We start from the raw sequence: 57,671 nt of genomic DNA on the forward strand, positions 1-57,671 counted from the left end.
GTAGGGCAGAATTTTGTGATTTTACGCAGAATTTTGCTAGTAAAAATTTTTGCCCGTCTCCTCTAGGCTAATCGGATACTGCCCGGTACCCAGCGAAACCGATTGGTTTTTTGATTTATTTTGCAGGCGGCGTCCATAAATTTTTATTCCAAAGCTCCGCGCCCGAAATTCCTTTAATTCTAATCCAAGCGATAAGTTCTAAAATTTCAGATAAAAGGATTACCGTAAGTGCGGCATAGCGGGCAGGTGCGCTGCCATACCACGACTGATCGACGTGTAGTATTTTAAAAAGTTTAGGAAGCGCTCCCCAAATTAAAGTTATCACGGCGCAAATATAGAAAATTTTGCTTCCGCTTGCCTTGCCGAGCAAGTATAGTGTGGCGACCCGCTTCCAAAGAACGATGAGTGCCAGCATAATATTTGCGGTGCTCCAAAGAGCTATGATTTGAGATTTTCCGATCTCGAATATATGCTCCAAGCCTGCATAAAGCGCACCCATTACGCAATAAAAGGCTCCTTCGAAGGAGTTGCCGTTTTGCTGCAGAGCGTAATCCCAGATATCAAGACCGATATAATTTAGCGAATAACATAGCATCGCGCCCAGCAAAGCGGCATATATCACGTAGGCAAAAAACATAGCGCGATACGTGTTAAAGACTTTGCTAGCGGAGATATCTGAGATCATTTTGGTCGCGGAGAGCTTAAAGCTCATTGAAGTAAAAATCACGGCGACGATTGCGGTCGCGGCGGCGAAAAATCCTCTCATCGTAATATCATGCAAAAGCTCACAACAAGCCCAAATGATCAGGTAGCAGCAGATCGATAAAACGCTAGAGGTTATGCCGCGAAATTTTATGGCGTTTAAAGTATCGCGCTTCATTTTTTGCCTTTAGATTTTTAAAATTTTATGGCGGATTATACTTGCGGGGTTTGAAATTTAAATAAATTTTAGAAACCCCGCGTTGCCAAATTTTAAAATTTCGCGCCGTAAGATCGCAAAATTCTGTCTCACAAAAGCTCCGTGATAAAAAATTTGCGGCAAATTCTACATCCAAAGCGTTGCGCTATAAAGCCTAAATTTAGGCGGATTGCTCTATAATTCATAATTTCATTTTGCCTTTCCGGTGTATCTTATGCAAAGCAGCCGATTTATAGCTTATCTATCGGCGTTTAGATCGCGGGCGAGTATGCGAATATGAAGTTTATAATGGATTTGGAGAATAGATGCTTTTTAACTCATATGAATTTATATTTGCATTTTTACCAATAACATTTTTTATATATTTTTTCCTAAACAAAAGACGTTTAAGCGAGCTGTCAAAGGGATTTTTAGTCGCTTCATCGCTATTTTTTTACGCTTGGTGGAACATCGCGTATCTGCCTATAATCTTATGTTCGATGATATTTAATTATTGTTTCGGAATGGAGCTAAATAAAAGTGATGCAAAAATTTCAAAAAAGGCGATCTTGATTGTCGCAATAGCTGCAAATTTAGCGCTACTTGGATATTTTAAGTACTCGGACTTTTTGATCGATAATTTAAATTTTGCCTTTAATCTGCACATTCATAGTTTAAATTTACTCCTTCCGCTTGCAATTTCGTTTTTTACGTTTCAGCAGATCGCCTATCTAGTAGATTCATATAACGGGGGGGGCACTAAAGAATATAATTTTTTAAATTATTGCCTCTTTGTTACATTTTTTCCGCAGCTCATAGCGGGTCCAATCGTTCATCACAAGGAGGTTATGCCGCAGTTTGACAATCTTAAAAATAAAGTGCCAAATTATAAAAACATTGCTCTTGGACTTTTTGTATTTTCTTTAGGTCTATTTAAAAAAGTTCTCATCGCCGACACCTTCGCCGTTTGGGCGAGCAACGGCTTTGATAAGGCTGAAATTTTATCGCTAATAGAAGCGTGGGCGACCAGCCTCTCATATACCTTTCAGCTTTATTTCGATTTTAGCGGGTATTGCGATATGGCAATCGGAGCAGCACTTCTTTTTAATATCAAGCTTCCGATAAATTTTAATTCGCCGTATAAGGCTAGCGACATACAAGACTTCTGGCGCAGATGGCATATTACGCTAAGTAGGTTTTTACGCGATTATGTTTATATACCGCTGGGCGGTAACCGCAAGGGTAGGGCGAGGACATATTTAAATTTAATGCTCACCTTTATAATAGGCGGCATTTGGCATGGGGCAGGCTGGACTTTTATATTTTGGGGGTTTTTACACGGATTGGCACTCATGATTCATAGATTTTGGCATAATTTAGGCTTTAGAATGAATAAAGTTCTAGCTTGGTTTATAACCTTTAACTTCGTAAATATTACCTGGGTGTTTTTTAGAGCTAAAGATTGGAGCGATGCGATAAAAGTATTAAAAGGAATGTGCGGGATGAGCGGTGTGGTGTTACCGGATCCGCTCAGACATATTTTTAAATTTTTGCAGCATTTTAACGTAGAATTCGGAGGATACCTGATTCATATCGGAGGCAGACGCGATAGCATAATATGGCTATTAGTGGGATTTATCTTAATTCTATGCTGCAAGAATTCTATGCAGCTGCTCAACTCGCGTAAAGTAGAGAAATTTTATATCGTAGCAGTTGCATTTTTGCTTCTTACGGCTTTATCAAATTTAAACACCGTATCGGAATTTTTATATTTTAATTTTTAGGAGATAGAGTGAGTTACAAAACTAAACTTAAATTTCTATTTTTAATACTCATCTGCTTCATCGCATATCACGCACTAATGTGGTTTTGCATAACAAAAGATATTTTTGATAGAAACGATGGTATGATGATAGGCGATCTCGGCAGGTTGTCGTATAAGATAAGCTCGTATTTTCCTAGAAAAACGGCAGTAACCCTACCTAGAACTCATGATATTTTAGACTCAGATTTTAAAATAAAACAGGTGGATGTAATAACCATAGGCGATAGCTTTTCTAACGGCGGTGGGGGCGGACTAAACCCGTATTATCAGGACTATATCCAAAGCGATAAGAATCTTACGGTTTTAAATATTCCGCTAATCAACGAAAACTATTACAAAACGCTATTTTCGCTCATAAATTCCGATCTATTGGAAAAATTAAAGCCAAAATACATCATACTGGAATCTATCGAAAGACGAGCGGTGGATAGATTTGCCTTTGATTTGGATAAATTTAAAAACGAAAGATCAAATTTAATAGCTCAAAAACGCGCCTCATCATATCTGCAAACCCCAAAGCCATTTTTTATAAACACGCTCAATTACAATAGTATTTTATATCGCATAGCTTACCGATTCAACGATCATGCCTTTTTATCAAAAGTGTATTATCTGAAGCTAGACGGGGATTTCTTTACCTCCAAAGATCAAAGCGGGTTATTGTTTTATTATGAAGATCTATATGGACTAGATAAATCAAATGCCGAAAATATCGCAGCGCTAAATAGAAATTTAAATGAAATACAGAAGCTCTTAGATGAATCAGGCATAAAACTATATTTTATGCCGATGGTGGATAAATACGATCTGTATTACGATCATATTTTGGATAAGAAATATGGGAAGAGCAGCTTTTTTGAGCTGCTTCGTGGTGAGAGCAAGCAATATATATTCATAGATACTAAAGAAATTCTAAGCGAGCTGATAAAAAGCGGCGTAAAGGACGTGTATTTTTCCGACGATACACATATGAGTACTATGGCGCTGAAAGAGATCATAGACAATATGGAATTTTAATTTAATTAATACTGATTTAAATTTCACGGCACCCGGCAGACTGGAGTAGTTATAAGAAAAATAGATTGTTTCTTTGATAAGACGGAATTAACTTGTTTCAGAATTTTCACTGTTTTTATAAGGTCACGCAAGGGCGATTGTTTTTGATCCTAGCCTAAGCGATCAATCCTAAAGCCTCAGTTAAAATAGGCATTAGAATGGCTATATTAAATAAAAATGCAGTATCGTCATTAACCAAACGATAATAGTTTTTTGTCCAAGAATCTGATAAAATCTGAAAATGTGCTATAAAGGTTGAATTCCGAAAGAGGGCAAATAATCAATCTGCGAGTAAACGTAGGGCAATTTGGCTTTTACGCTAGTAAATTATGAAATTTTTTATTTTATCCTGCGCGACGTGTTCTATATCATAAAGTAAATTGACTTTAAATTTAAAAGCTAAATGGAACGATAAGCAAGGCAGAATAAAACCTAATGATAGAAAATTTACATTTAATCTTTGGGTTCTTTAGGAGAGATATACGATAAATAGTATTGAGAAGCGCTACAATCCCTATAGTCTTAGATATCTTATATTGAAAACTATAATTTTCAAACTTTTGGTAATCTCCCGAATCCACAAGCTTGTAAAAGTTATGATATAATTCAGTCTCACAACTGATAAAGAAGTAAAGGCTATCAATGCCCGGTAGCAATGAGTATCCCTTTGCTTCTTTGTCTGAAGCTTCCATTTTATCCCCCTATTCTTGCTTAGCCTTTTGTAATTCTATCTGCTCTCGCTCAAAATCAACGAGTTTCTGAGCCGTAGAAGCCAAAAGCTGATATAAATCATTAAACGTTAGGTTCTCGCCTTTAAAAAGCGTCTTAGCGTCCTCTAAAACGCTCTTAATCATATTCTGAATAAATGCAGATTTAGACATATTGAGATTTTTGCAATACCTATCGAGGTCATCGATAAGTTTTGCGTCCATACGCAGCATTAAATTCCTTTTCGGAGCTCTTTTCATTTCCTTAAATCCTTTCTATGTAAAATTTATAAGGATTTTAGCATAGATAAGCAAATAAGAAACTTAAAAAGATAAGGGGTATTTTTGATAATAGTTTATCAAAACATAGGCGTAAAATCGTGCGAAACTTAAGAGGTGCCGCAAAGTGCCGTGTAATGGTAGTTTGCTAAAGCATAGAACTGCATAATTATACGAGTAGCAGGGGGTGTATTACTAAGGACACCCCTTAAACGAAAAACTTAAATAATTTCGACTGAAATAATCGACCGATAGCTATCAATGACTTAAGATTTATTTAAGCATTAATTATAACCAAAACTTAAATTATTTAAATCATCGATAATATTTACAAAAATTATACAAGTATCGGTAATAGTTACAGAAATTTTAAAATAATTGGGGGTCTGCCTCTGCGCCGCTCGTCCTCTCGCGGCTAATCGGCAGCCCGCCATATTAACAATTTTTTACCTTTTTTCAATCCGCCCAAATTTTAATATTATTTTTGCTAGATCTGTCAAGACCAAGCATAAAACAAAACACTCATAAATTTTAATCAGACAAGCGGTGTATGAGTGTTTTGTTTTATGTCCTGCGGAGTCTTGACAGAACGCAAAAAAATATTATTTGGTGCGTATGTGAAAAAAGGTAAAAACTGCATAATTATGCAAGGAAATCCCCTATATACTTCAAATCCCAACCATTTTCTTTGGCTTTCTGCAAGTATTTTATCATCTGACGCTTATGCCACTTCTCGCAGCCCACTTTAGAGCGCACGACGGTCATACGGTGAGGCAATGGAGCATCATACTCTAAACAACCAGCAACAACGCCAATCTTATCAAAATCACAATAATTCATAATATCAAGCCAAAGAGGATGCTCCTTTAACCTAGACAAATTCCGACTTTCCTTATATTTGCGTATCTTTGCCACATCATCACCATAAAAGCTAAGGTTAGAAAACGTATTGCCAAATAAGCCCCTATAAAACGAAAATAGACTCGTGAGGGTTCTGACTCCACAACTCATTAAATAATCTCTTTTAAGCGTAAATTCTGCGTTCCAAATAGGCTTTTCAAAGTCAAAGCCGTTTTGCAATAAATACTCTTTCTTGACTTGAGACGACAAAGTATCTAAACTCTTTTCAATCTCAAGCTTTTTATTATAAATTTTAAAATACAAAACGCTGTTTCTTGAGCCTAAATACAGAGTTTCAAGACCTAGACGGCTATTAATCTCAAAAATCTCGTGTCCTTTGCAACATTCTTCAGACACGTAAAATCTACCTGAAAAACATTCAGGCTTGCATTTTGAAAAATCATAACCGCCGATAAAACAATTAATATCTACCCTACTTGGATACATCGTCATAAAATTAGCAGTAAGACCAAATGCAGATTTCAGAATATCTAATATCTTACCAATCGTGGACTTTATGCCATAGCTATAAATAGCCTCTCCATAAAGCTGAATATAGACATTATGAATGTGTTTCTGCTGCTCGGGATTTTTAAAAATAGCAGAACAGAGCTTAACGCAATCAGGGCTAGACAACTCGAACTTATGCCCAATAACGCCGTTTTGCTTTGAACTAGTCTTACACACGTAAGATAAACTATAATTTTCAAGTAAAAATCTAATATGAAATTAACGTATAATTATATGAATAATTTCATGTATTTTTGACGCATTTGGTGTTTTTATCAATGGTTTTTATTAGAAGAATTTTTACATAAATCTATATTCAATAATTTATCTGTGACTTCAAATGAAATCAGTAGGACAAATGTGTTTTCTGTAAGAATCAAAATAGATGATATTTGAATTGGGTGGAAATGAAATTCTGCTTATGGCAAGAGCAAGAGTTTAAATTTGAAATATGAGAAGCTATCGCGCCAAGATGAGTGCCCTCTTTTATTCAATAACCAGGCGCATCAGATACATATCTTCGCCGTCGATCACGCTGATTTCGGAGCTTTTGCAGCGCGGGCAAGAAAAGTCGTTCTGCGTCAAATCCCCGCTAAAACCGCAGTTTTTACATTTTACGACGATTTCTTGGGTATGGATGATGAGATCCGCATTTTCGCAGACGGTACCTGCGCGAAAGACTTCGTAGCAGTTTTGCAAATAATGCGCTTCCACGCCGCTTAGCCGCCCTATTTTTACGTGCAGTTCCCTTATCTGCGGACTTTTTGCGATAGGTGTATCACAAAGCGTCTGCGGATTTGCATCCAAATTTTTATAAAAATCACCGTTTTTGCTGTTCGAGTCCGTATCCGCAACGCCCGTATTTTCGGTATTCTCGGTGCCTATGTTGGTATTTGCGAAATCCGTATTTTCATTGGCGGTATTGGCGATGTTACAGCGATTTTTATCGCCTTGCTGCGCCGCGCCTTTTTTCTTTGCTATTTCGGCGTTTAGCGCCTTTTCGCATAGCGCCACAATATCCGCTACGATCGATAGTTCATGCATTTTTACCTCTAAATTTTACGATCTCGCCGTATTTTGTGCGAAATTTTGTTGTAAATTTAAAAACGCGCCCTGAAATTTAGGCTTAAATTTGCACGCAAATTTAACAAATTCTCGGCAGCAACTCGCCCTTTGGAAGTTCCAAAAATCGCTGTGAGCCGTATGCATTTTGCAAAATCACTCGCCCTTTTGCCGCATGCGGAGTTTGAAATTGCTCCGCCCTATTTTCTGACGCCGCGTCCATGTCGCTTACGCCCGTAAATTCGCCCTGCACGCTAAGCTTCGGCGTCAAAGTGCCGCTGAATTCGCCTTTGTCGCGCCCTATTTCGCATACTTCGCCGATGATTGCGGCGTTCGCGTTAAATTCGCGCAGTATCTCAAGCGCCCGATCCGCCTCGGCGTCATCTTCTACGATCGCCACGAAAGTTCCTTCATTTGCGAGCTCGTACGGCTCAAAGCCCAGCAGCTCGCACACGCCAACTACTTCGTCGCTGATTTTGATATCCTCTTCACGCACCAAAAATTCAAGCCCGCTAGAGCTTGCGAATTCGTTCAAAACCGCGCTAAGCCCGCCGCGCGTCGCATCTCGCATCGCTTGGATCTTTACGCCTTGCAAGATCAGCTTTTCTACCGCAGCGCAAAGCGGTTTGCAGTCGCTTCGCAGCTCGCTGCTTAGCGCAATCTCGTCGCGCGCCGCGAGTATCACCGCCCCGTGCCGCCCGATGTCGCCGCTAAGCAGGATTTTTGCGCCCACTTTGATATTTTGCACGCGCGCAGGTCGCAAAACACGGCCGATGCCGCTAGTGTTGATGAAAATTTTATCGCATTTGCCGCGCGGCACGACCTTCGTATCTCCGCAAACGATACGAACGCCGCAGCTTCGCGCGGTGCTCGCCATCGAGTCCAGGATGCGTCGCAGCTCGCTTAAGCTAAGCCCCTCCTCGATGATGAGTGCGCAGCTTAAAAACAGCGGCTTGGCGCCCACCATCGCAAGGTCGTTGACGGTGCCGCAAACGGCGATCTTGCCGATATCGCCGCCATTAAAAAATAGCGGTGTGACGACGAAACTATCGGTGCTGAAAGCTAGCTCGCCGCCGAGATTCGCCGCCGAATTCAAAGCAGAGCTCGGCTCTGCACGATCAAAACTAGCCCCGGCATCTAAATTTAAATTTAGTATCGCGCTGTCGTTGTTCGCGCGTAAAATTTCATTATCAAATGCCGCAAAGATCGTCTCGTTGATGAGCCTATTCATCTCCTCGCCGCCGCCGCCGTGGCTTAAAAGTATAGTTTCGTTCAAATTTTTCCTTTTCACTCGGTTTTAAATTTATAAGCCCGTATTTTTGCAGCCGAACAAGCCGCGCCGCTACGGCGCCGCGTAAAATTTTAAATTAAATTTTAGCCCGATGTTTTCGATTCGGTTAAAATTTTAAAGCATGACTTGTTTTTAAAATTTACGCTCTGCGATACCGCGCGCAAAATTTAGCCCGCGTTTTTGACGTCGCCGTATTTATAGTACGCCGCGCATGCGCCTTCGCTTGAGACCATGCACGATCCTATCGGGTTTTGAGGCGTGCAGTGCTTGCCGAAAACCTTGCAATCATAGGGGCTTTTTTTGCCGCGTAAAATTTCGCCGCAGATACAGGCCTTGCTCTCGGGAGCGCTCTGTACGCTGCAATCAAACTGCACCCTGGCATCCAGCGCCGCGTACTGCGGGCGCAACTTCATGCCGCTTTTTGGAATTTCGCCGAGCCCTCGCCACGGAAAACCGCAAATTTCAAAATATTTATCTATTAAATCTTGTGCTTTTTGGTTGCCACCCTCTTTTACGACGCGCTCGTATTCATTGAAAACCTCGTAGGTGCCGGCGTTTTGCTGCTCGACCAAATTCAGCACGCCCGCCATTATATCAAGCGGCTCAAATCCGCTTACGGCGATCGGTTTTTTGTAATCCCGCGCAATGCTCTCGTAGGCTTTCGCGCCGGTGATTACACTTACGTGGCTAGGCCCCAAAAACGCGTCTATTTGCACGTCTGCGTCGTCTAAGATCGCTCGCACGGGCGCGGGCACCGTTACGTGGTTGATGTGAAAAAAGAGATTTTTTAGCCTCAGGCTTAGCGCCTTATCGATCAGCACGGCGCTCATCGGCGTCGTCGTCTCAAAGCCGATCGCAAAAAATATCACCGTTTTTTGCGGATTTTCCTGCGCGATCTTTATGCAATCAAGCGGGCTATAAAGTGCCCTGATGTCGTGCCCCTCGCCGCGCAGCTTCTGTAAGCTGGTGCGAGAGCCGGGCACGCGAAGCATGTCTGCTAGAGTGCAAAAGATACTCTGCGGCATCGCGGCGAGTTTGATAGCCTCATCGATGCGACTGCGCGGCATCACGCATACCGGACAGCCCGGACCGTGGATAAATTTTATATTTTTGCCGACCAGGCTCGGAAGGCCGAATTTCATGATCGAGTGCGTGTGTCCGCCGCAAATCTCCATAATGTTTAGTGGCTTTTTGCTTTTAGAAATTATCAGCTTGCTAAGCGCTAAAATCAGCTCCTTATCCCTAAAATCCTTGATTAGATCCATTATTTACCTTAAATTTTATGGGTTTGCAAGTCGCTTTAGTTTTCTGCGCCGGTTCGCGGCTCTATGCTTTCATACACGGAGCTCTCTTCCGCCCTCATCTGCTTTGCGATTTGCTCGTAAATTTCGATACTCTCCTTCGCTCGCTGCGTATCGATCTTCTCCATCGCAAAGCCAACGTGGATCAGCACATATTCCCCGACCGCCGCGGGCTCGGGGAGCAGATCCAAGCTCACGCCGCGGCGCACGCCCAGAGTCTCCACGGTCGCGAAATTATTTTCGTCGATTGAGATAATTTTTGAAGGGATTGAAAGACACATTAACGAAATTCCTTCTTGTATTGTAGGAATTTCAGCCATTTCTCCACGCCTTCGCCGCTTTTGCTATCAAGCGCGATGACGTCGGCTTTCGGATTGAGTTTGTGTACCTCGCGCACCACCTCCTCCATATCGAAGTCAAAATGCGGTAGCAGCGCGGTTTTAGTGATTACGACGCAGTCTGCGCGGCGAAATATCACGGGGTATTTTGCGATTTTGTCGCTGCCCTCGGGCACGCTTAGAAGCACTACGTTTAGGTGCGCGCCTACGTCGAATGCTGCAGGACAGACGAGGTTACCGACGTTTTCTATAAAAACCAGATCTAAATTTTTAGTATCGATATGATGAAGCCCCTCGTGAACCATAAAGGCGTCCAGATGGCAGGTCTCGCCGGTGCTGATCTGATGCGCCTGTGCGCCCGCTTTTATGATGCGATCGGCGTCGCGGTTGGTCTCTAAATCGCCCTCGATGACGCCGATTTTAAATTTGCCGCTTTTGATAGTCGCCTCAAGTAGCGTCGTCTTGCCGCTACCTGGGCTACTCATCAAATTTAGACATAAAATTTTATCCTCGTCAAAATGGGCTCTGTTGTGAGCGGCCTCCTCGTCGTTGGCGTTTAAAATTTTACTCATCACCTCAATCGTCTTGGCGTCATTAATAGCGGCATTTGCGTGGATGTGATCGTGCGCGTCGTGCTCGTGATCGACCCCCGCCTCATGCATATGGGCGTGGGAGTGGACGGTGCCGTCCGCGTGGGTGTGGACATGCTCGTGTGTCATATCTGCGTGCGAATGGGCGCCCGCTTCGTGAGTGTGGCCGATGGAACAGCCGCAATCTTTACACATTTTTTCTCCTTGGATAATAAATTTTGCGCGTAAAATACCACGTTTTTGCTTTAAATGGCGTAAATTTTATATCTAGATGCGAAATCTTATGAAATTTAATAGCACTTGAAATTTATGCGCTTCGGTTTTATCTAAATTTCATGCGTTGTTTGCGAAGGCTCGCCGCAAAATTTTAAAGCTCGCGAGTAAAGCGCTGCTTTAAATTTAATCGCCTGTTCACAGATTGCAGAGCCCGCGCTGCAAATTTAGACCTCGCAGCTCGTAACGGCTCAAAATAAACTAAAGATCGCCGTAGACGGGAGCGCGAAATTCAGGGCTTGCGAGCGGATTTTATCCCGGTGCTCTACAATCTCGCGCGTGCTCTCCGGCGTGCCAAACATTAACGAGGCAGTCGTTTCATATCGATTTTACGCTAATTCAGCTTTACAAATACGGCACGAAAGCGGTGCTTTATAAAATTTAGTCGCGAGCTGCTGCGCCGGTTTCGTGCCTGTGTGTAAATTTAAACCCGCAGCAAGAATGCTTTTTGATTAAAATTTATAAAATTTGCGCTTTCGTTTGCCGCGTAAATTTAAACAAATTTTATTTGCACGCCTTGCGCAGCTACCCCACCCGAATTCGCTACTTGACCTCAAAATCGCGCTGCACAACTCGCAAAAAAAGTCGCGCAGCCGCTGCGTTTAAATTTAAAAGCACGTAAAATTTAGCCCGACGCGCTGTTTTCAAAAACGTGCAAAAGCCCTACGCCTCGGTGATGACCGCATTTACGAGCTTGGAAAATTTCACCCCTTTTAGCGCGCCGATTTTGGCGCTGAGCCGCTCGATCTTTGAAATTTTATCCCGCATCGTGATCTCCTCGAAGCAGTGGCGCTCGTCGATGTGGAAGTGGCTGGTGCTGACGATGGTGACGTTTGCGTGGTGCTCGATCTCTACGAGCTGCTCGATCAGATCGCTTTGGTGATGATCGTAAGCGATGCAAAGCACGCCCACGCAGTCGTCCTCGCCATCTCCGTGAAGTACGCCCTCGACCATCTTTTCGCGTATGAGATCGCGGATAAACTCGCTGCGGCTTAGGTATTGCTTGGCGCGCACCATCTCATCGAGATCCTCAAAAAGCTTCGTCGGCAGCGAAATGCTAAATCTTACGGCGCTCTCTTTTTCCTCTTTTTTCATAGCTCCCCTCATTTCGCGTATTTTGAATGTAATTTTACCGAAATTCCGCTCAAATAGTAAGAATTTTGCGCTAATTTGGCTTATTCTTTAAAATTTAAAGCTCCAAAGCATCGTGCGTATTTTGAAATTTTGCTCGCGATTTCGCGTTGTATTTTAGTGCTAGCGCGATGAAATTTACCGGTGCTACGTTATTAAATTCTACCGCGAGCTTGCGTCCATATTTTAAGAATCAGGCGCTAAATAGCGTCTTAGCTTGGGATTTGCGCAGTATCTAGCCACGCTCTGCGATGGAATCTTGCGTCGATCGCCATGGCGGCAAGACGTAAATTTGTTCGCTGATTTTGCGATTTTAGAAAAGCTAGCCTCGGTGGATTTTATCGCCCGTAGCGTTAGAATTTACGCAAAGAGCAGGCAGGGCGCAGAGCCATCAAATTTAGCGGCGAGATGAAACTAATAAATTTTATAAAGAGCGAGCTTAACGGCTATAATTGCGTTTTTTTGTGGACAAGTTTAGCGCGAAATTTCGCTTAAATATGCCGCGAGCTGCCCGTATGCGATGCCGCTGTCGTTGCAAGGAATGGCGCGATTTAGATGAAATTTTATCCCTCGCGCGCGCAGCTTTTCGCACGTAAGATTTAGAAGCGTCGCGTTTTGAAAGACCCCGCCGCTTAGCGCGACCTCGAGCCCGAAGCCCTCCGCAAACTCTGCGATGAAGTTTGCGATGGCGTTTATAAATTTCGTCGCAGCCAAGCGCGGCTCATCGCTCAAAGCCTGCAAAAACGCCTCTTTGTAATCGATAACATAACATTCGCCCTCAAGGCTCGGCGCGCAAGCTTTGTTTTGCGGGATTTGATTCGCATCGGCGACGTTTTTGCTTTCAGAATTTATTAAATTTAGGGCGGGCGCTTGCTTTATAGAATTTGCGGCGACGTTTGTATTCTTTTCACCGCCGCCTACGATGTTTTCAGCCGCTCGCTCAAGCCAGTCTTTGCTTGCCGTATCGCCCTCAAGCTTTTTAAAATCGCCTTGCAACGCGCAGCTATTTTTCATACCGCTATGATTTTGCGCATTTAAACCGCCCTGCCCCGCTTCGCGCTGTGTTTCGTGCCGCAAATCATCGATGCCCCGCTGCTGTGAAGCGCAATACGACGCGTTTTGGGTAAAATTTTCGCCCGCTTTTTTCAGCCTAAATTTATAGCTCTGCTCGCAGCCCTGGATGTATAGATTTTCAAGTCGCATGCCCGCCTCGCCGTCGAAGCTGACGGCTCGTAGATCGCAAATGACCGCTGCAAACGCGTCGAATAGCCGCCCTAGCGAGCTTGAGCGGACGGCACGCGGCGCGATTTTTTCTAAATTTGCCACTTCGCTCACGCTAAATTTTGCCAAAAACTCGCGCGCAGCGCCCTTTGCGTTAAATTTAAACACGAGCGCAAGCGCAAGCTTGTAGATATTTTTTATCGCATTCTCGCCGCCGATAAGCGCGATCTCGTCGAATTTTGCCACGCGATTAAAGCCGAACTCGTTAAAAATCATCACTTCGCCGCCCCAGATCGTGCCGTCCGTACCGTAGCCGGTGCCGTCGAAGCAAAAGCCGAGGTATTTTTTGCCGCTGCTTAGCAGCTCATTTTGCGCCAGATTCGACACCAGATGCGCGAAATGGTGCTGGTAGCGGATCACGGGGTATCCGCGCTGCTCAAAAAATCGCGTGTGCGAAAACTGCGGGTGCAGATCCGCGATGACGGCGTCGAACTTCAGCTCGTAGGCGTGCACGAACATATTCAAAAGCGCGAAAAATCGCTCATTCGTGGCGACGTTTTTAAGATCACCGATGTAGGGCGAGATGAAAATTTGCCCGTCTTTGTAGATCGCAAACTGATTTTTAAGCTCCGCTCCGAGCGCTAGGAAAGTGCCTTTGAGATGGAATTTGCTAGGGAAAATTTTTGGGTTCATTCCGCGAGATGTTCGCAAAAACAACGCACGATCTAAAGCGTCCGCTTCGGCAGAAAGATTTGTGTAGTTCGTTAAATTTGCAGTGCTAGCAGATTTTGCGGCATCTGCGAGATTTGTGGAATTTATAGAATTCGTAGTACTTGCAGAATTCGCTAGACCTGCGCCGTGGGCGGATTTCGTTTCGCAGTTAGAATTTATTTCGGCGGCGGAATTTGCGTCATTTTGATTTTTTTGAGGCGCCGAATTTACGGCGTGGCAGCTAGTTTCTGAGGTGAAATTTGCGGCGTCGTAACTTGTATCCGTATCGGAAGGTCTTTGCGAGTTCTCTAAATTTTGCTCGCCCGCAAAATTTTCCTTAAAATTTTGCGGCGCGATAAGGGTTTGAGAGGTTGCAGAATTAGCCGCAAAATTCTGCGCTAAGATTAAATTTAGCGCGGAATTTTCGGTCTTGGCGCAGGTTGAAAGCGACGCGAAAATTTTGCTCGAATTGCAAGCCGTTTTTGAATCAGGTGCCGAAGTTCGCGCTTCAAACTGCGGTAAAAAGGCTATACTATCGTCGCTGGGCGTTAAAATTTCGCGGTCGTTATCCAGGTAAAACGAGATGACGCCGCCCAGCTTCGCGCGCAACTCCTCGCTGCTAAAAATAATGGGCTCGCCGCTGATATTGGCGCTTGTGGCGACGATCGGGCGATCAAAGTATTCAAAAAGCAGCAGATGCACGCCGGTATTTGCGAGAAAAATGCCGATTTTATTAAGGTTCGGCGCCACGCTTGGAGCGATAAAAATCGCGCCTGCTCTAAAAATCGCCGAAAAGCTTGCGGGCAAACGCACGAAATCGCTGCTGCTATCGGAATGGGCGCCGCACGCGTCCGCCGTGCACGCCTGTGCAGAGCATGAACCTTGCAAATTTATCGTCTGTTGCGGACTCGGCTCGCTCACCGAGCGCTGCAAGTCCACCCCATCCTCAGCATGTCGCAAGCCCTGCATATTCGCCGAATTTTGCGAAATAGACTCGTCCGTCGCAAACCAAGAATCAGACTCATTTGCCACGCATTGCAAAGCCGCCTTATCTGCAGTATTTTGCAAGTCCTGCTCACACGCCCCACGTCGCGAGTTCGTCCTATCCGCGGCATATTGCAAACTCGAAGTATTCGCAGAGTTTCGCGAAACGGGCTCGCTCGCCGCAGGCCGCAAATCAGATATCTTCGTTGAGAGTTGTAAATTTTGCTCGTCCGCATGCCAAGAATCGGGCGATACGTATCGCAGCTCTCTGCCATTTGCCGCAAATTGCGATTTTAGCTCGTTAATCGTAGCTTGCGCCTCGCTTACTGCTTGCGGCGAGTTCAAATTTTTAGCCGCGCACTGCAAATCAGACTCATCGTACGCGCGCTCTAGCTCGTTTACTGCACACTGCGAGTCGTCTGCTGCTAACATATCGCAGGCGAAATTACGGTGCGTCGTTTTGCTAAAAATTTGCGCACTATGTAACCCGTCCTGCTCTGCACAATCTTCAGCGCCTTGCGTGCTAAATTTTTGCTCCACAGAATTTCGTAAATTTCGTAGCTCAGAGCCCTGCCATTGCGCCGATTCTTCTTGCTCACCCGCAAATCTCGGCGATATAGGATTTTTGCCTTGCGCCTTTAAATTTTGCGTGCCGAAATCCGCCGCAAAGCCCGTCAGCGTGCGCCAAACAAACTCACGCTTTTTTAAAATCACGATCGGCTTGACATTGCAATCTATCAGCGCCTCTTCCTCTGCGCTTAAGCTAGCTGCGCGCCATGCCTGCGCTGCGTCGCGACACATGATCGCAAAGGGCTTGCTCGGGCGTTTTTTGAGCATTCGCAGCATGCGTACCGCGCGCTCGTTCGTCGCATCGCAAACGATATGAAAGCCGCCCATCCCTTTGATCGCACCGATCTGTCCACGCCGCAAAAGCTCCGCCGTGCGCGCTATCGCCTCCTCGCCGCTTGATAAAATTTCACCGCCCGTGCCGCATAAAAACAGCTGCGGACCGCAGTGTGGGCAGGAGATCGGCTCGGCGTGATAGCGGCGCGTGAGCGGGTCTGTGTATTCGCCGCGGCAGAACTCGCACATCTCAAACGCCCTCATCGTGGTGTTTGCGCGGTCGTACGGCAACGCGGCGATGATGCTAAGGCGAGGGCCGCAATCCGTGCAGTTGATAAATGGGTAGTGAAAGCGCGGATTTTGGGGGTCGTAAAACTCTTTTTTGCACTGATCGCAGATCGCAAAATCGGGCAAAATCGGGTTAAATTTACGCCCCTCCTTGGATTGCGCGATCTTAAAATCAGTAAAATTCTGCGTAAAATCTTGCGTATTTAGATCGGTGCGGATAATTTTATCGATTCGACAAAGCGGCGGCGCTTCACTGCGAAGGCGCTGCTCGAAAATTTTTAAAATTTCGGCTTCGCGCGGATCTTGCTCGGTACTTTGCGAATCGTGTTTAAAGCTCTGTAAGTCCCGCTTCGCATCTTGCAAGTCGCGCTTAATATTTTGCAAGCCTTGCGACGATTCATTCTGCGACATACCGCGCTGCTGCGACGAATTTTGCACGATAAAATTTTGATCCGACGAAGCGGGCAAGATGGAGCCCTGCTCGTTTAGATCGGTCTTGAATAGGTTTGGTAAAAATTTCTCACTCGCCGCGGCTTGCAAATCTCTCGTCAAATCATGTGGCAAGCTCGTCAAATCAGACACACCAGCTAAACCATTCGCCAAATCGCGCGACAAGCCGGTCAAATCATTTGGCAAGCTCGGCGCGCTCTGCGGCGAAAAGGGGCTCTCGTTTAAATTTGAACTTGCAAAATTTTGTGATGAGTTCGCGGCTTTGTTAGAATCCGCCTCGGTAGAATTTAAAGACCGAGCAGCCGATAACGATACTTTCTGTGCTTGAATTTTGTTAGAATTTGGCTCATCTAAATTTAAAGGGGCGGAATTTTTATCAATCGAGCCTTTTTGCGGCTCGGAAAGGTCTGCGCAAACGATGATTTTAACGCCCTCGCCGTCGTTATAAACCTCGCCTTTCAGCCCCAAATCCACGGCGAGCTTGTAGACGAACGGGCGAAATCCTACCCCCTGAACTGCTCCGAAAACCTCAAATTTAGCCGCTTTCATACACATGCTTTCATAAATTGCGCGACGCCGGAGCTGTTTTGCGAGCAAAATGCGCTCGCGGCGGGCGGACAAAGCGTTCCGGACGCTGCAAAATGTGCTCTAAATTTAATAAAATTCGTTCCTTCACGCTCGCGCCCCTTGCCGCTTTTTTAAAATTTCGCGCGATCTCATCTGCGTTAAATTTAGCCCGTATGGCGCGGCTATCGGCACTGCAATGCCCGCGCAACTTGCTGTTTTGCGGATAAGGTTTTGAAGCTTTGCCGAAAATTCGCATATACACCCGATCTAGCGAGCTTGAAGCGCGAAGCTGTCGCTAAAGCTCGCGTCAAAATTTTTGCAAAGCTTAAGCATTAAATCTGCGAACTTGCGCCCGCTAAACATCGCGCCACCGAAGATCAAAACGTCAAAATCCTCTTTGCGCTCATCCGCCAGATCGCTTAAAAAATAGCCCAAACTATCGAAAAATCCGAACGCAAACAGCTTTTCATTGGCGCCTGCGAGTGCATAGCTCATCGCCGAGCGCAAAATTTTATCCGCTTGCACGCAGCCACGCTCATCAGTGCAAAAATCGAGTCGCACCCCTTTGCCGCCCGCAAAATCCTCCGCAGCCGCTATCAAAAACGCCGCATCGCGCCCCCAGATAAGCTGTGCGGCGACGCTAAAGATGGTGTGAAATCCCGCGTTTGCACTTTTTAAAATTTCATCGATTTTTGCGACGTTTACGCTAAATTTGGCGTTAAAATTTTCAAGCAGCTTCGCGCCCGTTTCGTCCGCGCAAATTTGCGCCTTAAGCTCGTCGAAGCTGCGCGGCAGATCAAATTTAAGCAGAATTTTTTTAGAGCTTTCGCCGTAAATTGCGATCTCGTCGTCCGTGCCCACGCCCAAAAAGCAGCGCAAAACGCGTTTTTTGGAATCATTCAAAACCCCCTTCTCGCGGCACGTAAGCGCAAAAAGAGCGGAGTTTTTGTCGTTTGAGTTTTTCAGATAAGAGCTTGCGGCGTCGCTTAAAAAGTCCTCGTTTTGCACGATCAAAAAGCCGTTTTGCAGCGGCGAGATCTTAAAAATTTTATCTTTTTGCGCCGCATTTTCACATTTTGCGCTTAAAAAATAGATCTCGTCGCTTGCCAAAGCGCGTCCCAGCGCAAACACGAATATGTCGCCCGCAAGCTTTACGTCAAAAAATTTAGGCGCGTCCTCGTGATTTTTTCTAAAGATCGCATTAGTTTTTAGGCTTATGAGCGGCTTTTCGAAGGCTGCGAGCGCAATTTTGCTCTTTTCGTCGCTCGCAAAAATCCCATCCAGCGCGCCCACTCCCGCGGCTATCAAAAAATCGGCGCTAAAATCCACGTCCGCTTTGAGCGTGAAAGTTGCACCGCCGCGCTCGATCTGCACCTGCCTTGCGTGCAGCAAGTTTAGGCGGCAAAGCTCCAGCAAGCGAGCGAAATTTTCCCTGCTTACCGCTTCAAATTTACCGTCATGAAGCACGCTGGCGCCGCTTATTATCCCGAATTCGTTTTGAGATGGCTCGGCGCGAGCGAGGTATTCTTTCATCACTCGCGGAGTGAAGTTATTAAATTTAGCCGCGCTATGGGCATTTGAAATTTCATCCTCTAAAAATTTGCTTAAATCGCCCAAGGAGGCATCTTCAAACGTGCCGTTAAATTTCAGCGCTTTTGCTTCGGCGCCGTCCTCGCCCACCACGCGCACGGAGGATTTTGCCAAAAATATGGAGTTTGGAATCAGAGGCATCGCCTCGTCGCTAAATTTTAAAATTTCATCCTCGCCGCCGCGCACGAAAAGGCTTATTAAGTTCGCCTCTTTTTTCAGGCAAAACTCCAGCGTGCTTTTACGAGCATAAAACAGCAAGAAGTGCGCTATCAGCGCATTTTCATTAAGGTAGTTAAACTCATATGCTACTATCATCTCGCCCCTTTTTTGCAAATCGATCCGCTATATCTTGGGCGCTGAGATCGGCGATTTTTTCATGCGCAAAACCAAGATCCGATAAGTACTTAAGCGCCGTTTTTTCCATGATTTTTGAGGACTCTAAAATCACGGAGCTTAGCTTAAAGCTTGCTTCCTCGATGCGCTGCGGCACGACCGCTAGAATTTTAACGTGAGGCAGATCGCCGCAAAGATCCATCATCTGCAGAGTTTGAAGCATTTCGATCTCGTGCGCCGAGCCGCTCCAGCTGATCTGCTTAGGCATTGCGTCGTAGTCGAAAAAATACACCTCGCCGCTCTTTGCACCCTCCGCGTCTATGCAATCGATCAGCAAAATTTCATCAAATTCCGCCATCGTAGGCATCAAAAAGCTAGCCAGCGTCCCGCCGTCGATAAAGCTGATCTGATCCGCGCTGTTGCTCGGCGCGGCGGAATTTTCGGCAATAAGATTCGCATTAATAGAGCTTTGCGCTGCGGAATTTATTACGAAATTTTGCGAAGTAAAATTTGAAGCGGAATCCTGCTCGGCAGAATTTTCTGAAGTAGAATTTCGGTCTAAATTTACTGTCGTGAAATTTTGCTTAAAGATAAAATTCTCATCCATAGAATTTCGCAAGGAGTCGCGCTCTATGGAATTTTGCGAGGTAGAATTTTGTATCGCAGAGACTTGGGCGGAATTTTGAGTAGAATTCTGCGCCGCGAAATCCTCGCCCGCCTTAGAATTTCGTGCGGCGGCTTTAGGATAAAATTTATAGTTCTGCGCGAGCGCGCGGACGAAGTGCACGCCTATGCCCTCGTCCGCGTAGATGACGTTGCCGATACCCAGTACCAGCACCCTCAAGCGTGCTCTTCCTTTTTAAATTTATAGCCGCTTACGATCGCATCCATCGCGCCGTCCCTGCCCTTGACGGCGTTAAAGACCGCCATATAGACGTGGATCGGCACGAAGATTATGATGATATTCATGCAAAGATGATGTATCATTCGCACTTCGCTTAGACCGCCCATCGCCGCTTCCAGCGGGCGTAAGAGACCGTATAGTGCGCCGCCGAGCCCCTCGTGATAGACGTGCACGTATAATATCATACCCGTTAGGCAGATTACGAACAATACTAGATAAAAGCCCAGATAGGAGATGAACTGTAGCGGGTTATAAACGCCGCGAAGATGCGGGTGCTCGCCCAAAAAGATATAGTATTTGATCTGAGCGATCCAGACGCGCGGGCTAAAAAAATCCTTGATACTCAAAAGCTCTTTTCTGCTCTTTTTATCGAAGAAGAAAAGATAAGTTTTAAAGATCGCCGCGCCGATCATCGCAAAGCCGAAGATCAGATGCACGAATCTAAATTTAGCCTGCATGAAAAGCACCGGCTCGGGACTCACCTCAGGCGCGGTGAAAACAAAGGCGATATAATATCCGGTAATCACCAAAATCGTAATGCAAAGCGCACGCAGCCAGTGCGTGAGCCTAAGACCGATTGAGAACTCGTATTCCGCAAATCTTTTTTTCATGATTTATCCTTTGCTGGGATCTACCCTATAGCAGCCAAGCTCCGCCCCTTTAGCGTCCATTACGTGCACGGCGCAGGCGATACAAGGATCGAATGAATGGATGCGGCGGATGATCTCTAGCGGCTTGGAAAGATCGGCAAGCTTAAGTCCGATCAAGCAGGATTCGTAAGCGCCCATAGCGCCGTCTTTATCCTTCGGAGTGGCGTTCCAAGTAGAAGGTACGACCGCCTGCCAGTTTTTGATGACGCCCTTTTCGATCCTGCACCAGTGGCTAAGTGCGCCGCGCGGCACGTGACCGATATAGCGACCTTTGTACTCTTTGGAATTATCGATTACATATTTTGCGCAGGTCTGCGTATCGCCGCTTTTGATGTTTGCGATCAAATTTTCTAGCGCGATCAGTCCGTTGTCGGCAACGACTTTAGCCTCGATCATACGGCACGCCGTTCGTCCAAGCGTCGAAAATACCGCCTCAAGCGGCAAGCCGGCGTCTTTTAGGAATTGATCCACGACCTTTACTACGCGCTCGTTTTTCTTGGCGTAATTTACTACGATATTTGCAAGAGGTCCTACCTGAAGCGGCTTACCGTCGTATCGCGGAGCCTTAATCCAGGTGTATTTGCCCTGGGTATCGAGCACCTTCGTATGTGCTTCTTTGCCGTGCGCGTCGATGCTCTGTCCGTCCTGAAGGCCCGTATAATTCGGCTCCTGCTCGCCGTCGTAAGGATGAAGCGGCGCATCGTTTTTATACCACGCATGCGTTGCCTCCTCGGTGATCTTGTTCTCATCAAGCTCCAAAACCTTGCTAATATCGCCGTTCATAATCATGCCACTTTGAAATAGCCATTCGTTCTTTGAAAGCTGAAATTCTTGATGAGTCCATAAATTTGCCACGCCGATATCGTTTAGCACGCTAGGCTCGTTGCCGTAAGCTTTGGCGGCCATTACGAGATCAGGATAGTAGGCACGATTTACGAAGTCCGCGACCTCTTTAAATTTAGACATATATTCGCCAAGTCTCGCAGGACTTAGGATATCCATCACGCAGGTGACGCCGCCTACGGTGAGGCTTTGCGGATGAGGCTGCTTCGCACCGAATATCGCCATCATCTGAGCCGCCGTGCGCTGAATGCGCAAACACTCAAGATAGTGCGAAAGAGCGATTAAATTTTGCTCCGGGCTAAGCTTATATGTTGGGTGGCCGAAGTAGGCGTTGGCAAAAGGTCCCAAGGCGCCTTTTTTAACAAAAGCGCCCACGCGATCTTGCACCTCTTTTAGCTTATCGGCACCGCACGCATAAGGGGTATCGCAGTATTTAAACGCCTCTTCGCTTGCTTTTTTAGGATCGGCGCTAAGCGCGCTTACTACATCTACAAAATCAAGTCCATGGAGTTGATAAAAATGCACCGGATGATCGTGCAAAAATAGCGCATTAGCCATCAGCGTGCGCGTTAGCAAGGCATTTAGCGGCGGAGTTATGCCGAGGGCGTTTTCTACCGCGACGATACCCGCTTTGTAGTGCGAGAAGGTGCAGACGCCGCAAATTCTTTGCATAAAAAATCCCGCGTCGCGCGGATCTCTATTTTTTACTATGGTCTCAAGCCCGCGCCATAAAGTGGAGCTACTATAAGCCTCGCGGACGACGTTTTCATCATCCACTACGACCTCTATTCTTAAATGTCCCTCTATTCTGGTTATCGGATCTATTACGATTCTTTGCGACATGATTATTCCCCTTTATCTTTCTTGAATGACGCAATCGCCGCGTGTGCCGCTACCGCAACACCCGTGATCGCTAAAATTCCGACACCTATCTTATCTGCGGTAGCATCAGCGCCGAGCCCGCCGAAAACGCTTTCATAAAGGCGATCTGCCAAAGGCTCCTCAAAAGGCCCCATATGATCCCAGAAATCAGGCTCCGAGCAGCCTATGCAGCCGTGACCCGCCTGTACCGGCCAGCTAGTGTGGGAGTTGAAGCGCTCGCGTGAGCAGTTATTAAATGTATAAGGGCCCTTGCAGCCTACTTTATAAAGGCAATATCCGTCCTTTGCGCCCGCATCGCCGAAGCTTTCTACAAACTCGCCCGCGTCGAAATGTCCGCGGCGCTCGCATAGATCGTGGATGCGCAGCCCGTAAGCCCATTTCGGTCGGTTGTAAACATCAAGGCTTGGAAGCGTGCCAAAAAGGATGAAATTTAGCACGTTACCTACGATATTTTTTTCGTTAGGTGGGCAGCCCGGGATGTTGACGACGGGTTTGCTTATGATTTTGTCCAAACCTACGGCGCCGGTTGGATTTGGAGCTGCGGCTTGGATACCGCCGAAGCTCGAACAGGTGCCGATCGCAAATATCGCCGCAGCGCCCTCGGCAGCGTCTTTGCAGTGCTGAGCTCCGCTCTTGCCCTCGGGACCCACGGTTAGGAAAAATTCATTCTCGCCGCTTGGAATTCCGCCCTCAACCATCAAGATATAGCGCCCCTTATATTTTTCGATAGCGCCTTCTAAATTTTCCTCGGCTTGCCAGCCTGCGGCAGCCATTATCGTCTCGTGGTATTCGAGGCTGATGTAATCGAATATGAGGCTATCGATCGTAGGCGTCTCGGTACGCAGCAAGCTCTCGCTACAGCCTGTGCACTCCGCCATATGAAGCCAGATCACGGGCAGGCGATCTGCAAGCTCCGCAGCTCGCGCCACGCTCGGCGCAAATGCGGCCGGAAGCCCGAGCATCGCGGTCATCGCTCCGCTCCATTTCATAAAATCGCGGCGCGAAAAACCTTTGCTCTTAAGCCTTTCTTGTATGCTCTCATCCGCTTTTATTCGCGGCAAACGCTCAACGGCATCAAGTCTAGCCGAAATTTGAGCCAAATCAACCATATCTTCCTCCTGAATTTTAGGATACTTTTAAATGGCATTTTATCAAAATTTAGAATTTATGCACCTTAAATTTCGTTAGATTTAATTAAAATTTTATATTTATTCATCGTCTAGTAGGTTTTAAATTTAAAAATAAAAGGCGGATTAAAATTTAGCGCGGCGGGCGAAACATTAAATTACGACAGAAAAAGCATTAAATTTTATAAAGTATTGAATAATACGATGGGCGAAGCATTAAATTTTATGAAGCATTAAATTTACAAAGCAATGAAATTTTATCAAGAATTTTATAACGACGAAAAGTATTTTAGGATAAGCAGGCGTAGGTTGGATGATTTTGTGCGATACTAGCAGGCGCGCTGTTTGTGCGCCGCGGCGAAGTATTTTTGTAAAATCATCCGTTAAATTTTAGAAAATTTCCAAAGATCAGCTTACCAGTCTCGTTGCATCTTGGATATTGATGTTTAGTCCAAGCTGCTCGTTGCTTAGCCCAAGAGCAAGACCTACTAGTTGGGATAGGTGGATGATCGGCTTTCTTGCCTTGGAGTTCATCGCTTCTTGGTATCGCTCCTGATAGATATCTAGCTGCATCTGGCATAGCGGACAAGGGGTAACTACGACGTCGGCTCCGTGCTCGGCAGCGTCATTTACGATCTCGCTTGACATTTTAGATACCGATTTTACCGCTGGATAGCTAGCGTGAAAGCCGCAGCAATCAAGGCGTTTTTCAAAAGGCACTATCTGAGCACCAAGTGCGTTAACTACCGCTTCAAAGCTTTTTGGATTGGTTGAGCTTTCTTTTTTAAGCTCGCGCTCCGGTCTTAATGAGTGGCAGCCGTAAAATAGCGCTACTTTTAAATTTGTTAGCGGTCTTACGACTTTAGCTTTTAATGTATCTAAGCTTTGATATAGCACCCAAAGCAAGCTCGTTATCTCGGTACTTCCCTGATACTGCATACCGCCCTCTTTTAAAAAGGTATTGATATAGCTTTTAGCACCCTTATCCAAAGTTAGCTTTGCTTTAGTTAGAGTTAGCATACAGGTGGAGCAGGTAGTTAGCAGAGGCATATTCATACCCTCGGCTAGCGCGATGTTTCTAGCATTGGCTACCAAGCTTGCCATAGGATCTACGCATTGAGCTTGACTAGCCCCACAGCAGCTCCAGCCTTTTATCTCGTGAAGTTTAATACCCAGTACCGGAGCGATCGCTTCAAGTGAAATTTTAGATTCCTTTGCGGCTTGACTTAAAACGCAACCCGGGAAAAATGCAAATTCGTTATTCATCCTCTCCTCCTTATTCTATCTCGCCGCTAGCTTGAGCTTTGCGTGCGGCCTCTATCATCTTAACGAGCTGCGCATGACCCTCGATCTCCTCGCCTCCGAATACGTGCAAAGGATTCATCTTACCCGCAGCCATTAAATTTGCCGCTACGTCCATCTTGCCCATATTTGCAAATACCCCCTCGCTTCTTAGAGCAAGCTTGATCTCGTTTAATCTTCCGCTTCCCTCTACGATGTCTAGCAGGAATGCCTCCGCGTGAGCTGGACCGCTTCCTGCGGTTAAGCCTTTTTTCATCGCTAAGGCGCGAAGTGCGGTGATGTCGCTTTGAGCGCTTATGCCTTTAGGGCAGCGATCGGCGCACTCTTGGCAGTGCACGCATAGCCATAATCCGTTTAGTACCGCAGGCTTTAGATGAGGCATAGCGTCCCTGCTTCTTGAATCAAACGCGGCGCGGTTAGCATGCGTGAAAACAAAGGGTTGCATATAATCGCTCGCGTCAGCTTCTAGCTTATTGCATTCGCTAGCGCAACATCCGCAAAGTATACAATCCCACTGCTTTTTGACGCGCTCCATCTGCTCAGGGCTTTGTTTACAACCTTTTTCGGCGCTAAATTCTTTCTTAGGGGCAATCGTAGGTTTAATCTTTCTTAAATTTTCGATACTAGGCTCCCAGTCCACTACTAGATCCGAGATCACTCGAAAATTATTTAACGCAGAGATCGCAAAGCTATCAGGGTTTTCATACTCCGCAAGCAGAGCCTCCATCTTGGTATCGCAGGCGAGATATGAGTGCCCGTTTACCCTCACGGCACAGGCTCCGCATATCGCCATACGACACGCTGCGGTAAAATTTAAAGTGATATCTAAATTTTGCTTAATAAATTGCAAAACTCCAAGCAGGGTCTTTCCTTTGATCTGCTCCAAACTTAACTCGTAGGCTTGCTTATAATTTTTGCTTCCGTCGAAGCGGTCTATGATAAATTTCATTGAGGTTTCCTTCCGTCAAGAGAGAATTCCGTAACGACGACCTCTTTGTAGCCCAAGCTTAGCTCGCCTGCATCGTTCATCGTCACAATACTGTGCTTTAAGAAATTTTTATCGTCGCGCTTCGGATAATCCTCTCTGGTATGCGCGCCGCGGCTTTCCAGCCTCTTTTGCGCAGCCAAACACGCACAGCGCGCAAGCAGGATTAAATTTCCAAGCTCGACGTAGTCGGTAAATGCGGTATTCATAACCGGATTTGTATCCGCGACGTGCAGCTCGTCGTAGCGCGCTTTAATGCCCTCTAAATTTTGCGAAAGCAGATCGAGCTTCTCGCCGGTTCTAAAGATGCCCATATTGTCCCAAAGCTGCGCGCCTAGCTCTTCGCGCAAATCATACATCTCGTTTGCCTTGCCCGAACCGTTTGCGATCTGCTTAAATTTAGCCTGCCATTTTTGCGCCAGCTCGCTTGCCCTTTTACCGTCACCGAAGCCCTCCTGCTTCGCGGCATAATCCGCTGCGCCTAGTCCTGCGAGCTTGCCCGTTACGACGGCGTCGGTTAAAGAATTTCCGCCTAAACGGTTTGCGCCGTGAATCGAGATACAAGACGCTTCGCCCGCGGTGTAAAGCCCAGAAATTTTAGTGCTCATATCGTCAAATTTTGTGACTTCAATGCCCCCCATCGAGTAGTGAGCGGTAGGACGAATAGGAATCGGCTCCTCGATTAGATCGATACCCTCAAACAAAATGGCGGTGTGTCTGATCTTAGGAAGGGCTTTTAAAATTTTATCTTTTCCGAGATGTCTTACGTCAAGCAGCACGTATGCGCCGAGTCCCTCGCCGTAGCCCCTACCCTCGCGAATCTCGGTTTCGATCGCGCGAGCTACGACGTCGCGGGGCGCAAGCTCCATCTTTTCGTGGTAGTTTTTCATAAAGCGCTCGCCTTTGTTGTTGAGCAGATATCCGCCCTCGCCTCGCGCAGCTTCGGTAATGAGCGCGCCGCCGCTTTTGATGCCTGTAGGATGAAACTGCACCATCTCCGGATCGCTAAATCCAAGACCTGCGCGCAGTGCCGCCGCGATACCGTCGCCGGTAGCTATATAAGGAACCGAGGTGCGGTTGTAAAACATCCTCGTATATCCGCCCGTAGCGATTACCAAGGCTTTGCAAAGCACCGGATAAAAATCGCCGGTTTGGATATTTCGAAGCACGACGCCCTCGCATCTGCCGTCAGGTGCGCTGATCTCAAGCAACTCGTGATCGATTAAAAATTTCACGCCGTTGCTGACCGCATCGTCAAAACAGGCGTGCATCAAGATATGACCCGTCTTATCGGCGGAGTAGTTGCATCGCTTTTTAGACGCGCCGCCCATAAAGCGCTGTGCTACGCCGCCCGGGACGCCGCTTTCTTTGCCATCCACGCCGCCGCTGGCGTTTCTGGAAAACAGCGTGCCGATGTAATCCATCTCGGCAATCGTAGGGCCCGCAAGCTCGCAAAATTTAATCGCGGCGTCCTGATCTACGAGATATGCGCCGCCCTTTACGGTGTCGTAGGCGTGAAGCTTGTATGAATCGCCGTTTGCGAAGCTCGTAACGCCGTTGATACCGCCTTCCGCCATACAGGTCGCGTTGCGCGAAGGCATCATCTTCGTAGCCACGACTACGCTAAGATTTGGATTACTCTTTCTTACCGCTACGGCTGCACGCAAACCCGCGCCTCCCGAGCCGATAACAAGTACGTCCACACTAGGAAGGCCGCCTTCGTTGCCGCCGTCTGCGCTTTTACTTTTATCGGTATCCACGCAGCCGCTAAGGCTAAGCGCGCCGACGCTGATACAGGCCGATTTTAAGAAATCGCGTCTGTTGAAATTTGATTCGCTCATTTTCCTCTCCATTTGAGAAATTCTTAGCTTAAGTTTAAAGTTCTAAACTAAAAGCGTAATTTTAGTTTCATTTTTAACATAAGTCAAATATTATTTAGTGTATCATTTCATAAGAATTAAATTATCAATTGGAGAGGCTAAATGAATTTGCATCGCATGGAGCTAGTATTAAAAGTAGCAGAATTTCGTAGCTTTACTAAGGCTGCCGAGGCACTTAGAATCCCGCAGCCGTCGCTATCACAGAGCATTTTATCACTGGAACGTGAGCTTGGAGCGCAGCTTTTTAACCGCACGAGTAATCCCATTTCGCTTACGCACGCGGGAAAAATTTATGCTAGTAAAGCCAAAGTCATTTTTGATGCCATAAACGACCTAAAAAACGATATCTCTGAAATAAGCGGCGTAAAAAATGATAAAATTCGCATCGGCTTTTCGCAAAATGGCTATAATCTACTGCCGTCGCTGCTACCGATGTTTTGCAAGAAATTTAAGGATTCGGATCTGCAAATTACGCAGTTTTCTTCTGCGCTTAGCATTCGTGAAATGCTACTTCAAGGTGATCTTGATGTCGGTATGCTGATACTGCCCATCGATATGAGTGGGCTTGACGGGGTTAAAATTCTAACGCAAAAAACCTATGTCGCTCTAAGCTCCACCCATCCGCTCTCGCTTGAGTTTAAAAACGAATCTGTTCCCAAAATTGACATTTCGCGCTTAAAAGAGGAAAGATTTATCCTGCCTAATCAAAGCCTAAGAAGCGCCGAGCAGATAGATGCATTTTTTGCTGCTGCGGGATTTGCGCCAAAAGTGCTGTGTCGTACGGAGACCTTTGATATCGCCAATGCTATCGTCGCAAGCGGCGCAGGAGCGTGCTTTAGCATACCGCAGATGATAAAAGAAGATAAGGCAAGTAGGATAAAGCTCTTTGATGTAGGCGCGCGCGAGCTTGATAATACGCTAATAATCGCTTATAAAAAAGGCAAACTTCTAAACCATCTAGCGCAGGCGTTTATCAAAACTGCACGTAAAATTTCTAATGAAATTTAACGCAACGATAAATGATAGATTGAGTTTTTGCAGCACTTTGCCTCTTTGTTAGCTTTTGCACAAAAATTTTTGGAGCGGATTTCGCTCAAGTTTAGGTAAAATTTCAAACTAAGCTTAAATTAGAATTTTGCCAATAGAATTTTTTATTGCTAAAATTTCACTCACAATTTACGACGAAATTTAGCGCAAAATTCTAATTTTTCACTCCGCTTAAAATATCCAAATCCTTGTTATACACTTTAGTATCTACTTCAAAAATTCCAAGCAGCGTGTGAAAAAGATTATCGTGCGAAAAAGCGTCGTCCTTATGCGATTTAAGCGCGCTCAGATCGTATCTTTCGCGCATTTTTCCCTCACCTAGCCAAACGATGGCGCCGATATGCTTTTGCGCCTCGGGAGCAAAAAGATAGGGCATGCCGTGCAGATAAACGCCGCCCTCGCCCAAACTCTCGCCGTGATCGCTCATATAGATCATCGCTGTTTCGTACGTCTTAGAATATGGTTTTAAAAATTCTACAACCTTGCTTAAAAAATAATCCGTGTATAAAATCGCGTTATCGTAGGCATTTGAAATTTCTTGCTGCGAGCAGTTCTCAAGCTCGTTATCGCGGCAAACGGGGCTAAATTTTTCAAATTCTTTCTTATAGCGCTTAAAATACGCAGGCCCGTGATTGCCCATCTGATGCAGCACGATTAATACATCTTTGCCCGCGTTTTCGGCGATAAATTTATCAAGCCCCGCAAGCATCCCCTCGTCCCTGCACTCTACGTCGCAGATCGGATTATTTTGCGGAATTTTAAAATCCTGATATTTCACGCGCAGCGCCACACCTTTGGAATCGGAATTGTTATCGCGCCACAAAATCGCCATGTCATCAGCGCGGTTTAGTATGTCTAATACGTTTTGCTCCTCCATAGCCTTTTCGACGCTAAATTCCTCGCGATTTAGCAGCGAAAACATGCACGGCACGCTTTGCGCCGTCGAAGTGCCACAAGAATGGGTATTGCTTAGGCTTACGACACCCTGCTCTTTGGCTAGTAGCGGATTAGTATCTCGCTCGTAGCCGTTTAGCGAAAATCTATCCGCTCTCGCCGCTTCGCCCACGACTACGACGACGAGCTTTTTTGGACTTGTAGAATTTTTATCGATATGCGCGTCCGTAGCGATTTGCATCAGAGGCTGCAAGCCCTGCTTTTTAGATTTTGCGACAAATTTAACGCCGCTGTAGATCCAATATCCGGGATTTGCGTAGCTGCGTAAAATTTTATGCTCTCTGAAAAACGACGCGTAGTATTTGCTAAATCCAAAAAGCAGCGCCGCGATGATCGCTATGCAAATGCCTGCCGCTTTGAGCTTAGCTAAAATTTCAAATTTAAGCGGACGGTATCTAACGCGCAAGCGAGCGATCAGCACGCAGGGCAAGACGCCCAGCACCAGCACGTAAATCGCCAGTCGCAGACTGAAAAGATCCGCCGACTCGGCGAAGTTCGTCTGGGCTGCGTTACGGATCATCTCCGAATCGATTACGACGTTATAGCTATCCATGAAATACGCCGTAAACGACGAAATAAAAAAGCATATCATCAAAATCGGCTTGGTTGTATAACGCGAGCTAAAAATCGTAAAAAATAGTGTCAAAAAAGCGATCAAAGCCGCCATGTCGCAGACAAAATATATAAAATTTAGCCCTGAAATTCCGTAGGCATTTATGATATTTTTGAAAAACGAGAAGTTAAAAAATGCCACAAAAGCAAGCGAGCTTAGAAAAATAAGCTTCTGCTGCGACGGATTTTTGAAAAAACTAGGCACGAAGCGTTCCTTGAGATAAAATTTCAAGTTGAAATTTTACGGCGTTTTGGTAAATGCTCGGAAATTCCGCGCTTTGTATCTCACAAATCGCAGCAAAATTTTTGTGAAATTTTAAAATTTCGCGCGCATTCATCTTAGCTTCATCTTGGAATTTTAAAATTGCGCCATCCAAAATAAAATTTGGAAATAAAATCAAAAGGATTAAAGATGAAAAATCTTAAAGCTTTAGGCGCGCTCGCCGCTACATTCGCCCTTGTAGGCGCATTAAACGCAGGAAACTTTAGCGAAAAAGATGCTAAAGTTTCATTCGATCAAGCGATAGGGATCGCACAGCAAAACTTTGGTGACGCGACTATAAAAAGCGTAGAAATCGACGATGAGCACGGAAGGCTCGTCTATGAGATAGAGTCGCATAAAGAAGGTAGCGAAAACGAGATCAAAATCGACGCTCAAAGCGGCGAAATTTTAAAGACTCAAACGCAAAAGAAGCTAAAGCCTAGTAAAATTGATTATTCGCAGGTCAAAATCAGTGCCGCAGACGCTCGCGCCAAAGCACTTAGCGTAAACACCGGCTGGGATTTTCGCGAGGTTGATTTAAAAAGTAACGGCGGTAAGCCTGCATACGAAGTCAAACTGCGCCAAGGCATGAGCAAAAAAGAGGTGCTAATCGACGCCGCTACGGGCGAGCAGATCTTGCAGCGTCAAAAATAAGCAAAGGCGTGAGATGAAAAATCAAAGCTTAAAGGGTGGAGCAGATAACTCCGCCCAAACTAGTGAGGCTTTGGACGCTAGGGATTTTAGCATAAACGAAAATGCTGACTATGGCGCCCAAAATGCAGACGCAGCTAAAAATTTAGATGAAAATGCGCAGGATTTTTCGGCAAATTTAGCAAGCGAAACAAGCGAGCGGAATCTCGCGCCCTGCGAGCAAAATTCTAAAGATTTTTCCAGCGTGGAATGTTGCAAAAATCAAAAAAATTCTTCGGATGCGAAAGATTATAAGGACGAGCGGAATTCTTCGCAGACGCAAGACTTATCAAGTGCGCAAAATTTCGCCGATACGCAAAATTTTTCAGATATAAGTAATTTAGCAAGCGCGAAAGATTATGCCAGCGCAGCAAGCTGCGCGGAGGTTTGTAATTCTTGCAAGCCAGTGCTTTGCAGCCGCTGCAAACGCGAAATCGCTAAGCAAAATTTCAAGCTTGGCTACGTAGGATTTGGGCTTTTTGCGCTAAATATCGCAGCAGGCGCACTAAATTTTTTAGGGCGGTTAGGAAGCGTAGCGGATAAAAAGGCAAGCGAGATTAGAGCTAGGCAAAAGGCGCCTGCGAATTAGCGCAGCTCCCAACGCTACTGAAATTTAGCGGTGCGTAAAATGAGCGGGTTTACACATCCAAGGCGCCGCAAAATTTATGCGTTTTTGGCTAAAATGGCGGATTAGAATTAGCAAAATTTTAAAGGAGCACTTTGAAAATTTTACTTGTCGAGGATGAAAAAGATCTAAATCAAATCATCGCAAAATGTCTGAAAAAGGACGGCTACAGCGTAGATTGCGCCTTTTGCGGCAAGGAAGCGCTAGAGTTTTTGGATGTCGCAAAATATGACGCTATCGTGCTTGATGCGATGATGCCTGTGATGGACGGCTTTGAGTTTTTGAAGGTGGCGCGGGCGCGCAGATTGGGAACGCCGGTTTTATTTTTAACTGCGCGGGACGCCAAAGAAGATATCATCGCAGGGCTTGATCTGGGCGCAGACGATTATATGGTTAAGCCCTTTGATTTTCGTGAGCTTTTGGCGCGACTTCGCGCAATTATCAGGCGTAAAAACGCTACTGCGGATAACGAAATTATCATAGGGCAAGTGCGCCTAAATCTAAGCAAAAAATCGGTCGTCTGCGCGGGCGAGGTAGTGGAGTTAACGGGTAAGGAATATAGAATTTTAGAGCTTTTGATGCTAAATCGCGGTGCGATTTTGAGTCGAGAACAAATCGGCGAGAGCATTTGGGATTTTAGCGACGAAACAAGCTCAAATGTTATCGATGTTTTAATCAAAAATATCCGCAAAAAGCTAGGCGAGCATGGCGATATAATAGAAACGAAGCGAGGGCTTGGCTATGTCGTGGCAAAATAGCAAGATTTGGATTAAAATTTCGGCGATTGCGAAGCAGATTTTTGCCGCTACGGCGCTTTTCATATTAAAATTCGTGCGAAATTTTAAACAGAATTTTACGCATAATTTTGCGTGTTTAAAGAAAAGCTGCAAGAAAAATCCCACGCAAAATATCGAGTTAAACCGGGTTCTAAATTCTACTCAAAGCCAGGCGTCAAATTTTAAACGGAATTCCACGCAAAATCCGGCATCAAATTCCGCGCCAAATTTTTCTGCTACAGGCGCAACACCCGATCTAGCGCAAAATTCTAATAGCGTCCTCGCGCAAAGTCAAGGACAAAATTTCGCGTCTAAAATCGCGATAAGAAATTTTACTCAAGTCTTATCTAGAGTATTTACAACCGCTAAAGAGAATTTTATCTCACACGCGCTACCTATCAGCCTACGCGTGACGCTTTATTATAGCGTATTTATTTTGGTGCTTGCAGGCGCTATTATCGGCATTTGCGGCTATATTTTAGACGAAGTATCAGGAAGCTCCGTCAGCCAAAAAAAGCTTGCCCGCTTAGTGCAAAAAGCCGCGCGCGAGGGAAAATTTAAAAGCTTTGATGACGGTGTGTTTTTCTACGAGCATGACGGACGAGGCGGCGTGATCGCAGGGTTTGTGCCTAAAAGCTTCGATCCTGCGTTGCCGCTTTCGCCTCAAAGCGCGCGCGAGGTGGAGCTTGATGACGACGAGTTTTTCTATTACGACGCGCAGATCAAAGGGCGCAGTGCATGGATACGCGGCGTCATCGCAGTTAGCGAGTTTGAGCTTGCGATGAAACGCGTGATGCTGATCGCTCTTATCCTATCGCCGCTATTTGTGGTGCTCGTCATCTACGGCGGCTACGCGATCATAAAAAGAGCGTTTAAGCCCGTGCGCACTATGTCGCGTACAGCTAGCGAGATCGGAGCTAGCGGCGATTTTACGCGGCGAATAGAATTACCGCAAGGCAAGGATGAACTAAGCGCGCTCGCAGCTACGTTTAATGAAATGCTAGCATCACTGCAAAGCGCGTTTGAGCGCGAGCGGCAGCTAAGCGCCGACCTTTCGCACGAGCTGCGCACGCCCGCTGCCGTCATACTGGCTCAAAGCGACTACGCCCTAGCCTACGAGCAGGACGCGAGGGAGAGTTTCGCGGTCATAAATAATCAAGCGCGTAAAATTTCGGCGTTAATAGAGCAGATTTTAGAGCTTGCCCGCTTTCAGCGCGGCGCGCGTTTGGCACCCGTAAGCTTAAGCAGAATCGCAAACGAGTGCGCGCAAGACTTTCAACTTTTGTGCGCACAAAAAGGGCTAAGCTTTAGCTCGCAGATAGCCGAGGGCGTGCGCGTAAACGGCGATGAGCTGCTTTTGATCAGGCTGATTAACAATCTTTTAAGCAATGCTTTAAAATTTACGCGCAGCAGCGTCGCTTTAGAGCTTTGCGTCAGTGCAGACGCGTGCGAACTTAGCATAAGCGACGATGGAGAGGGCATCGAGCCTGCTTTGCAAACTAAAATCTGGGACAAGCTCTATCAAATCGAGCGTTCCAGAAATCGCGAGCAAAATAGCGGCGCAGGACTCGGGCTAGCCATCGCCTCACAAATCGCGAAGATCCATGGCGCGCAGATTTCACTACGTAGCGAAGTAGGACGCGGAAGCAAATTTAGCGTAAAGTTTAAGAAGGTTTAGGCGGTTTTGTGGGCTTGGTGGCGTAAAGAAATGCTGGGCGGCGAAATTCTTAAAATTTTATCGCCTATTGTTGCTTAAAATTTAACGGCTATAGCCGTATATAGAGGCGATAGTGTAATTTTAAAATTAGGCCGGCGTCGCCAATAATATCGGATGATTTTTGCGATAGTCGTGCGCTTTTAAATTTAAATGGGTCAAATTTTAAAATTTAGTTTTACCGCGAAATTCTGCGGCGAATTAATAAGGCAAGGCGCGGCATTTTGCCATTAGGCGAAGTGATAAGGCAAGCGCTTTATAGCTTAAGTGGGCCGGCGCGGGTAATTTAAGAATTTTGAGATATGCGGTAAAATAAGCCTTCGCTGAAATTTTACGGCGCAGTATTACAGAATAAACCTTTGCTAAAATTCTAAGACGCCACATTCGGTTCTAGAGAATTTAAATTTAGGAGTATTTAGCGACCGAGTAAAATTTAAATACGGAGCAAAAAAGACGGACTGAGATTTAAGGCCGCCTACATAAGCGAAATTTTGTCTTTTTGCCCACCTCTCTCTTGCAGCTTACGGCGATATAATCAAAGCCGTTTGGCCTTACCTCGCCCCATGAGGCAGCCCCGTCGTTTATCAGTATGACTCTACCACGCTCGCCTGTCTCGTATCCGTAGCGGGTGCTGTAGCCAAATTTTACGCGGGTCTTGCACGGCGGCAGGTTAAATTTCACTATATAGTGACGGGCTACTTTTTTCTGCGCCATATTCGTTGCAAGACATCGCGCTTTAGCCGTGCGAAGCGCTGTTAAAAAGTAAAATTTTCTCGCCCGTTTTTATGCATTTGATTGCGAACTTGCGAGGTATGAGCTCGCCCTCATAAGTCTGCGGCGATGGACTTTTCTAAATTTTTCGCCCTGCCCAGGATCGTAATCGCTCTGCGCTTACATATATTTACGCACCTGTAGCAAAGCGTGCACTCATCGCCGAATTGCGCCTTTTTGCAAGCGAGCTTTATGTTTTGCATCGGGCAGGGTTTGACGCAAGCCCCGCATCCGCTGCATCGCGATGGATCGAGGCTCGGCTTGCGCTTAGCAAAAGGGCCTTTATCCCAAATTTTCATCCAAAGCCGTTGCCCTAAAAACCCTGCGATACGACAGAGCGCGCCCAGCCCCTCTTGCGGCGGACGATTTGCGCTAAGTGCCTCCGCAACGCGCCCGACTTTAGCGTCCGCCTCTTTGATTATGCGCTCGTTTTTTGCTTGCGAGTAGCCAAAAATCGCCACGTCGAGGATGAACGCGGGCATTTTGATATGAGCGCCGCCCGTTATGTTGGCGCCGAATCGCTTTAAAACTCTAGCCGCGCACCCTGCCCCGTCGCCGCTGAAAATCTCCATCGTAGCGAGGATGAATACATTTTTGCCGCTAAAGCTCGCGCCATTTTCGTAGAGGAAGTCGCGCACGATACGCGGCAGGTCGCTAAAATAGACGGGATATGCCAAAATGACGTCGTTGTGGTGTTTTAAAAGCTCACCGCAGGCCTCGCTCTCGATCGAGACGCAGACGCCGCCAAGATGAGCGATGAGATTACTCGCGCAATGCTTCGTGTTGCCCGTGGCGCTAAAATAGATCGCTATCATGCCCGTCTCCCAGACTATACGAATTTCGGTGAAATTTAACCCTTACCGAACGAATAGAATTTTACGTTTCTTTTGCATAAAATTTTAAAATTTATACGTGACGGCGAAATTTAAATATGCCGTCGCACCCTAAAAAAGCAAAATCAATTCAGATATTTTCTGCCGCTACCATTCCAAAAACCATACAATCAGCCATGCTCATAGTACCGAGCCTACTTGCGCCGTGAACGCCACCGGTGATTTCGCCCGCTGCATATAGCCCTGCGATCGGCTCGCCGCTAGCTGCGTCGATAACCTGAGCTTTGGTATTGATCTGCACGCCGCCCATGCAGTAAAGAATTTTCGGGCTTGTTTGGCACGCATAAAATGGAGCTTTTGATACGTCGATACCGCCTACATCGGCTTTTGTCAAAGGCTTGCCAAACTCCGGGTCACTTCCTGCTTTGACATAGCCGTTAAAATCCGCGACGGTTTTTAAAAACGGCTCCAGCGGAATTTTATAAAATTTTGCAAGCTCTTCCAAGGTATTAAATTTTTTAATTGAGCCTGCTTCTACGCCTTTTGACGTATAGACCGGATTATTTGCATCAACTGCGGCTTGATCGCAGATATTTACGGGATAGTTGTCGTTATTTTCGCTCTCCGCCATGCATTTAAAGATCGCTTCGGTTTTGATCTTGCGCCCGGCGTGCTCGTTCATAAAGCGTTTGCCCGTCTTTGGATCGACAGTTAGACCATAGTCGTTAGCGCAGTGATTTGAAAACAGCGCAGAAGTACCAAATCCCTTCTCGCTAGGATTAGTATAAGGATTTAGTTGAATCCAGCTGAGTTGCAAAGGATTCGCACCTAGCTTCATCGCCGCGATAAGCGCACCTGCGGTAGCGCCTGGTTGGCTTACGGTTTCGATATTGTCTTTTAGATACGGCACCTGCTGCGCGCGAAACCATTTATCCGAACTGTATCCGCCCGCAGCCAAAATGACACCATCTTTGGCTTTAAAAAATTTTACTTCGCCGCTTTTGTTTTCCCTATCGTCGCTAGCAAGCTGCGGATCGAACTTATATTCTTCGCGACACTTCACGCCTACGACACGGCCGCTGTCATCTACGACAAAATCATCAAATTTAGTACGCTTCTTGATTACAGCATTTGCATTTTCCTCGATCGCCTTATGCATCGGCTGGATGTAGCCCGAGCCGCTGGCGTTTTTGGCCTGTACGGCGCGCTTTAGCGAGTGTCCACTGGCAGATATCACCTTGCCCGAAAACTCCACTCCGATGCTTTTTAGGTATTCAAAAGCGTCGCCTGCGCGATCGTAGATGACGCCTAGCAAATCTACGTGATTTAAATTTAGCCCGTCTTTTAGGCAATCTGCGATGAAAGCCTCTTTGCTATCCGTGATGCCCGCAGTTTTTTGGAATTCGCTATTTGGTACCGCCATATTGCCGGCGTTAATGACGGAATTGCCGCCCGCACGGCCCATCTTTTCGATCATAAGCACTTTTTTGCCGCGCTTAAGAGCCTGAAGTGTCGCCATCGAGCCTGCAAAACCGCTACCGATAACAACAACATCGTATTCTTCGTCAAATTTTACGTCTTTGGCGTTTTGCGTTGCACTCGCACTGCTTGCAGCTAAAGCCAGAGCTCCCACCGCGCCGATTTTCATAAAATTTCGTCTTGAAATTTCTTGCATTTTTTGCTCCTTGCATTGAAATTTTTAAAATTATACATCAGAGCGGCGAAATTTAGAATTTAACGAAAAGATTTAAAGGTAGAATTTTAAGAATTTTAAAAGCGCAGATTTAAAGCGAATAAATTCCGCTCCGCTAGCCGAAATTTAGGCGTAAATTTTAAAATTTACGGCGCACGGATTTGCTCGCCGCCTGTGCGAAATTTTGCCGCCGCTATAAAATTTTAAAGTGCGCGGTATTCAAATTTAAAACTCGCGCCGTAGAATTTTAAGTGCTTTAAATTTTAAAACGCTTTGAAATGCTACGGCACGCTTTGCGGCTCTATCTTGAAATTTTAAAGACGCACATAGTATTTCGGCGCAAAGCACGCACCGCTACTCCGTGCCGAAATTTTGAGGCGCTAAATTTAAGCCCCGATTGTTTCGCCCGCGATCATTCCGAAAACCATACAATCAAGGATCGCGTAGGTTCCGAGCCTGCTCGCGCCGTGCACGCCGCCGGTTACCTCGCCCGCAGCCCAAAGCCCTGGGATCGGCTCGTGAGTAAGGCTCGAGATGACCTGAGCTTTGGTGTTGATCTCAAGTCCGCCCATCGTGTGGTGCACCTTCGGCATCGTGCGGCTTGCGTAAAACGGCGGTTTGGAAACGTCGATGCCGTCCAGTTTATCGACAACCTTGCCGAATTCCGGATCTTTGCCAGCTTTGACGTAAGAGTTATAATCCGCGACGGTCTTTAAAAACGGCTCCAGCGGCAAGTTATAAGCCTTCGCAAGCTCCTCTAACGTGTCAAATTTCTTCACGACGCCTGCTTCCAGCGGTCTTGATGTATAGACCGGGTTACGCGCGGCGACGGCTTGAGAGTCGCAGACGTTTACCGGATAGTTGTCGTTTTTCTCGCTCTCGCCGATAACCTTAAAGCAGGCGTCCGCCTTGATCTTGCGCCCTGCGTGCTCATCCATAAAGCGCTTGCCGGTCTTTGGATCGACGGTTAGACCGTAGGTGTTGCAGCAGTGGTTGGTGAAATTTACTGCGGCGCCGAAGCCCTTTTCATCGGGCGAGCAATATGGAAGGAACTGAATCCACGACGTTAAAAGGGTAAATGCGCCGATTCTGTTTGCCGCTAGCATCGCTCCTGCCGAGCTTCCCGGATGGTTGGTGCTGTCTATGCTAGGCACTACGCGCGGATCTTGGATCTGGCGGTACCATAGATCGCGTCCGTATCCGCCCGAGGCTAGCAAAACGCCGTCTTTGGCTTTGTAGCTCTTTTTTTCGCCGCTTTTGTTTTCCAAATCGTCGCTAAAAAGTTTCGGATCAAATTTATACTCCTCGCGCGCTTCTACGCCTACAACGCGGCCTCTGTCGTCCACGATAAAATCGTCAAATTTCGTGCGGGTCTTGATCGTGACGTTAGGATCGTTTTGAAGCTTGTTCATCATCGGTTGGATGTAGCCAGAGCCCGAGCCGTTGGTTGATTGCAAGCTTCTTGCGACGCTGTGGCCGCTTTCAAAGATCAACTTATCGCTAAACTCCGCTCCGCAGCTAGTTAAAAGATCCACCGCATCGTTGCTGCGATCAAACATCACGCCTAAAAGATCGGTATGGTTAAGCCCGAGCCCGTCTTTTACGGCATCGGCGATAAAAAGCTCCTTGCTATCTTTGATGCCCTGCGCTACTTGAAATTTATTCATCGGAGCCGCCATGTTTCCGCCGTTGATGACGGAATTTCCGCCCGCGCGACCCATCTTTTCAAGCACTAGCACCTTTTTGCCGCGTCCGCTGGCTTTAATCGCCGCGGCAAGTCCCGCAAAACCGGTGCCGATGATGACGATGTCGTATTCCTCGTCAAATTTGACGTCCTTAGCGTTTTGTGCCGCGCACGCGCTACTAGCTCCCAGCGCAAGTGCTCCGGCGCCAACCGCGCTAATCTTTAAAAAACTACGTCTTGATACGTCTTGCATTTGCAACTCCTTTAATTGAAAGTGTATATTTAAAAGAAATGATAACTCGAATTTAAAGGCAAGTCAAATAGAATAACGTTATAAATAGATAGTAAAAAGCTATGAAATATGGGCGTTGATATAAAATTTTGAAATTCGGCGGACGGGCGGGATTGAAATTTTAAAATTTTATCAGGCGTTCGTTTGCAAAATGCTTGTGCGCACTCGGCGCGAAAATTGCAATTAATGCAAAATCCGCGCCGAGCCTTAAAATCGCTACGCCTTAGCGAGCGACTTTAAATTTAAGCGTTTGTAGATCGTAATTATTTACTCGCTCGTATTGCATATCCTCGATGGAGATCGCAGGAAGCGCGCACGAGCCCGACATAATCACGTTTATCGGCGTGTAGATGATGCCGGTACTATTATATCCCTCTTGCGGATCGTAGTAAAAATAACCGCTTTTCGGGAAGTGAAGCACTCGGTCGTACAGATACTCCGTATGCTCGATCGCTACGCTATCTACAAAGCCCTCCGGGCGAGCCTGTGCGGCCGAGCCTAGGCGCTCATTGACCGCCTCAAAGCAGCTAGGCATCGCCTCGTCGATCGCGAAATTATATAGATAATGATTAGCTCGCCAACTGATCTTAGAGTAAATTTTCTGCCCTACTTTGAGCTTGTTTAGATCGACGATGTTGCCGCGAGCATCAAGAAACTCGCGATAAATTTCAACCTTCTTATCTCGGTCGTTATCAAACGGTCTATTTATGCTAAGCGGGCTATGTTTGACCGCAGCGCTTTCATATCCAAATCCCAGCACCGTAAAAAACAGCTCGCCGTTGCCGCTCATCGGCGTAAATTCTATCGAGCCGTCTTTAATCGCGAGTTTAGTATCCAGCGGCGAATTGAAATTTTTCGTCTCGCCGTCGTATTTCAAAGCAAAGCTAATATCTTTTTTCGTGTCCTTAAAATACGCATCAAAGCCGCGTATGACGCTCGCTCGCTCCTGCGTATTGTCCGCATCTTTTAGATTGCGCACGAGCGCGATAGCCGCCTTGCTTGTGCTATCGTCTTTGATGCCCGCCTTGCCGAATGCGTAGAGCTTAAAGGCGGCGTCTCTTATGTCGCTGGCAAACGTCAAGCCCGCTCCGTCTTCGGCGTAATCATAATCCATTTGGTTTATTTTTTCACGCATGAAGTTAAACTCGGTCGTCATATTGTGCTTTTTAAGTATCGCAGCCATAGCGATGCGAGCCATCGGCGAGTTGTCATAAAGGCCGTTGTCGTAAATGAAATTTATCTCATCATCATCGAGCTTGCCGTATTGATCTAGCACGAAATCCGCGTATATTCGAAGCGTCGCTTGATCTTCGTAGTCTGATTTTAAGGCGCTAAATATCAGCGATCTTTGCTTGTTGCTAAGGAATTTATAGCGCGCGTCAAGCTCTAGCAAAACGTCGCTTGCGTAAATCGAAGCATAGTAGTTAGTAACGCCGTGAGCGCTCCAGTATCCAAAATCGCCGTTAGGTTTGAGGCGAGATAGAATTCTACTTGCATACTCGTTTACGCGGTTGGTTAAGGTTTTATTGGAGTCTTTGCGTGCGACATAATCAACCGCTATCATTCTTGAAGCAAGCTGTTCGGTGCAGCCGTAAGGATAGAGATATAGCTCGTCCGCTAGGCTAAAAGCATTAGGCGTAGCGCTGATGTGAGTATAAATTTCTTTATAGCTCGGATCGATTTTTAGAGTTACCGGCTTATCACCATAGCTTACGTGAAATAGCTTCGAGCGCGGGAACTGGCTGATTATGTCAAATTCCACATCGTTGCTAAATTTTTGCCCGTTTGCGTCAAGATCAAATTTAATATTTGCATCCGCAATATCAAGCGCGCTCGCGGTGAAGTTCGTATGCTTGACCTCAAGCGGTTTGAGCGTGAAATTTGCCTCACCGCCGCTTATAGCGACCGAAGGAGATGAGCTGATTTTCAAGACCGCCTTTTGCTCCTTATCGGTGGTGTTGATGAGCGTTAGCGGCACGGAAATTTCATCGCCGCGTACCATGTAGGTTAGATCTGCCGGTTTTATGATCACGTCGTCTCGAACCTTAGCTTCGACGTTTGCCGAGCCGATCGTAGCCGCCTCTCCGATAGCCATGGCACTTAGTCGAATCGTGGAGTTGAAATTTTTCGGCATCGCAAGCTCAAATTTCGCCTCGCCGTTCGCGTCCGCTTTTGCGATCAGCATTTTTATAAATTTTTTCTGCTTTTTATTTTCGACCGGACTTAAATTTCGTTTAGCTTTCGCCATCACGCCGTCGCCGCCGAAACTTAGCTCTTTTGCAGTAGTTTGATACACGCTAAGATCATCGTAAATGTCGAAGTATCGCAACGCAAAATACGCGCTAACGTCAAACGCCTTAAATGCATCGAGCTCCTCTTGTGAGACGATATCTAAAATTCCAAGATCGACTGCATAGAGTATGACCTTGGAATTTGGCTCGCTTTTTACGCTGATCTGCGCGTTTTGCCCGTTTTTGTAGTTTTTCTCGGCTAGGATTTGCACGTTAGCCTTGTGCGAGCTCGCATCTAGCGCCACCGGCACGTTTGCATAGGCTCTAAGCGGCATCGCAGCGGGTGTCGCGGCGCGCGCGATTACAGCGTTGATGTGTCCGCCGACGAAATTCTCCGGCACGCTAAGCTCAAATTCCGCGCTACCGCCTTTTATGGATAGAATTTTATAGTCGTAAACCTGCTCTCCTACGAGCGAGATATTTAGCACGCCGCTTTCTACCGGCGAATTGATGACGCCTTTAATTTTATCTCCAGCTTTAACCTTGCTGCTTGCGAGTTTGATTTTAGCGCTTTGCACGTCTTTAGCGTTTACCCGTCCATAATATCCCCAGCCACTTACGTCCACGCGCACGCCAGCACTTGCGCCACTTGAGTAATCGTTTGCGACGATTAGATAATTGCCGCCGTTTTGGAATTTGTACTCAAACTCGCGCGTATCGGTGCTAACGGCGCTTACGAGATTAAAGCTTTCTTGCTCGACGTATCTGTTGCCGTCATAAACGTAAGTAAAATCGTCGCGGTAAATTTCAACGTCGATCTTGCCTTTGACGTCGGTTTTGGTTTTGGAATCTAGTAGTGCAAAGCCGAATTTTACGCTATCGCCGCTTGATATGAAATCTTTGTTCGCGCGAATTCCTACGATACGATCATAAGGCAGATAGCTCAGGTTGCGATATGCGCTTACGTTTTTGCCCTCCTCGGTTACGCTGAAATTTAGTAGAATATTTATGGCGTTAGAGACATTTAGATCAGCTGCTGCCGGCGAGAGTGCAAGCTCTTTTTTGCCGGCGGAGCTTAGCGTAAATTCTGCCCTGCGAAGCTGCGTAGCGCCCTTTTTCTTTAAGCGATCGTTTAGAAACGAAAAGCCCTCGTAGCCTTTAATTTTTAGCTCTTTTTCATAGGCGTTTGCTTCCAGCGAGCCTTTCAAATCTCCAGCCGGCGCGCCAGCAAGATAGTTTGAGCTTAGCTTTAAAGTTATGATCTCATCCGCGCCGTATTCGTCTTTGGCAGTGAGAATTTCATTTTTAATGCGGTTTGGGAGGAAATTTTCTACGCTGAAGCTTTTAGAAGCGATGATTTTGTCCTCATAGATGAGATCCAGGCGGTAAGTGCCGCTTTTCTCGCCTATCAGCTCGTCGATTTTAACGCTGCCGAACTCATCGGTGTTTTGCGCGCGCGTGATGACCACAGTGCCGCTAGGATCGTAAATTTTAAATTTAATCGGCGTATTTTTTAAAGAGCTAAAATCGCGATTTTTCATCACGATCGTGCCTAAAAGCCGCTCGTTCGGACTTATCAGCTCGCTTGCAAGATAAACGAACGGACGCTTTGCAGTAATCGTTTTCTCTACGCTTGCTACGGCGTTATTAAACAGCACGAACGCATGCTCATCGCCTTTACTAATCTCGATAGAGCGCGGATTTTTGGCTAGAATTTCCATATTTTCTAATCGCAAAATTCCATCTCCGTCCGTTTTATCCTCTACGATTAGCTCATTTTTATCGCTGTAAATTTTAACCTTCGCTCTACTTAGCTCCTCGCCATTACTAAGCCTAGAAGTATAAATTAGCGCGCCGCGCTCAAGTAGCACCACTTGAGCCGTAATGTCGCTAAGATAGGCTACGCGCGAAACCTCTTGCATCTTTTCGCCCACTTTGTAAAACGCCGTGATTTTATAAATTCCATCCTCATAGCCTTTAAAATCCATCGCGATTTTATGCTCCGCGACGGCGTTTTTAGCGCCTCCTATATCAAAGCTCTTAACCGCGATCTCGCTAGCTAGCCCACCTACACTATCTTCGTTGCTTTCAAAGTTTAAAAAATACCTAAAATTTTGCTCAGGGACTTTGGCAATCGAAATTTTAACCTCATTTACGTTTGAGCTTTTAAAAGCTAACGAAGCGGATTTTGGGATAAAATTTTTCTCGTCGCTAAAGGCTACGAAAGGCAGCCTGTCGCCCATTTTTACGCTTTGCTTGATCTCGTCACGCAAAATATATGAGCTATCTCCGAAGCCCTTTAGCAGTCTAATCTCGTAGCTTTTATTCGGCATAAACTCGTCGCTTACTATATCTGCATAGTAGTAGCATGAAGGATCGTCGCTTCCGCCATCCTCTTCATCTTCGTCATAATAATAATATCGCGGCTGAGTGAGGCTAAATTTACTCACACCCGCGATTCTTACGTATTTGGCGGACAGCTCGTCCATATAGTTAGGAAAACACACTCTAGCTGCGAGTGAGCCGTCTTTTAGAGCCGCAGGGCGGATCTGCACGCCGCTTAAATTTGAAGCGTTAATGCTATCATTAAAAGGCTCCTCATCCGTGCGCAGCTCCACTGGATTTTGCAGCTTTGCGCCCGCTTTTGAGGTGAGGGATTCTATTTGCAATACGACGTTTTGCGCCTTAGGATCGAAGCTGAATAAAAAATTCCGATCATCGTGCGAGCTAAGCTCGTAGGATATATCGTTTTGGGCTAAATTCTGCGCACGGTAAATTCTAGTCGCTTGCTGTAGCGCGTCCTTGCTAACCGCATCGTTAAATTTAATTGCCACTAGCCCCGGACGCAGAAGCGCGATATGCTCGGTGCTAAAAGGCTCTGTCTCGAACTCAAAGCGCACCCCGCGCGCCTCGCACGAATAATTAACCCCGGCGCTAAGCATCGGCTTAGGATAGAGCCTGATTGAGCTCTCGCTCACGCTTTCGTAGGTGCCCGTGATTTTGGGAGTGCATTTTAAGATCTGCTTTTGCGTGACGCTAAATCCACTGCCGTCCACCCCGCTAATCTCGTAAGCCCCGCTAACGTATTTGATCTCTACGCCCGCGGCAAAGCTAGCCAAAGCGCAAAATAGCGCTGCGCTTAGTAGTTTTGTCTTCATAAAATTCCTTTGCAAAAATTTTACGAAATTATATACAAATTAACCTTTTATTTTCTTTCATTTACTCTAAAATTTGCTTTAGCGAAATTTGCATTTTCATCCAAGCAGCCAAGCTCAAAATCCCCTGCGCCAAGACTTAGCGTAAAAGCTTCGCCGTTAGTGCGCGCAAAATATTCTCCCGTTTTAACTTTAGAATCTGCAGGCGCTAGGCTTTGCGTGGTGAAATCTCGTGCCGCAAAATTTTGCTGCGAGGAATTTTGATCCGCGAAATTTTTCGCTGTGAAATTTTGAGCCCCCGAATTTTGCTCTGTGGAATTTTGCAAGATAGAATTTTGCGACGCCAAATTCCGTGTGACTGGATTTTCAGCTATAAAATTCAATCCCGCAGAATTTTGCTTCGTAAGATTTTGTGATTTTAAATTCTGCGGCGCTAAATTTTGTCGCATAGAATTTTGTGCTGTAGAATTCTGTTCTGCAAAATTTTGCTGTGCTAAATTCTGCTTTAAATTATCTTGCTGCGCCGCGCTAGAATGCTCGAAATCCAAATCCGTGGAATTCTCCCTCGTAAACGCGGTGGAATTTAGCGCTATAAACTCTCGCGAACCGCCACTTAGCCTGATATATACGCGCTCGCCGAAAACCGCCGTGCACTGCACCTTTAGCCGCAGCGTGCCGTCCGCGCCGGTCTCGTAGGTTTTGGCGTTGATGTCGTTTAGCACGGGCTTTACGGCGGCAAATTTAGCCGCACACCTTCCTGCGCGCACCTTTTGCGGATCGAGTAGTCCGTGTTTTAGCAGATAAAAAAGCTCGCTCGTGCCGTAAATTTCGCACTCTTCGTTGGGCTCAACCCCATCTATAGTAAGATCATCGGCGCTTTGCGCGCACTCCTTTTCGCGGTACGCGTCGGTGCATACCCGCCGCAAGCTCACGCCCACGGGGCGCGCAAACTCCACCTCGCCCAGCATGCCCGATTTATCGAGGAAGGCAAACATATTAAACGCCACTTTTGCAGCACTCACGCCGCCGCTAAGATCCCTAGTCTTGGAGCCATCGAAATTTCCCAGCCAGACGCCGAGGGTAAATTTCGGCGTCAGAGCGACGGTATAGAGATCGCGCGCATCGGCGCTCGTGCCCGTTTTAAACATCAGCGGCGGCGCGTTTAGGGTATTTTGCCACACCGAGCCTAGGTAGGAGCGCGGCGCGTTTCTTAGCATCTGCGTTACGATGTAGGCGCTCTGCGGGGTTAAAATTTTAGCATCGTCGCCGATCTTTACGCCCGCTATTTCGAGCTTTCGTAGCTTTCCGCCGTTTGCAAACGCGCTGTAAAGGCGAGCAAGATCCATTAGGCTCATCGAAATGCTGCCCAGCGCGATACCTGCGCCGTAATAATCCTTGCTAAACTCCGCCAGATGCACATTTGATAGCATTTCATACAGCCCGTCGTCACCCAGCATCAAATTTAGCTTCACCGCAGGGATGTTTAGGCTCAGACTTAGCGCGTCGGTCGCACTCACCGCGCCCAAAAAGCCCTGATTGTAGTTGCGAGGAACGTAGCCCGCGAAGGTTATCGGCGCGTCGATCAGCTTCTTTGAAGGGGTGATGAGCCCGTGCTCAAGGGCCTTGGCGTAGATGAAGGGTTTGAGCGTCGAGCCTACGTTTTTTTGTGAGCACACGCCGTCGTTTTGCCCCTCATTAGCGCTAAAATCGTGGCTGCCGACATAGGCGATCACGCTCATGCTTTCGTTGTCGATCAGCATCGCAGCGCCGTTTCTAACGCCCTTATCGCGCAGGGCGAGGATCTCGCTTCTCAAAAAGCCCTCAAGCGCGATCTGGGTTTTAAGATCCAAGCTCGAATAAATTTTACCCTCGTTTAGACGCGCAAGCTCCTGCTCTAGCGCAGTTTGCTCCTTGGACTGCGTTTTCGCTTCGGAATTTACGAAATTTCCCCGCGATTTGGCGTTTAGATCGGAATTTATTTGCGCCTTAGTGTCCGAAGCGGAATTTACTCGCGATTTGGCGCCTGAAATGGAATTTGTCTGTATTTTGGCGCCTGGAGTAGAATCTGTCTGAGCATTAGCGCCCGACGAAGCGAAATCCGTCTGCGCCCTAGCGCCTGAAGTAGAATTTGTCTGTTCACAAAAATTTACGCTCGACCGCTCGCTAGAGTTTGCATCTGCCTGCGGATTTTGCGGCGGATGCGCGGTATCTTGCCGACTATTTAAATTTAGATTTTGCGGATTTTGCGAGTTTTGATGCGGATGCGCGTCGGCGGCATTACGCCGTTTGTATAAATTTATATCTGCGCTTGGATTTTGCGGCGAATACTCGGTTTGTCGTTTATTTGAATTTGCATCTGCGCTAAAATTCTGCAGCGAATACACAGCGCCTCGTTGTTCGTTTAAATTTAGACTTTGCTGATTTTGCGAGTTTTGCGACGGATGTGCGGCATCAATAAAATCTCGCCGTTCATCTAAATTTGCGCTCTTTCGTTCATTTGGTTTTACTGCGCTTTCCGGCTCATTCGGTTTTACGCCCGCCTGCGATTTTGCGCCTTCGCGCTCGTTTAAATTTAGGCTCGTTCGTCCGCCCAAATTTAAACTCTTTGGCGCATCCGTTTTAAAATCCGCCTCTTTCGAATCCGCTCCTGCCTGCGCGTTTGCGGCATTTGATAAATTTGGCTCGCCCCTTGTCGCAGCCGTAAAGCTTGATTCGGCACTCGCCGCATCCGAAAAATTTGACTCTACCTCTGCCGCCGCTCGGCGTGTAGACGAGTTTGCTTGCCCTGTCGTCGCGCCGGGCGTGCCTCCCTGCTCTAAATTTTGAGTGAAATTTACGTCATCTTTGGCGGTAAAATTTTGCATTTTATAATTGTTAAACGCTAACAGCGCGTAATGCGGCGCGTAATTGGGCGCTGCGTAGCGTCTGGGCGAAAACGGCTCCGCAAGAGCGCGCTCATACTCGCTTTGCGAGATCACGCCGCCGTCTCGCAGCTGCGAAATTAGGCGGTTTTTAAGCGCGTTGATGTTTGATTTGCGATCCAGGCGGTTTTTGTTCGGATTTTTTGGGATCACGCTAAGAAGCGCGATTTGAGCGTTGCTAAGCTCGCGCAGGTCCTTTTTGAAGTAAAAATACGCCGCAGTCTTGACCCCCTCGATATTGCCGCCGTATGGGGCGAGGTTGAAATACATTCCTAAAATTTCATCCTTACTGAAGTGCCACTCCAGCTGAAAGGCGTTGAAAATTTCGATGATTTTGTTCTTGTAGCTGCGCTGTTTGGGGCGCATCATGCGCGCGACCTGCATCGTGATCGTCGAGGCTCCGACGCGCTCGACGTTACCCTCGCTTTTTTTAGTAAAATTTCGCGTAAAATTATACGTAGCTGCGCGCAGGATCGAGGCTGGATTGACGCCGAAATGGTAGTAAAAATATCGATCCTCGAAGTAGATCGCGCTTTGTTTCAGCCGCGGCGGTATCTCGTCCGCGCTCGCGTAGAAGCGCCAAATTTGATCGTCGCTGATCTGCATATTTAAAATTTCGCCGTTTCGGTCATATAAAATTCTACTCTTCTGCTTGTTTAGCATATCCAAATTTAGCGGATAAAGCGCGTCTAGGATCAAAAACAGAGCGAATGCAAATGCGCAAAATAACGCGATTTTTAACGTAAATTTTAGAAATTTCATCGCGCAATTATATCAAAGAATTTTAATGATTTTAGGCTATAATGGCGCCTTTTTGCAAAGGAATAATCTTGGACGCTCTAGCTAAGCTAAACACCGAACAATACGCCGCAGCAACCGCTCCTGCGGGGCACAATCTAGTAATCGCAAGCGCAGGCACGGGCAAAACCAGCACCATCGTCGCGCGCATCGCTCATCTGCTAAATCTCGGCACGAGCCCTAGAAAAATTTTGCTTCTTACTTTTACGAACAAGGCCGCAAGCGAGATGATAGCGAGGCTGCAGCGGCATTTTGATAAAAAAATCACCTCCGCAATCGTTGCGGGCACCTTTCACGCCGTATCCTACGCCCTACTTCGCGAGCTGGGCAAAGGCGTGATCCTAAAGCAGCCTGCCGAGCTAAAGACGCTGCTAAAAAGCCTCGTAGAAAAGCGCAAATTTTATCACGTAAGCGACGCGCGCCCCTACGGCGGGGCATATTTGTACGACGTGTACTCGCTGTATCAAAACAAGGAGATGAGCGCGGATTTTGCGACGTGGTTTAGCAAAAACTACGAGGATCAGGCGGAATTTGCCGAAATTTACACAGACATTTTGCGCGAGTTTGAAGAGGAAAAGGCGAAATTTAACTACGCGGATTTCAACGACGTATTGTTAAAAATGCGCCATGAGCTGCGAAAGGGCGCGCCGCTGCGGTTTGATGAAATTTTAGTGGATGAGTATCAGGACACGAACTCGCTGCAAGGAAGCCTCATAGATGCCTTCGCGACGAAAAGCCTTTTTTGCGTCGGCGATTTTGATCAGAGCATCTATGCTTTCAACGGCGCAAACATCGACATCATCGGCAGCTTCGGCAAGCGCTTTGCGGACGCTAAAATTTACGCGCTGAATATCAATTACCGCTCAAGCTCGGCGATTTTGGCGCTTGCAAATCGCGTCATCGCGAACAATCCGCGCCTTTACGAAAAGAAGCTGATCGTGGGCCGCGAGGGAAAATTTAGCGCGCCTAGGCTGCATGTTTACGACGATACGGCGGCGCAATACGCCCACGTAGCCGCGCAGATCGCGCAAAGCACCACCCCGCGCGAAAAGATCGCCGTCATCTTTCGCAACAACTCCAGCGCCGACGGCGTCGAAGTAGCACTTAAGGAGCTCGGTATCGGCGCGAAGCGAAAAGGCGGCGTGAGCTTTTTTGAAAGCCGCGAAATCAAGGCCTTTACGGACATCTTCGCGATGATAATAAACCCAAAAGATATGATGGCATTTATGAGCACATGCGAATACGCAAGAGGCGTCGGCAGCGCGCTGAGCAAGGAGCTTTTCGACGCACTAATCGCGCTTGGACACGGAAGTATTCACGCAGGTCTTTTGCGCCCCGACGAGAGCGTTAAAATTTTTGAAAAAAAGAGGAAAAACTATCAGCTCGGACTTTTTGACGATGTCGATATAATCGGCTCGGTATCGCGCTTTGAAGCTTTGGAATTTGACGAGTTTTTTCGCTCGCACCCAGTTCTAAAACACAATAAAATCACCGAGGGCGGCGCCGTATTTTTGCACGAAATTTATAAAATTTTTAAAAAAAGCGGCTCCGCTGCGAGATCCGTCACGCTGATCTCGCATATCAAAAACTCGCGCCTTTTCGCGCTCGTGGCGGATTTCATCGCGACAAAGCGCGCGACGCTGAAAAACGGCAAGATAGATGAGGATCGCAAAAAGGACGAGACCGCGCGCATCTACGATAAATGCGGAATTTTAGAGCAGATCGCCGGCAAATACGCGGATCCGCAGAGCTTTTATAACTTCATAACCCTGGGCGCAAAGGAGATGAGCGAGGGCGAGGGGGTAAATCTGCTCAGCGTGCACGCAAGCAAGGGGCTTGAGTTTTGCAGCGTCTATCTCATCGATCTGGCGCAAAACCGCTTCCCGAACCTCAAGCTAATGGCGATGGGCGGCAGCCTGGAGGAGGAGCGGCGGCTTTTTTACGTGGCGGTCACCAGAGCGCGCGACGAGCTGGTGCTAAGCTACGCTAAATTTGATAAGATCAGAAAAGTTAGCTACGAGCCGAGCTGTTTTTTAAGGGAAGCGGGGCTGGTAAAGTAGGCGAAATTTGCTCGCTAAATTTTGAAATTTCATTTTAGCGCTGGCGGATCATTTGAGTAAGAATTTTACTCCTCGCGTACGCCTGGTGCGCCGCCCTGCTTCTTTAACGGATTGCTGAAGTAAGAATTTTGCGGCGCGATTTTTGTAAATTTTACGATTTGTAAATTTTTACGGCGCGGACGTTGTGAGATATTTTGCAGCGGGCTAAAATTTGAATTTTTGATTACGCTCTGCCGCCGTGTTTTATACATCACGGAGCTCAAATTTTATTTAACAAATTTTAAAATGCCACAAATTCCACGACAAGTTAAAATTTTAAAGCGCACCAAATTTACGGCGCCGCAAAATTTTAAATTTCACTACGTATTGCGCGCGCCGTAAAAAGTACGTGCCCTGCCAAATCTATTGCAGCGTGAAATTCCGAGCGGCGGCAACCCGCATATTTGATAAATAGATTTCGCATCGCAAATTGCATGCTGGCAAATTTAATTTATCGCCGCATAAAATACTGTCGCGCAAATTTGGCGCAGCACAAAGTCCTTCGTCGCGCAAATTTCACAGCGTATTAAATACCCTATCTCCCGCGTCTCCGAGGCCCGGCACGATATATTTTTGCTCGTTTAGTCTCTCGTCGATCGCCGCGGTAAAAACCTCGACCTGCGGGTAGATCTCGCTAAATCTATGAAGCCCCTCGGGCGCTGCGATGATGGAGATAAATTTGATCTTTTTGACGCCGTTTTTCAGCAGGAATTTCACCGCATCGATCGCCGTGCCGCCAGTCGCAAACATCGGATCGATGATGATTGCGGTGCGCTCTGCGGCGTCTGCGGGCAGTTTGGCGTAAAAAAACTCCGCCTGTGCGGTCTTTTCATCGCGCTGAAAGCCTAAAAACCCCACGCTAGCGTCGGGCATGAGCTTAAAAACGCTATCTAGCATCCCCAGCGCGGCGCGCAAAATCGGGCAGATCATGATCTTTGTAGCGAGCTTATACGCGCTGGTTTGCGCCACGGGCGTATGCACGCTCACCTCGCGCAGCGCCAGATCGCGCGTCGCCTCAAACATCATCAGGTAGCTGATCTCATCGACGAGCATGCGAAACTGAAACGGATCGGTCTCTCGATCGCGCAGGATCGTGAGCTTATGCTCGATCAGCGGGTGCTTGATTAGCCTCACGTTAGGCAGCTCGCACGCGGTTTGGTACGTACATTTTTGGCTTTGGCTCATTTTCTCTCCTTAAATTTACTGAATTTTGCGCCCTTTGGGGCATTTTGATCGTATATTTTAGCGCGAGCTTTTGCACCATGGTGCTGAAATTTTGCCGATAACGGCAACGCGATTTTAAATTTAGCTCATTTTAGCTCACAATGCGCGCGTTACGTTTAAATTTAACTCGGCGACTCGCTTTAAATTTAGCGCTTTTAAAACGCAACGCTTTAAAATTTTGCTCGCTTGAGCCGCTTTTGATTTAGCCGCTATTTAAACAGGGCGCGCTTTCTATAGGCACCGAGCGCTACTTTTCGGCGAGCGCTCGCGGCGTAAATTTCATCTGCGAAATTATCGTCTGAGGCGGCTTTAAATTTACTTAATGCTCGCACTTGTGAGCCAAATTTTAAAATTCCAGCTGTCTTGCACGCCGATAAAATTTTAATTTCATGCACGCCGATCGCCCCGCAAACGAGCTAAAATAAATCGAGCATATCCTTAAATTTAGCCCGCCGCAAGCGGTTAAATTTGCCGTGCCGAAGAGATCAAAATTTAACCGCAACCCCCCCTACTCCTTTACTACGCGTAGAAAGGAATACACATCCTGCACCCCGGGCGCGTGCGTCGCGTACCAGATCGCGTGCTTTTCGTGCTCGATGTCGCTCACCACGCCGCTAAATACCACGTCGCAGCCCACGATCGCCACGCGCACTGCAGTGCCCGAAACGTCGGTATCGGAAAAGAGATTTTTCTTTAAATTTGTAAAAATTTCAAACGAATTGCACGGATATTCGGGCTTTTTAACGCGCAGATAGGTATGCACGCGCCGCACGCCTTCTGTTTGTCTAGCTAAAGCAAGCAGCGGCTCGCGCATCGCTTCGCTATCGAGCAGTCCGATGAGATAGACCTCGCCGTAGAAGCACTCGACCTCCAGATCCCAGCTACTAAGGCCTTTGGTAAATAGAATTTTGCTTTGGATTTTAGTCTGGATGAGCTTGTCGCTAGCGACCTCGCTCACGCTGCGGCGGTCGCGCGCTACGGAGTAGATGTCGTATACGCTAAGCGCGTTGCCCGCGGGCGCCAGCGGAGCTGCGCACGAGCTAAAAAGCACCGCACTCGCGCTCAAAAACACTGCTAAAATCGCTAGAAACAAAACCCTCAAGCCCTCTCCAATCTCGTTTAATTTCTACTTATCTCAGGCCAGCCGTTAGCTTCACTTTTTAAATTTAGCCCTGCAGGCGCCATTTTGCCGCAGCGCAAAATCTTGCTCCGTAAAATTCCGCCCAAACCGCGCGCCGCAAAATTTTACAATATAAATTTTAAAATTTACGTTGTAATTCGCACGGCTTGCAGAATTTTGCGCTTTCGCCACGGCGGAATTTCGCGAGCAGTATTCGTCGCCTTAAAATTCTACGCGGCTAAATTTTCATTGCAAATTTGCCGCTGCGAATTCTACGAAGTAAAATTTCTCGAGGCGGAATTCGCTTCTGTAAAATTTTATATTTCAAAACCCGCGCCCAAAATTTCGCCCGCCCGCGGCTAATTCGTCGTAAGCCCGCCGTCTATCGCAAATATCGCGCCGCTGACCCACTTCGCCGCATCCGACGCCAAAAACACCGCCGCATCGCCGATGTCCTGCGCGCTGCCGATTTTGCCAAGCGGATAGATATTTTTTACCATCTGTTCAAACGCCTCGCGCCCCTGCGGGCTAAGCGCGCTTAAATTTCGCTCAAACTGCGGCGTCAGCACGCTTCCGGGCGCTATGGCATTGACGCGAATGCCGAGTTTGCCGACCTCAAAGGCAAGCGATTTGGTGAAAGAATTTAGCGCGCCTTTGGTAATCGAATACGCCGTCGTGGTGCGCCCCACGAGCATTCGGTTCGCAAAATACGACGAGATATTGATCACGCAGCCCTTGCTATCCGCAAGCGCGCCCAAAAGCCCCTGAGTAAGCAGATAGGGCGCTTTGACGTTTAGGTTTAGATGAGCGTCCAGTAGCGCTTCGTCGGTCGCCTCAAAGGGTACGAATTTTCCCAGTCCGGCGTTATTTACAAGGATATCTATCTTAAGGGGTAGCGCTAAAATGCGCTCGCAAAGGCCTTTTATCGTTTTGCTTTGCGCCAAATCCGCCTCTATCGCGTAAGCTTTCACGCCGTAACCGCCCAATGCCTCCTGCGCGATTTTTAATTTCTCCTCGCTTCTGCCGAGCAGGATCAAATTTGCGCCCTCTTTGGCGAAACACTTTGCGATGCCAAGCCCTATTCCGTCGCTTCCGCCCGTAATTACGGCGGTTTTGCCCTCTAATCGTTTCATACTTTTCCTTTCAATGCGTAAATTTACGTTCTAAAAATTTGAGCGAGACTTACGGATCTCGCAAACTTCGAAATTTTGCAGGCTTTAAAATTTCGCTCGCTTTAAAATTTCGCGGCGAAGCGAAGTTTCGTCGATAAAATTTTACTAATTTTAAAATTCCATCGATAAAATTTCACGGCAAAATTCCATCGTAAAGCTCGCAGCGGAATTTCATCGGGAATTTCATCCGCAAATTCCACCCAAACCATGCCTGCTCGGCTTACAGCACCTGTTTTACACTACTAGCCGTGATTTCAAGTAGCCTCGTAGCAAACGGAAATTTCGCCTTCGTTTCTTCAAACTCCGCACCGCTATCAATAAAACGCGCTGTGCCCTTCACTACAAAGCCACGCCCCGCTCCGAACCTGCCTGCTAGCTCCTTCGTTGCGACGCTAAGCTCGACGTTCGGATTAGCCTCCACGTTGCTTTGCGTCTTTTTCATACCCGCAGCGGGGATGAGGATGCGATCACCCTTAATGACGAGATATCTGTTCCACGTATTGCTGATATGAGCCTCGCCCTGCGCGCAGGTAGCGATACCCACGGCGCATTCATAATTCAAAATCTCCAAAAATTCCTTGCTAAACATTTTCTCTCCTTAAATTTACATTTTAAAGCTCGCGATTTTGGCTGACAAGCCCCGCGCGCAACTGAAATTTTAACTACCTCCGCCACTTTCCGCCGCGGTTAAATTTTATACTTCAAAAGCGCGTCTTTTTCGGCTTTGCTTACGCGGAAGCTATCGCGGATCTTCGATATCGCCTTGTTTTGGGTAAATTTAGCCGCCCGCTTGCTCGCCAAAAACGCAAGCGTGATCTCGCGCTGCTTGATAAACATCTCCGCTATCGCCCACGCCGCACCCATCTGCACGTAGTACCGCTCGTCGCTTTCGGCGGCGCAAATTTCAAAAAACTCCTTAGGCGAGATCGCGCCCATATTTCGCATAAAATAAACGTAGAAAAATCGCCTCTCAAACTCGTCCGCGCCGCCCTTAGCCTGCTTTAGCAGCGCGTCCGCGAAAGCGGCGCCCCTGAATTTCGGAGCGAACATATCGCAAACCGCCCAATTAGGCATCGTTTTGATAAAATCACTCGCAAGCGCAAATTTCGCTTCATCCCGCTTCAAAAGCATTATGAAAAAGCCCTTTAGCACGAACTCCTCGTGAAAAACGGGCTCGTAATTTTGCAGCTCGTCCGTGCCGCCCAAAGCGGCGAAGCTTTTGCGAGCAAGTGCGCGCAGTGCGGGAGTGCGCACGCCCAAAATCTGCGGCGCGGGCATTAGGCGCTGCGAAAATTTCGCAAATTTCTCCTCGCTCAGCGCTCGCAGCTGCCCTAGCATCTTTTCTCGTAAATCCATGGCTTTCCTTTAAATTTGATCGTAAATTTAATCGCGCGCGAGATTACGATTTTATAACGGCGCGCCGAATTTAGCCGCACAGGCTATCTATTTAAACAGATCGCGCCGCACGCTCAAACTAATCGCCCGATAGATCGCGTTTAAGTCGCTCGCCGCACCCGCTCAAAGTCTTTTGCCTAAAAAACGCGACTGCTAAATCGCGCAGTATGCCTCAGGGCAGAGCAAGTCGTGCCGCCAAAGCCGCTTAAATGAAGCTCGGCGCGTCGTTTGAAAACAAAATCAGATCGCCGCCGTGCGTATTTTCGCTCAAAACCCGCTGCAGATCGCGCTTATCTTTCAAAACGATAGTCTTTGCGGGGTCGATCTTGCTTTGCAGCACCTCGGAATTTAGCTCGCCCGTGATGATCGCGAGATCAAAAATTTCATCGATTTTGGCAGCGAGCGTCTCGTTGTCCTCGCGCGTGCTCTCGACGATGCCCGGCGTGATGATGACCTTGCGACCGCCGTAGCTTCGCATCAGCTCGTAGCTTTGCAGCATGCCGCTTAGATTACCGTTGAAGCTATCGTCGATGATGATCTTGCCGCCCGCATCGAGCCGCGCGAGGCGGTGCTCGACGGCGCCGATGTGCGCGACGCGACTTTTGATCTTATCTGCGCTAAGCCCCAAAAATCGCGCGATCTTTATACACGCGGCGAGATTTGCAGCGTTAAATTTGCCCAAAATCGGCGCGAAAAACTCATATCTCTCGCCAGTTCGCCCCTCTTGCGTTCCCTGCCCCTTTTGATCTTTCTGCTTTTCTTGCTCCGTACCGCACTCTTTTTGCTCTGCGCCCTGTTCTTTGGATGCACTATCCGCACTAAAGTCCAAGCCGCTTTGCCCTTCAGACACACCATCTAAGTCCAAGCTACCCCGCCCCGCGCCCTCTACGACGTATGTTTCCGCGCCCGATATGGAATTTTCCTCGCTTGCGGCGGATGTGTCTGCATGCAGCGTGGAAATATCACCGCTAGCACCGCTTTCATTCTCGCTCAAGCTAAGACTAAATTTTATACCGTCCAGATCCGCGCCGCAAATTTCCAGCCCCTCGTCGTAGATCGTGACGCGCTCGTCCGCGCTTTTTTGCGTGGAGCTGTGCAAAAATGCATGCTTTAGCCGCGCGCTTGTGAGCGCTTCGAGCTTGGTTTTGCGGATGTTTTCGATGCTTTTGAAATACTCGATGTGTTGCGCGCCGATCTCGCCCACGACGACGATCTGCGGCGCCAAAAACTCGGTAATCTCGGCGATGTCGCCGCTTAGCCTGGCGCCTGCTTCGGCGATATATATCTGCGTATCTGCGGGTAGTGCCTCGTTTATGTCGCGCACGAGCCCTGCCAGCGTGTTTACCGAGCGCGGCGTCTTGTAGCAGCGAAAGTCGCTTTTTAAAATTTGATACAAGAAGTTTTTAATGCTCGTCTTGCCGTAGCTCGCGGTAATCTGAATGATCGTAAGGGAGGGCACCTGGGCTAGTTTTTTGCGCGCGGCGGTCTTAAATCTCGCAGCCTGCGCCCGCTCGTAAGTAAAGCTCGCCGCAAGAGCGGCGCCAAGCGGTAAAAAGATCGGCAAAATCGGCCCCCCCGCGGCATAAAATGCGGCGTTAAAGCTAAACACACAAACCGCCAAAATCGCAAAAAATCGCTTCACGCGCGGCGTAAAGACGAGCTTTTTATCTAGACCTTTTTGCCAAAGCCACAGCGCGAGTGTGTAGGCTGCGACGATTAGAATTTTAGCGACGTGCAAGGCATAGAGGGGCGCGGCGCCGAATTTAGCCGCGCAGAGGCTCGCCGCGATCTCGCAGCCAAAATACGCCGCTAACGGCAAAATCAAAAAATAGAGGTGCCACGCGGGTTTGGTGAAGTGAAAGATGATGCGCGCGGGCTTGTA

The 57,671-nt window shown here is 47.2% G+C and carries 39 protein-coding genes and 5 pseudogenes (1 of these 44 running past the window's edge); 8 read left to right on the forward strand and 36 right to left on the reverse strand.

Annotated features, from left to right (window positions below):
* Positions 1-115: 115 nt before the first annotated feature.
* Entirely contained in the window at positions 116-880 is a 765-nt protein-coding gene (locus tag Q0101_RS06450) for a hypothetical protein (protein ID WP_297943423.1), read from the reverse strand.
* Between the two features lie 344 nt (positions 881-1,224).
* Between Q0101_RS06450 and Q0101_RS06455 the strand changes: the two genes are divergently transcribed.
* Together Q0101_RS06455 and Q0101_RS06460 are read left to right on the forward strand one after the other, a co-directional pair.
* Positions 1,225-2,682, forward strand: coding sequence for an MBOAT family protein (locus Q0101_RS06455; RefSeq protein WP_297943425.1), 1,458 nt, complete (start codon positions 1,225-1,227; stop codon positions 2,680-2,682).
* Positions 2,683-2,690: 8 nt separating this feature from the next.
* The gene (locus Q0101_RS06460; RefSeq protein WP_297943427.1) at positions 2,691-3,740 is read left to right on the forward strand and encodes a hypothetical protein; all 1,050 of its coding nucleotides are present in this window, start codon (positions 2,691-2,693) and stop codon (positions 3,738-3,740) included.
* A 740-nt stretch (positions 3,741-4,480) separates the two neighbouring features.
* Here Q0101_RS06460 and Q0101_RS06465 read toward each other — a convergent pair.
* The 20 genes and pseudogenes from Q0101_RS06465 to sdhA form a co-directional block, all read right to left on the reverse strand.
* Positions 4,481-4,747 carry a hypothetical protein gene (locus Q0101_RS06465; protein WP_297943429.1) on the reverse strand — a complete coding sequence of 89 codons (267 nt, stop codon included), beginning with the start codon at positions 4,745-4,747 and terminating at the stop codon, positions 4,481-4,483.
* A gap of 660 nt (positions 4,748-5,407) precedes the next feature.
* Entirely contained in the window at positions 5,408-6,301 is an 894-nt protein-coding gene (locus Q0101_RS06470) for a hypothetical protein (protein ID WP_297943431.1), read from the reverse strand.
* A gap of 360 nt (positions 6,302-6,661) precedes the next feature.
* Entirely contained in the window at positions 6,662-7,219 is a 558-nt protein-coding gene (locus tag Q0101_RS06475; protein WP_297943433.1) for a hydrogenase maturation nickel metallochaperone HypA, read from the reverse strand.
* 100 nt (positions 7,220-7,319) lie between these two features.
* Positions 7,320-8,513 carry a hydrogenase expression/formation protein HypE gene (gene hypE / locus Q0101_RS06480; protein ID WP_297943435.1) on the reverse strand — a complete coding sequence of 398 codons (1,194 nt, stop codon included), beginning with the start codon at positions 8,511-8,513 and terminating at the stop codon, positions 7,320-7,322.
* A gap of 182 nt (positions 8,514-8,695) precedes the next feature.
* Positions 8,696-9,793: a hydrogenase formation protein HypD gene (hypD, locus tag Q0101_RS06485; RefSeq protein ID WP_297943437.1), complete on the reverse strand. Its 1,098-nt coding sequence runs from the start codon at positions 9,791-9,793 to the stop codon at positions 8,696-8,698.
* 35 nt (positions 9,794-9,828) lie between these two features.
* Positions 9,829-10,110 (reverse strand): HypC/HybG/HupF family hydrogenase formation chaperone, encoded by a 282-nt coding sequence (locus tag Q0101_RS06490; protein WP_297943439.1) that lies wholly within the window; start codon positions 10,108-10,110, stop codon positions 9,829-9,831.
* Positions 10,110-10,952 (reverse strand): hydrogenase nickel incorporation protein HypB, encoded by an 843-nt coding sequence (hypB, locus tag Q0101_RS06495; RefSeq protein ID WP_297943441.1) that lies wholly within the window; start codon positions 10,950-10,952, stop codon positions 10,110-10,112. Before hypB ends, Q0101_RS06490 begins: the two co-directional genes overlap by 1 nt.
* 741 nt (positions 10,953-11,693) lie before the next feature.
* A complete protein-coding gene (nikR, locus tag Q0101_RS06500) occupies positions 11,694-12,125 on the reverse strand; it encodes a nickel-responsive transcriptional regulator NikR (protein ID WP_297943443.1) in 432 nt (143 codons plus the stop codon).
* A 510-nt stretch (positions 12,126-12,635) separates the two neighbouring features.
* The gene (locus tag Q0101_RS06505; protein ID WP_297943516.1) at positions 12,636-14,075 is read right to left on the reverse strand and encodes a hypothetical protein; all 1,440 of its coding nucleotides are present in this window, start codon (positions 14,073-14,075) and stop codon (positions 12,636-12,638) included.
* 543 nt (positions 14,076-14,618) lie between these two features.
* Positions 14,619-15,509, reverse strand: a pseudogene (locus Q0101_RS10720) (Sua5/YciO/YrdC/YwlC family protein); the annotation flags it as partial.
* Positions 15,510-15,785: 276 nt separating this feature from the next.
* Positions 15,786-17,213 (reverse strand): annotated as a pseudogene (locus Q0101_RS06515) (Sua5/YciO/YrdC/YwlC family protein); the annotation flags it as partial.
* Between the two features lie 279 nt (positions 17,214-17,492).
* Complete coding sequence (locus Q0101_RS06520; protein ID WP_297943445.1) at positions 17,493-19,130, reverse strand: hypothetical protein; 1,638 nt, start codon at positions 19,128-19,130, stop codon at positions 17,493-17,495.
* Entirely contained in the window at positions 19,114-19,755 is a 642-nt protein-coding gene (locus Q0101_RS06525; RefSeq protein WP_297943519.1) for a hydrogenase maturation protease, read from the reverse strand. The genes Q0101_RS06520 and Q0101_RS06525 overlap by 17 nt, the downstream gene beginning before the upstream one ends.
* Before the next feature lie 141 nt (positions 19,756-19,896).
* A pseudogene (locus Q0101_RS06530) lies at positions 19,897-19,992 on the reverse strand (hydrogenase expression/formation protein); the annotation flags it as partial.
* Positions 19,989-20,663: a Ni/Fe-hydrogenase, b-type cytochrome subunit gene (cybH, locus tag Q0101_RS06535; RefSeq protein WP_005870440.1), complete on the reverse strand. Its 675-nt coding sequence runs from the start codon at positions 20,661-20,663 to the stop codon at positions 19,989-19,991. The pseudogene Q0101_RS06530 and the gene cybH, both read right to left, overlap by 4 nt.
* Positions 20,664-20,666: 3 nt before the next feature.
* Positions 20,667-22,388: a nickel-dependent hydrogenase large subunit gene (locus Q0101_RS06540; RefSeq protein WP_297943447.1), complete on the reverse strand. Its 1,722-nt coding sequence runs from the start codon at positions 22,386-22,388 to the stop codon at positions 20,667-20,669.
* A gap of 2 nt (positions 22,389-22,390) precedes the next feature.
* Positions 22,391-23,536, reverse strand: a complete 1,146-nt coding sequence (locus Q0101_RS06545; RefSeq protein WP_297943449.1) for a hydrogenase small subunit — start codon at positions 23,534-23,536, stop codon at positions 22,391-22,393.
* A gap of 426 nt (positions 23,537-23,962) precedes the next feature.
* Entirely contained in the window at positions 23,963-24,820 is an 858-nt protein-coding gene (sdhE, locus tag Q0101_RS06550) for an 8-methylmenaquinol:fumarate reductase membrane anchor subunit (RefSeq protein WP_297943451.1), read from the reverse strand.
* A gap of 10 nt (positions 24,821-24,830) precedes the next feature.
* A complete protein-coding gene (gene sdhB / locus Q0101_RS06555; RefSeq protein ID WP_297943453.1) occupies positions 24,831-25,805 on the reverse strand; it encodes an 8-methylmenaquinol:fumarate reductase iron-sulfur subunit in 975 nt (324 codons plus the stop codon).
* Entirely contained in the window at positions 25,802-27,682 is a 1,881-nt protein-coding gene (sdhA, locus tag Q0101_RS06560) for an 8-methylmenaquinol:fumarate reductase flavoprotein subunit (RefSeq protein ID WP_297943455.1), read from the reverse strand. Before sdhA ends, sdhB begins: the two co-directional genes overlap by 4 nt.
* Positions 27,683-27,838: 156 nt before the next feature.
* On the opposite strand from sdhA, the gene Q0101_RS06565 reads away from it, so the two are divergent.
* Positions 27,839-28,729 (forward strand): LysR family transcriptional regulator, encoded by an 891-nt coding sequence (locus Q0101_RS06565; RefSeq protein ID WP_297943457.1) that lies wholly within the window; start codon positions 27,839-27,841, stop codon positions 28,727-28,729.
* Between the two features lie 193 nt (positions 28,730-28,922).
* On the opposite strand, the gene Q0101_RS06570 is transcribed toward Q0101_RS06565, so the two are convergent.
* On the reverse strand, positions 28,923-30,539 hold the full coding sequence (locus Q0101_RS06570; RefSeq protein WP_297943459.1) for a phosphoethanolamine transferase: 1,617 nt from the start codon (positions 30,537-30,539) through the stop codon (positions 28,923-28,925).
* A 207-nt stretch (positions 30,540-30,746) separates the two neighbouring features.
* On the opposite strand from Q0101_RS06570, the gene Q0101_RS06575 reads away from it, so the two are divergent.
* The 4 genes from Q0101_RS06575 (at position 30,747) to Q0101_RS06590 (ending at position 34,365) form a co-directional block, all read left to right on the forward strand.
* The gene (locus tag Q0101_RS06575) at positions 30,747-31,250 is read left to right on the forward strand and encodes a PepSY domain-containing protein (RefSeq protein ID WP_297943461.1); all 504 of its coding nucleotides are present in this window, start codon (positions 30,747-30,749) and stop codon (positions 31,248-31,250) included.
* A gap of 13 nt (positions 31,251-31,263) precedes the next feature.
* A complete protein-coding gene (locus Q0101_RS06580; protein WP_297943463.1) occupies positions 31,264-31,875 on the forward strand; it encodes a hypothetical protein in 612 nt (203 codons plus the stop codon).
* A gap of 131 nt (positions 31,876-32,006) precedes the next feature.
* The gene (locus Q0101_RS06585; protein WP_297943465.1) at positions 32,007-32,669 is read left to right on the forward strand and encodes a response regulator transcription factor; all 663 of its coding nucleotides are present in this window, start codon (positions 32,007-32,009) and stop codon (positions 32,667-32,669) included.
* Entirely contained in the window at positions 32,653-34,365 is a 1,713-nt protein-coding gene (locus Q0101_RS06590) for a HAMP domain-containing sensor histidine kinase (RefSeq protein ID WP_297943467.1), read from the forward strand. The genes Q0101_RS06585 and Q0101_RS06590 overlap by 17 nt, the downstream gene beginning before the upstream one ends.
* A 501-nt stretch (positions 34,366-34,866) precedes the next feature.
* On the opposite strand, the gene Q0101_RS06595 is transcribed toward Q0101_RS06590, so the two are convergent.
* The 7 genes and pseudogenes from Q0101_RS06595 to Q0101_RS06620 form a co-directional block, all read right to left on the reverse strand.
* Positions 34,867-35,115, reverse strand: a complete 249-nt coding sequence (locus Q0101_RS06595) for a hypothetical protein (RefSeq protein WP_297943469.1) — start codon at positions 35,113-35,115, stop codon at positions 34,867-34,869.
* 110 nt (positions 35,116-35,225) lie between these two features.
* Complete coding sequence (locus Q0101_RS06600) at positions 35,226-35,987, reverse strand: EFR1 family ferrodoxin (protein ID WP_297943472.1); 762 nt, start codon at positions 35,985-35,987, stop codon at positions 35,226-35,228.
* Between the two features lie 148 nt (positions 35,988-36,135).
* Positions 36,136-37,680, reverse strand: a complete 1,545-nt coding sequence (locus Q0101_RS06605; RefSeq protein ID WP_297943474.1) for a flavocytochrome c — start codon at positions 37,678-37,680, stop codon at positions 36,136-36,138.
* Positions 37,681-38,084: 404 nt separating this feature from the next.
* Positions 38,085-39,635 carry a flavocytochrome c gene (locus Q0101_RS06610; RefSeq protein ID WP_297943475.1) on the reverse strand — a complete coding sequence of 517 codons (1,551 nt, stop codon included), beginning with the start codon at positions 39,633-39,635 and terminating at the stop codon, positions 38,085-38,087.
* A gap of 262 nt (positions 39,636-39,897) precedes the next feature.
* Positions 39,898-45,063, reverse strand: a complete 5,166-nt coding sequence (locus Q0101_RS06615) for an alpha-2-macroglobulin family protein (RefSeq protein WP_297943478.1) — start codon at positions 45,061-45,063, stop codon at positions 39,898-39,900.
* A gap of 189 nt (positions 45,064-45,252) precedes the next feature.
* Positions 45,253-45,345: pseudogene (locus Q0101_RS10725) on the reverse strand (hypothetical protein); the annotation flags it as partial.
* Positions 45,346-46,199: 854 nt separating this feature from the next.
* A pseudogene (locus tag Q0101_RS06620) lies at positions 46,200-48,743 on the reverse strand (transglycosylase domain-containing protein); the annotation flags it as partial.
* A 41-nt stretch (positions 48,744-48,784) separates the two neighbouring features.
* Between Q0101_RS06620 and Q0101_RS06625 the strand changes: the two are divergent.
* On the forward strand, positions 48,785-50,839 hold the full coding sequence (locus Q0101_RS06625; protein WP_297943484.1) for an ATP-dependent helicase: 2,055 nt from the start codon (positions 48,785-48,787) through the stop codon (positions 50,837-50,839).
* A gap of 555 nt (positions 50,840-51,394) precedes the next feature.
* On the opposite strand, the gene upp is transcribed toward Q0101_RS06625, so the two are convergent.
* From upp to murF, 7 genes are all read right to left on the reverse strand, one after another.
* A complete protein-coding gene (upp, locus tag Q0101_RS06630) occupies positions 51,395-52,021 on the reverse strand; it encodes a uracil phosphoribosyltransferase (RefSeq protein ID WP_297882151.1) in 627 nt (208 codons plus the stop codon).
* Positions 52,022-52,610: 589 nt separating this feature from the next.
* The gene (locus Q0101_RS06635) at positions 52,611-53,204 is read right to left on the reverse strand and encodes a BON domain-containing protein (RefSeq protein ID WP_297943487.1); all 594 of its coding nucleotides are present in this window, start codon (positions 53,202-53,204) and stop codon (positions 52,611-52,613) included.
* A 377-nt stretch (positions 53,205-53,581) separates the two neighbouring features.
* Positions 53,582-54,355 carry an SDR family oxidoreductase gene (locus Q0101_RS06640; RefSeq protein ID WP_297943490.1) on the reverse strand — a complete coding sequence of 258 codons (774 nt, stop codon included), beginning with the start codon at positions 54,353-54,355 and terminating at the stop codon, positions 53,582-53,584.
* Between the two features lie 101 nt (positions 54,356-54,456).
* Positions 54,457-54,603, reverse strand: coding sequence for a hypothetical protein (locus Q0101_RS06645; protein ID WP_297903395.1), 147 nt, complete (start codon positions 54,601-54,603; stop codon positions 54,457-54,459).
* Between the two features lie 11 nt (positions 54,604-54,614).
* Positions 54,615-54,983 carry a pyridoxamine 5'-phosphate oxidase family protein gene (locus Q0101_RS06650; protein ID WP_177389050.1) on the reverse strand — a complete coding sequence of 123 codons (369 nt, stop codon included), beginning with the start codon at positions 54,981-54,983 and terminating at the stop codon, positions 54,615-54,617.
* Between the two features lie 98 nt (positions 54,984-55,081).
* Positions 55,082-55,750, reverse strand: a complete 669-nt coding sequence (locus tag Q0101_RS06655) for a DNA alkylation repair protein (RefSeq protein WP_297943493.1) — start codon at positions 55,748-55,750, stop codon at positions 55,082-55,084.
* Between the two features lie 244 nt (positions 55,751-55,994).
* A protein-coding gene (gene murF, locus Q0101_RS06660; RefSeq protein ID WP_297943496.1) for a UDP-N-acetylmuramoyl-tripeptide--D-alanyl-D-alanine ligase crosses the window boundary here: on the reverse strand, positions 55,995-57,671 show its 3' portion. Its footprint extends 84 nt past the window's final position; 1,677 of the gene's 1,761 nt are visible here — the last part of the coding sequence; the start codon falls outside the window, past its right edge; the stop codon is at positions 55,995-55,997.

The sequence above is a fragment of the uncultured Campylobacter sp. genome (assembly GCF_937921625.1).
Classification (GTDB): Bacteria; Campylobacterota; Campylobacteria; order Campylobacterales; family Campylobacteraceae; genus Campylobacter_B.

Bases quoted from the DNA above. Each gene is read 5' to 3' on its own strand.
- Q0101_RS06590 (WP_297943467.1), top strand. From the start codon at position 32,653: ATGTCGTGGCAAAATAGCAAGATTTGGATTAAAATTTCGGCGATTGCG.
- Q0101_RS06580 (WP_297943463.1), top strand. From the start codon at position 31,264: ATGAAAAATCAAAGCTTAAAGGGTGGAGCAGATAACTCCGCCCAAACT.
- Q0101_RS06545 (WP_297943449.1), bottom strand. From the start codon at position 23,536: ATGGTTGATTTGGCTCAAATTTCGGCTAGACTTGATGCCGTTGAGCGT.
- Q0101_RS06525 (WP_297943519.1), bottom strand. From the start codon at position 19,755: ATGGATGAGAATTTTATCTTTAAGCAAAATTTCACGACAGTAAATTTA.
- Q0101_RS06595 (WP_297943469.1), bottom strand. From the start codon at position 35,115: ATGGCGCAGAAAAAAGTAGCCCGTCACTATATAGTGAAATTTAACCTG.
- sdhE (WP_297943451.1), bottom strand. From the start codon at position 24,820: ATGAATAACGAATTTGCATTTTTCCCGGGTTGCGTTTTAAGTCAAGCC.
- Q0101_RS06450 (WP_297943423.1), bottom strand. From the start codon at position 880: ATGAAGCGCGATACTTTAAACGCCATAAAATTTCGCGGCATAACCTCT.
- Q0101_RS06455 (WP_297943425.1), top strand. From the start codon at position 1,225: ATGCTTTTTAACTCATATGAATTTATATTTGCATTTTTACCAATAACA.
- sdhB (WP_297943453.1), bottom strand. From the start codon at position 25,805: ATGAAATTTATCATAGACCGCTTCGACGGAAGCAAAAATTATAAGCAA.
- hypD (WP_297943437.1), bottom strand. From the start codon at position 9,793: ATGGATCTAATCAAGGATTTTAGGGATAAGGAGCTGATTTTAGCGCTT.
- Q0101_RS06625 (WP_297943484.1), top strand. From the start codon at position 48,785: ATGGCGCCTTTTTGCAAAGGAATAATCTTGGACGCTCTAGCTAAGCTA.
- Q0101_RS06615 (WP_297943478.1), bottom strand. From the start codon at position 45,063: ATGAAGACAAAACTACTAAGCGCAGCGCTATTTTGCGCTTTGGCTAGC.
- Q0101_RS06565 (WP_297943457.1), top strand. From the start codon at position 27,839: ATGGAGCTAGTATTAAAAGTAGCAGAATTTCGTAGCTTTACTAAGGCT.
- Q0101_RS06610 (WP_297943475.1), bottom strand. From the start codon at position 39,635: ATGCAAGACGTATCAAGACGTAGTTTTTTAAAGATTAGCGCGGTTGGC.
- Q0101_RS06655 (WP_297943493.1), bottom strand. From the start codon at position 55,750: ATGGATTTACGAGAAAAGATGCTAGGGCAGCTGCGAGCGCTGAGCGAG.
- Q0101_RS06490 (WP_297943439.1), bottom strand. From the start codon at position 10,110: ATGTGTCTTTCAATCCCTTCAAAAATTATCTCAATCGACGAAAATAAT.
- Q0101_RS06540 (WP_297943447.1), bottom strand. From the start codon at position 22,388: ATGTCGCAAAGAATCGTAATAGATCCGATAACCAGAATAGAGGGACAT.
- Q0101_RS06475 (WP_297943433.1), bottom strand. From the start codon at position 7,219: ATGCATGAACTATCGATCGTAGCGGATATTGTGGCGCTATGCGAAAAG.
- Q0101_RS06600 (WP_297943472.1), bottom strand. From the start codon at position 35,987: ATGATAGCGATCTATTTTAGCGCCACGGGCAACACGAAGCATTGCGCG.
- Q0101_RS06520 (WP_297943445.1), bottom strand. From the start codon at position 19,130: ATGATAGTAGCATATGAGTTTAACTACCTTAATGAAAATGCGCTGATA.
- Q0101_RS06645 (WP_297903395.1), bottom strand. From the start codon at position 54,603: ATGGTTTGGGTGGAATTTGCGGATGAAATTCCCGATGAAATTCCGCTG.
- Q0101_RS06640 (WP_297943490.1), bottom strand. From the start codon at position 54,355: ATGAAACGATTAGAGGGCAAAACCGCCGTAATTACGGGCGGAAGCGAC.
- hypB (WP_297943441.1), bottom strand. From the start codon at position 10,952: ATGTGTAAAGATTGCGGCTGTTCCATCGGCCACACTCACGAAGCGGGC.
- Q0101_RS06650 (WP_177389050.1), bottom strand. From the start codon at position 54,983: ATGTTTAGCAAGGAATTTTTGGAGATTTTGAATTATGAATGCGCCGTG.
- Q0101_RS06605 (WP_297943474.1), bottom strand. From the start codon at position 37,680: ATGCAAGAAATTTCAAGACGAAATTTTATGAAAATCGGCGCGGTGGGA.
- nikR (WP_297943443.1), bottom strand. From the start codon at position 12,125: ATGAAAAAAGAGGAAAAAGAGAGCGCCGTAAGATTTAGCATTTCGCTG.
- Q0101_RS06465 (WP_297943429.1), bottom strand. From the start codon at position 4,747: ATGAAAAGAGCTCCGAAAAGGAATTTAATGCTGCGTATGGACGCAAAA.
- sdhA (WP_297943455.1), bottom strand. From the start codon at position 27,682: ATGAGCGAATCAAATTTCAACAGACGCGATTTCTTAAAATCGGCCTGT.
- cybH (WP_005870440.1), bottom strand. From the start codon at position 20,663: ATGAAAAAAAGATTTGCGGAATACGAGTTCTCAATCGGTCTTAGGCTC.
- Q0101_RS06575 (WP_297943461.1), top strand. From the start codon at position 30,747: ATGAAAAATCTTAAAGCTTTAGGCGCGCTCGCCGCTACATTCGCCCTT.
- Q0101_RS06505 (WP_297943516.1), bottom strand. From the start codon at position 14,075: ATGAACCCAAAAATTTTCCCTAGCAAATTCCATCTCAAAGGCACTTTC.